Origin of the sequence: Streptomyces malaysiense, assembly GCF_000980885.2 — a bacterium.
GTDB lineage: Bacteria > Actinomycetota > Actinomycetes > Streptomycetales > Streptomycetaceae > Streptomyces > Streptomyces malaysiense.
The window spans coordinates 1-41,662 of sequence record NZ_LBDA02000064.1 but is presented as its reverse complement, the minus strand read 5'-3'; the positions used below and the strand labels follow the sequence as shown (position 1 = coordinate 41,662).

Here is a 41,662-nt window from a genome sequence, read left to right as displayed (position 1 = left end):
GAGCAGCCGGAGCCGGTGCCCTCGGTGGAGCTGGTGTGCCACACCGACTCGCTCCAGCCACGGGAGTTGGAGGCGGTGGTGAGGGCGGTGCCGCCGACGGCGGTCACGTACTGCGAGGTCGCCGGGTACTCGGCGCCGTAGGCGGAGTCACCGGCGGAGACGGTGATCGCGACGCCCGGGTGCTTGAAGTACTGGCTGTCCTCGGTGGTCTGCGAGGACGCCTCGGGGCCGCCCCAGCTGTTGGAGATGAACTTGGCACCGAGCGAGACGGCCTCGTTCTCGGCTATGCCGAGGTCGGTGTCGTTCGCCGAGTTGGCCTCGACCAGCACGATGTTGCAGTTCGGGCAGACCGCGCTGACCATGTCGATGTCGAGCATCTCTTCGCCGGCCCAGCCGCTGTCGTTGGTCGGCAGCGAGGTGGTGGAGCCGGTCTGGCTGACCTGCTTGAAGCAGCCGTTGGCCTTGGTGCAGGCGGAGAGGCCGTACTGGGACCGGTAAGTGGCCAGGTCCGACTCGGCGTTGGGGTCGTTGTAGGCGTCGACGATGCCCACGGTCATGCCCGAACCCGCCGACGTGGGCAGGTTGTAGGCGCTGTGCAGGTTGGCCGGGGAGAGGCCGGAGGGCGTGGCGTTGGGCGTGATCGCCGCGGCCAGCTTCTGCTTGATGTCGGTGCGGCGCTGCGCGAAGCAGGACACGTGGCCCGGCGTGTGGTCCGCGGCGCACAGGTGGGTCGTGGGGACCTTCTGCCCAGCCTTGCCGGTCGAGTGGAAGGCCTGCCGCTGGGGCGCGGTCAGCGCGTGGTTGTTGCTGACGACCTTGCTGGTCTGCGGGTGGGCCGCGGCGACCGGCTGGGCCGCACCGGCCGTCGGCGCGGCGGCGAATCCGGCGACGGTCAGGGAGAGAGCGGGAAAGGCGACGCCCAGAAGTCTTCGCGCACTTCGGGTTCGCCCGCTCGGGCGTGACTCACGCATGTGGGTACTGCCTCCATCGGGAAGTGGGGTTTCTCGCACTGGTTGGCAGGCCCGTGACGCGCGTAGCGGCGACCACGCAGTCATGAGCATGACATCTCAGGCACTCCTCCACGTCGACTGAGCGTGACATGACAGGGTGCGGGAGGAACGTAGCCCCGGCGACCGGCTACTGGGCAGTACCAGAAGGAATTCTTTGCTTCCCCATAGGAACGGCTTAGCCCCCTCGTGAGAGGGGGCTGGTGAGCATTTGAGACGTAACTCGGCCGAAACCTACGCCCAGAGCTGGCCCTGGAGGGTGTCGATGGCGGCTTCCGTGGTGGCGGCCGTGTAGACGCCCGTGGAGAGGTACTTCCAGCCACCGTCGGCCACGATGAAGACGATGTCGGCGGACTCTCCCGCCTTGACCGCCTTCCTGCCGACGCCGATCGCTGCGTGCAGGGCGGCGCCCGTGGAGATACCCGCGAAGATGCCCTCCTGCCGGAGGAGTTCGCGGGTGCGGGTGACCGCGTCGGCGGAGCCCACCGAGAAGCGGGTGGTGAGGACCGAGGCGTCGTACAGCTCGGGGACGAAGCCCTCGTCCAGGTTGCGCAGGCCGTAGACCAGGTCGTCGTAGCGCGGTTCGGCGGCCACGATCCGCACGTCCGGCTTGTGTTCGCGCAGATAGCGGCCGACGCCCATCAGCGTGCCGGTGGTGCCGAGCCCCGCGACGAAGTGGGTGATCGAGGGCAGGTCGGCGAGGATCTCCGGACCCGTCGTGGCGTAGTGCGCACCAGCGTTGTCCGGGTTGCCGTACTGGTAGAGCATCACCCAGTCCGGGTGCTCGGCCGACAGCTCCTTGGCCACCCGCACCGCGGTGTTGGAGCCGCCCGCGGCCGGCGAGGAGATGATCTCCGCGCCCCACATGCCGAGCAGGTCCCGGCGCTCCTGGGAGGTGTTCTCCGGCATCACGCACACCATCCGGTACCCCTTGAGCTTGGCCGCCATGGCCAGCGAGATGCCGGTGTTGCCCGAGGTCGGCTCCAGGATGGTGCAGCCGGGGGTGAGCCGGCCGTCCTTCTCCGCCTGCTCGATCATGTGCAGCGCGGGCCGGTCCTTGACCGATCCGGTGGGGTTGCGGTCCTCCAGCTTCGCCCAGATACGGACCTCGGGGGACGGCGACAGCCGTGGCAGACGCACCAGAGGGGTGTTGCCCACCGCGGCCAGCGGGGAGTCGTAGCGCATGCCGCTCAGCGGCCGATCAGCGCACGGCCGCCCGCGGCGGCCGGAAGCGACTCCGCCGCGGAGGAACCCCCGGCGACGGCCGGCAGGATCGTCACGTTGTCGCCGTCCGACAGCTTGGTGTCGATGCCGTCCAGGAAGCGGACGTCCTCGTCGTTCAGGTAGACGTTGACGAACCGGCGCAGCTGGTCGCCGTCCACGATGCGGGCCCGGATGCCCGCGTGCCGGCTCTCCAGGTCGGTGAACAGCTCGGCGAGGGTGTTCCCGCTGCCCTCCACGGCCTTCTGGCCGTCGGTGTACGTGCGGAGGATGGTCGGGATGCGGACCTCGATGGCCATGGTTGCGGGCTCCTGTCGGAAGGGTCTTCGGGGGCTGCGGGCTCGGTACGTCAGCCGAGGGGCGCGCCACAGTCAGAGGCCGGGGGCACGCACCACAGTCGTAACCATGGGCTCATCGTATCGATTCCCGGTCAGTGGATCGGAATGTGATCCCGCCTGACGGACGAATTCCGTTCGGATGCTGAGATCAGTAGCTCTCGACGACCCTGACCTCCTCCTCGGTGACCTCTCCGTCCACGATCCGGAAGGACCGGAGCTGGAAGTCGCCGAGGCCGTCCGTGTCGGCCGTGGACACCAGGACGTAGTGGGCGCCGGGCTCGTTGGCGTACGAGATGTCCGTGCGCGAGGGGTACGCCTCGGTCGCGGTGTGCGAGTGGTAGATGACCACCGGCTCCTCGTCGCGGTCGTCGAGTTCGCGGTAGAGCTTGAGGAGATCGCCGGAGTCGAACTCGTAGAAGGTCGGCGACATGGCCGCGTTCAGCATGGCGACGAACCGCTCGGGGCGGTCCGAGCCGGCCGGGCCCGCGACGACGCCGCACGCCTCGTCGGGGTGGTCCTTGCGGGCATGGGCGACGATCTGGTCGTACAGGGCCTGGGTGATGGTCAGCATGGTGGCCAGGATAAGCAGAGGGCCGCTCCGTACCGAGGGTTGGTACGGAGCGGCCCGCATGCTGGACGTCCTGAGCGGCGGCCGCCGAGGGCACCACGAGTGCTCCCGACGGCCGGACGTCCCGGTGGGGGTCCGACGCCGGCGTCAGCGCTTGGCGAAGGCCTTGGCCTCCGGGTTGCGGCGCTTGAGCACCGCGTACGAGACGCCGAGGATCAGACCCCACAGCGGCGCGCAGTACAGCGAGACCCGGGCGTCCTTGTCGATGCCCATCAGCACGATCACCATGACGATGAACAGCAGGGCGAGGACGCTGGCGTACGGGGCGCCGGGGGCCCGGAACTCCGAGCGGGGCAGGAGCCCGCGGTCGGACGCCTTCCGGTAGCGGATGTGGCAGATCAGGATGACGATCCACGCCCACATGCCGGAGATGGTCGCGAAGGAGACGACGTAGTCGAACGCCTTGCCCGGCCACTGGTAGTTGATCCAGACACCGACGAGCATCAGCGCGGCGGAGAACGTGGTGCCGACGAGCGGGGTACCGCTGCGTGTCAGCCTGGTGAACAGCTTGGGGCCCTGGCTGTTGAGCGCCAGGTCACGCAGCATGCGGCCGGTGGAGTACATGCCGGAGTTGCAGGAGGACAGCGCGGCCGTCAGGACCACGAAGTTGACGATGCCGGCGCCGACCGACAGGCCCATCTTCTGGAAGGCGGCCACGAAGGGGCTCACCCCCGCGTGGAACTCGGTCCACGGGACCACCGACAGGATCATGATCAGCGCGCCGACGTAGAAGACGGCGATCCGCCAGGGCACGGTGTTGATCGCCTTGGGCAGCACCTTCTTGGGGTCCTTGGACTCGCCGGCGGTCACACCGACCAGCTCGACGGCGAGGAAGGCGAACATGACCATCTGCAGCGTCATCAGGGTGCCGCCGATCCCGTGCGGGAAGAAGCCGCCCTCGTTCCACAGGTGGCCCACCGAGGCGGTGTCGCCGGCGTCGGAGAAACCGATCGTCAGGATGCCCGCGCAGATCAGGATCATGCCGATGATCGCGGTCACCTTGACCATGGAGAACCAGAACTCCAGCTCACCGAAGAGCTTCACAGAGATCAGGTTGGCCGCGTAGAGCACGATCGTGAAGACAAGCGCCGAGGCCCATTGCGGAATGTCGAACCAGTACGTCATGTATGCGGCCGCGGCGGTGACCTCGGTGATACCGGTGACCACCCAGAACAGCCAGTACGTCCAGCCGGTGACAAAGCCCGCGAAGGGGCCGATGAACTCGCGCGCGTACTCCGAGAACGAGCCGGAGACCGGGCGGTACATCAGCAGTTCGCCGAGCGCGCGCATGATGAAGAAGATGACCAGGCCCGCGATGGCGTACGCCAGGATGAGGCTGGGTCCCGCCTTGGAGATGCCCTTGCCCGCGCCGAGGAACAGACCGGTGCCGATGGCACCGCCGATGGCGATCATCTGGATCTGGCGGGAGCCGAGCCCGCGCTGATAACCCTCGCCCTCGCCGCCCTCCGCCCGCGCGGGCTCGGTGCCGTCGGGACGCTGGTCGACCTGCGCTGAGGTCATGGTGGTGCGCCTTTCTCCATTCCGGCCCGTGCCTTCGTCGGCCGCGGACCGGGTTTCGAATCCCCCCGGATTGATGGAGTTGATGCCTGGCCGACGGTCGTCGGCTCGGTGGCGCACCCGGCTGAACAAGGGTGGTGTTCGCCGGGCGGTCGTGAAGATTTATCACGACCGCAATATTGATCGCGGTATGGGAATGTGGCGCGCTTCACAGGGAAAAGCGGACAAAGAGCGAGTGAATGCGGCAAACCAGGCCGCAACGGTGACGGGATCGTTATCCGGATTTGAGCGTCCGCTGAGCGGACGCACAAATCGCCACGATCGCCGAAATCAGGACATGAGAGTCGACACCAGGGTCTCCTGGAGGCCGCCGAGCCACAGATAGGCCATCACCATCGGCTTGCGCGGGTCCTCGTCGGGGAGCCGGTAGAGCAGTTCGGTGTCCTCGTCGTCCGCGATCTCCAGGCGGGAGCCGATCGCGAGGCGCAGATCGTTGAGCGAGCCGAGCCAGCGCCGCGACTCCTCGGGTGACAGCTTCAGCACCGCGCCGCCCTCGCCCACCGGGGCGAGCCCGTCGAGGCTGCGGATCACCGCGAGGGCGTTCTCCCGCTTGCCGGCCCTCAGGTCGTTCTCCGTGAAGCGGCGGAACTCGGCGGAGTGCGCGCGTCGTTCCTCGGCCTGGGCGGGCGAGTCCGGGGCCTTCTCCGGATCGCCGTACGCGTCCGGGAAGAGCCGGCGCAGCACCGGGTCGGCGGGGGGCTCGCTCGGCCCCTCCGCGAACAGCTCGGCGAGCGGGTCGCTGGGGGCGTCCTCGCCGGGGCCCGGCCCGATCAGCTCCAGGAGCTGGACGGCCAGCGAGCGGATGATGGAGATCTCGACGTCGTCGAGGGCGACGGCCGCGCCGCCGCCGGGGAGCGGTTCGAATTGTCCGGGCATGGAATTGGGTCGCTACTTCCGGTCCTGCTGGAGGGTGGCCCACAGACCGTAGCCGTGCATCGCCTGCACGTCGCGCTCCATCTCCTCGCGGGTTCCGCTGGAGACGACCGCCCGGCCCTTGTGGTGGACGTCGAGCATGAGCTTGGTGGCCTTGTCCTTGGAGTAGCCGAAGTACGTCTGGAAGACGTACGTCACGTAGCTCATGAGGTTGACCGGGTCGTTGTGCACGATGGTGACCCAGGGGACGTCGGGCTCGGGTACGGCGAAGACCTCCTCCGCCGACTCGGTGCGTTCGATCTCTACGGGCGCGGGTGACGTCACAGTGACCATGCTGCCACGCGCCCCGGAAATCGTCACACTGACGAATAGGGGGTACGATCCCTGCCATGAACACAGCGGACCTTGGGCTGCCGGAGGAAGAAGGGCGCGAAGCGCTTCCGCGGGAGGGCGGTGGCGGGAGACGGGTGGGCGTGCCCTCGACGGCGCTCTTCACGGACCAGTACGAGCTGACGATGCTGCAGGCCGCGCTGAAGGCCGGTACGGCCGAGCGGCGCAGCGTGTTCGAGGTCTTCACCCGACGGCTGCCGGAGGGACGGCGCTACGGCGTGGTCGCGGGCACCGGGCGTGTCCTGGACGCGGTGGAGAACTTCCGCTTCGACGAGGACCAGCTCGGCTTCCTGCGCGAGCAGCGGATCGTCGACGAGCAGACCCTGGACTGGCTCGCCGGGTACCGGTTCACCGGGGACATCTGGGGCTACCCCGAGGGCGAGGTGTACTTCCCCGGCTCCCCGATCCTGCGCGTGGAGGGCAGCTTCGCCGAGTGCGTGCTGCTGGAGACGGTGATCCTCTCCATCCTCAACCACGACTCCGCCATCGCGGCCGCCGCCTCCCGGATGGCCTCCGCCGCAGGTGAGCGCCCGCTGATCGAGATGGGCGCCCGACGCACCCACGAGCTGGCGGCCGTGGCCGCCGCGCGCGCCGCCTACGTCGGCGGTTTCGCCACCACCTCGGACCTCGCGGCCGGCTTCCGTTACGGCATCCCGACCGTCGGCACCTCCGCACACGCCTTCACCCTGCTGCACGACCACGAGCGGGACGCCTTCAAGGCCCAGGTGGACACCCTCGGCCCCGGCACCACGCTGCTGGTGGACACGTACGACGTCGCCGAGGCGGTCCGGACGGCGGTGGAGGTGGCCGGGCCCGAGCTGGGCGCGGTGCGCATCGACTCCGGCGATCTGCTCCTGGTCGCGCACCGGGTCCGCCAGCAGCTGGACGAGCTGGGCGCGACCGGGACGAAGATCGTGGTCACCTCGGACCTGGACGAGTACGCGATCGCCTCGCTGGCCGCGGCCCCCGTGGACGCGTACGGCGTCGGCACCCAGCTGGTCACCGGTTCCGGGCATCCGACCGCGTCCATGGTCTACAAGCTGGTCGCGCGCGCGGAGACGGCGGACCCGGGGGCGCCGCTGGTGCCGGTCGCGAAGAAGTCCAGCGGCGGCAAGACGTCCGTCGGGGGCCGCAAGTGGGCGGCGCGGCGGCTGGACGCGGACGGGGTCGCCGAGGCGGAGGTCGTGGGCACCGGTCCGGTGCCGGCGGAGCTCGCCGGCCGGCAGCTGCTGGTACGACTGGTCGAGGACGGCCGGATCGTGGGGCGCGAGCCGCTGGGCGTGGCGCGCGAGCGGCACATCGCGGCACGGGCGAACCTCCCGCTGTCCGCGACGCAGCTGTCTCGGGGGGAGCCGGTGCTCGTGACGGAGTACGCCCACGAGCGCTCGGGCGGCTAGAGCGGGGCCGTCGTCCGCCCCTCTCCCCTACGGGCCCGTAATTCTCTAGGCTCGGGTACTTCACCACCAGTAGAAGGACACCATCATGCGTCGCGCGTTGATCGTCGTGGATGTGCAGAACGACTTCTGCGAGGGGGGCAGCCTCGCGGTGGCGGGCGGTGCGGACGTCGCCGCCGCGATCACCGAGCTGATCGGGCAGGCCGCGGGAAGCGGGTACCGCCATGTGGTGGCCACCCGGGACTGCCACATCGCGCCCGGCGGCCACTTCGCGGACGACCCGGACTACCTGCGCTCCTGGCCGGCGCACTGCGTCGCCGGCACGGAGGGGGTGGGCTTCCACCCGAACTTCGCCCCCGCGGTCGCCTCCGGCGCGATCGACGCCGTCTTCGACAAGGGCGCCTACTCCGCCGCCTACAGCGGCTTCGAGGGCACCGACGAGAACGGCAACCCGCTGGCCGGCTGGCTGCGCGCCCGCGGGGTCGCCGAGGTCGACGTGGTGGGCATCGCCACGGACCACTGCGTGCGCGCGACGGCCCTGGACGCCCTCCGGGTGGGCCTGCGCACCCAGGTCCTGCTGGACCTGACGGCGGGCGTCTCCCCGGAGACCACGGAGAGGGCCCTGGGGGAGCTGCGGGAGGCGGGCGTGGAACTCGCCGGCAAGCCGGTCGTGAGCGGCTGATCCGCTACCGGACCACCGCCGACCTGCGCAGCAGCGCTCGGATCGGGTGCCACAGCTCGGTCATGACACCGATGTCGCCGGGGGCGGGTGCCGTGCGCCATATCAGGCCGTCGGGGTGGTGCAGGACCGCCGTGATCTCGTCCGGCGTCGGAGGCGCGGTGTTGCCCCGCAGATAGATCGGCCGCAGGCCCAGGTTGCGCAGCCGGGTCAGGGCGCGGGCGCGGTTGCCGGCGTGCACCAGGACCCGTACGCCGGCGGCGTCGTCGGGCAGGTTCAGCGCGACGACGACCGTGCCGTTCGGCAGTTTGCAGAAGCCTCCAGCGGCCATGCGGTCACATCCCCGTTCCGGTCGGTGTCAATAAGCGAGTCACAGGACGCACCTAAACACGATCGGCGGCGACCCGCCAAGGGGTTGCCGCCGATACGCGTCTGAGCTGCGAAGATGCGAACTACTTCACCGCGGGTCCGACCTTGACCGAGATCGTCGAGCCGTCCCTGGCCTCGCGGACGATCGAGATCTTGGTGTTGGTGTCAGTTACCTTCACGCCGCCGGCCGGGTTCGCCGGGTCGTAGTAGTCGCTGGTGTGGTCGTTGAAGACCGGGACGCCCCGCGAGGACTTGATCCTCGTCGCGACGTCCGCCTTGTGCAGCGTGAGACCGTCCGTGCGGTACAGGCTGAACGGGGAGTCGTACGCCTGCGTCCGGTTGCGCATCAGCGTGCCGTCGTTCCAGCGCAGCGCGGTCGGGTGCGAGTCGATCGGCAGGATCTGGCCGACGCCGGGGTGGTCCTTGGCGTTGGTGTTGTTGTCCGCCTGGGACAGGTCCCACTTCCAGATCAACAGGCCGTTCTGGTACGGGTAGTGCTCCACCCAGTCGGGCCGCGCCGCCGAACCGAAGTTGTAGGGGCCGGTCTTGAGGGTGGTGTCGTACGACACGTACTGCCGGTTCTCGGCGATGTAGTACTGCGGGTAGTCCTTGGTGAAGGACGCGCCGATGCGGGAGAACCCGTTCGAGGTCCACGCGTTGTCCGCCGACTCGGCGTCGTCCGAGAAGAGCGCGGCGCCGTCGGCGGTCACGGCGATCTCGTCCGCGGTGAAGCCGTTCTCCGCGACTCCGCCGTCCGTGAGGTAGCGGAAGCGCAGCTGGATCTTCTGGCCGGCGTAGGCGTCCAGGGGGTACGACAGCTTCTTGTTCGTCTCCGAGAAGCCGGTCAGCGCGGGCTTGTCGCCGCCGTCACGCGGGATGGCCTGGCCGTCCGCGGTGCCGTCCAGGGCGGTCCAGTTGGCGCCGCCGTCGGTGGACACCTCGGTGTACAGGTAGTCGTAGTTGGCCTCGATGGCCCACCAGCCGTCGAGGGTCAGCGTGGCCGAGGACTTGCCCGTGAGGTCGACGGACCGGGTCAGCGTGCTCTTCAGGTCGTTGCCGCTGCCGCTCCACCACTGGGTGGCGCCCTGCGCCGGCTGGCTGATCTCGGTGGTGACCGCCTTGTCGGGCAGGCTGACCACCAGGGCCTGCTTCTTCCTGGTGTTGTACTCGGCGACGCCCAGCTTGTGCGAGGACCTGGTGCCGGCCTTGGCGGTGTCGTAGTTCAGCCAGCCCAGCTGGAGCTTGTCCCAGGCGTTCATGTCGCCCGGCATGTCACCGATGGACTCCTTGCCGGTGCCCAGCCAGGAGCCGGAGGACATCAGGGTCCAGAATCCGGTGGAGTTGTCGCCGCCGTCGGTGTCGTACTCGTCCGGCAGGCCGAGGTCGTGGCCGTACTCATGGGCGAAGACGCCGAGTCCGCCGTTCTCCGGCTGGATGGTGTAGTCGCCGACCCAGACGCCGGTGTCGCCGATCTGCGCGCCGCCGAGCTTGTTGGCGTCGGGGCCGGTGGCGCCGGCGTCGGTGCCGAAGGCGTACCAGCGGTGGGCCCAGATGGCGTCGGTGCCCTGGGCACCGCCGCCCGCGGACTCGTCCTCACCGGCGTGCACCAGCTGGAAGTGGTCTATGTAGCCGTCGGGCTCGTTGAAGTTGCCGTCACCGTCGTAGTCGTAACGGTCCCACTGGTCGTACTTGGCCAGGTCCTTCTTGATGTCGGCCTCGGACTTGCCGGCCGCCTTCTGCTGGGCGACCCAGGCGTTCAGGCCGTCGCTGACGACGTTCCAGACGCTGGTGCAGTTGGTCGAGCCGCACGCGTCGTTGCCGTAACGGGCCTCGTTGTAGGGGACCTTGACCCAGTCGGAGACCTCGCCGTCCACCGAGTAGCGGCCCGAGGACTGCTTCTCGTAGTACTTCTTCAGCGACTCGGTCTTCTTGCCGGTGCCGAAGTAGAGGTCCTGGAAGTGCTTCTGGTCGTAGTCCTTCTGCCAGGCCGTGGAGTTGTCCTTCTCGCGGTCCGGCTCGGCGATCGTGTTGTGCAGCGGCCCGGGGGTGCCGCCGTACTTGGGGTCGGTCTTGTCGCCGAACTCCACCAGGATGGTGAAGATCTTGTCGGTCTTCTCGCGGCTGAGCTCGACGTACTTGCTCTTGCCCTTGCGGCTCTTGAGCTTGACGACCTTGGAGCCGTCGCGCTCCTGCGGGCTGGCCTTGCCCGCGATGATCTGGTTGAGCGCCTCTTCGCGCTGAGACTTCTGGGTCTTGCTCAGCGGGCCGTCGAGGTCGTGCGACTTCTGCCGCACCGGCGCCGGGTCGTGCCGGTGCACGGCGCCGGCCGGTGCCTGCCGGGTGCTCGCCTCCGCGACGGCGAAGGTGGCGAACGTGGCGGAGGCCGCCGCGATCGTGACACCGATCGCGGCCGCTCTGAACGTCCAGGATCTGCTGGTCACTTGAGTTCCTCCCCCGCGCCCCGCGCGCGGACAGGGGGTTCCCGTGTTCGGAAGTCCGTGCGCGCATGACAAGCGCGTGTTCAAGTGACGACATTTGACTAGAGGTTTAGAAGAAAAGACAGATCTTGACTCTGTAAGGTCAGTTGCACTATGCGGAGTTGACGCGGCCTTTAGGCAGAGCGTGCTTCCTGTGCGCCCCCCATGCATCGACGGCGTGGGTTAGGTCACGCTTACCCGGGCGCCCGCTCGGGCATGCAGGCGAGGAGAGAGTCGAACGGCACCCCCGATACCCGAAGACCTCCGAGGACACGATTGCCATGCCTCGTCCGACCGTCGCCCAGCTCGCCTACGGCGCGAGCACCGTGATCTTCTCGACCCTCGCCATGCTGCTGCTGTCCCAGACGGGTTCGGGCGTCGGGATCGCCGTCATCGCCCTCGCGGCGCTCGCGCTCGGACTGCTGGTCGCGATGACGGTGCCCACGCAACGCGGCACACGGCAGGAGGCCGCCGGGACGGCCCCGGAGGGGGAACGCGTCCCGACGGCCCTGTGACGCCCGGGGTCGGTGCGGTCGTTCGGGTCAGCGCCGCGGTTCGGTCTCGGTGCTGACCACGACCGTCTTGGCGGCCTTGTCGTGCAGACCCTGCTTGTAGGGCTTGTCGAAGAAGCTCCACCCGCCGCAGATCGCGGTCCAGACGCAGGCGCAGCAGAAGGCGAACGGCAGCCACAGCACCAGCGCGCGCAGCAGTGAGGTCTGCGCACCGGGGGTGGCGCCGTCGGACAGGTTGGCCACCCGCATGTGCAGCCACTTCTTGCCGAGGGTCTGGCCGGTCCTGTGGATGAAGAAGGTGTCGTAGGCGATGTAGAGCACGGCGGCGATGACGGACTGCCCCAAGGAGCGGGCGGCGTTGAGCTGGTCGCTGTTCACGTCGTACTCGCGGACGTTGAACGCCCAGGTGAGCAGGTAGACGACGATGCCGACCAGGATCATGTCGATGATGCGGGCGAGGGTCCGCTTGGCGCTGTCGGCGAGCGGGGGCATGCCGGCCAGGGGGTCGGCGGGATAGCCCCCGGCGCCGTGCGGGCCTCCCCCGTAGGGGCCGCCGCCGGGCGGGGGCGGGCCGCCGTCGTAGGGACCGCCCCCGTAAGGGCCGCCGGGAGGTGGGGGCTGCTGACCGCCGTAAGGGGGTGGCTGCCGGTCGCCGCCCTGAGGCGGCGGTTCCTGGCCCCCGTGGGCAGGCGGCTGCTGCTCGCCGCCCGGGGGCGGGGAGTCGTACGGTGAGCCCTGCCCCTGGTTCGGCGGGGGCGGCTTCCTGAACGGGTCGTCCTCGGGTGGCTGCTCTCCGGAGCCGGGGGGCGGTGCGCTGCTCATGGCCCGAGTGGATCGCGAACGCCCCGGTTCCGCATCCGGCGGACGGCCGTACGGGGTACCGCCGGTCCGCCGGCGCCCCGGTCAGCCCGCGACGAAGGTGTGCGCCGCCTTGTCGTGCCAGCACTGGTGCCAGGGCCGGTCGAACAGGCACCACAGCACGCCCACGATCCCGATGCCGAGCAGCCCCGGGATGCTGTACACGAGCCAGCGGCGCAGCGCCGGGGCGAAGGCCGGGGGCTCATGGCCCTCGATGTCGCGCACGTCCAGACCGCACAGCCGCTTGCCGAGGGTACGGCCCCATTTGACGGTGGGCAGCACCTCGTAGACGACGCCGAGGACGAGCAGGACGGCGAGGACGATGCCGAGGCTGGTGCCGGTGGTGCCGTCGAGCAGCCAGACGGTGACCTCGTGCCCCGACTGCCGGGCCGCGTCGATCTTCTGCTGCATGTGGTCGAGGGCGCGGGTGCCGAGCGGGACGGCCGCGACGGCGGTCACGGCGCCCATGACCACGGTGTCGATCAGCCGGGCCGCGAGCCGTCTGCCCAGTCCTGCGGGGCGGGCGGCGGCCTGTCTGCGCGCCGCCGCCTGGAAGACGTCCTCCACCGGCGGCTTCCAGGGTGCGACGGGTTGCTCCTCCGCCGCTCCCCCGGCCAGCTGGTGCACCTGTTGCGCCCAGGATCCCTGTCCGGCCCCGCCCTGCTGCGGCACCTGCGGGGCCGCGGGCGCGGGCTGCCGGTTCCGGGACGGCTGCACGGCGCCGAAGCCGGGCCCCGGCGAGGGTGCCGGGGGCGGGGCGGGCACCGGGGGCGTCGCGGGGGACGGCGCGGCGACCGGGCCCTGCGCGTGGAAGCCGGGCCCGTCGGCCTGATTCCGCTGCACCGGGCGCATCGTCATGGTGCCGTCGTCCGTACGACCGGTGACCGGCCGCCGGAAGACGAAGGTGCCGGGGTCGGGGGCCGCGCCCTCGGCCGGCGGGGTCGCGGGGGCGCCGTCGGTGCGCTCCGCCCGCCCGTCGGGCTGTGCGGGCCCCTCGGCGGGAACCCGGGGGTCGGCCCCCCAGGGGACACCGGCCTGCGCGGGCACGGCGCCTTGCCGCGGATCGGCGTGCCCGGCCGGCTGTCCGGCGTGGGCGCCCTGGTCCCACCGGCCGCCCCGCTCCGCACGGCCGCCCCGGTCACCCGCCTGCCCGCCGGGCCCCGACGCCCCTGCCCGGCCCGCCTGCTGGCCGGGTACGCCCGCGCCCGCCGGCCCGGACCGTCCCGGCTGACCCCCTTGGCGGCCGGAGCCGGCGTCCGGGCGGCCCATCTCCCCGCCCGCTCCGGCGGATTGGCCGAAATCACCCGCCCGGCCCTCTTGACCGGGCGCACCCGCCCGGCCCGGGGCGCCGCTCCCGTGCGCCGCGGGCCAGGATCCGGCCGCCCCCGAACTCCCCGCCGCGTGCGCGGAGTTGTCCGTGACCGCCGGACCCGAGGCCGCCGGGCCCCCGGGTTCCTCGTCGAAGAAGTGCGGGCCCGTCTCCTCCACGGCCGGGGTGACGCCCGGGGGCGGGGCGAGCGATTCGCCGTCCTTCGGGGCCGGGCGGCTGGTCCCGGGCACCCAGGCGGCGCCGTTCCAGTACCGGACGTAGCCCGGGATGGACGGGTCCGGGTAGTAGCCCTCGCGGGGCCGGTCGTCACCGGGGGCCGGGGTTGGGGCGCTCATGTCCGTCGTCCCGTATCTGCTCGTGGGTGGGATGGGGCCTCCCACATCTATCAGACGCGGGCACGCGCCACCGCCAGTCCCGCAGGACCCACTCCATCCGGGCAACGCCGCGCGCGTCGTCCGGACCGGGCAGAAAAAAATACTTCTCCGGACCCGCGTAATGACCGGGCCGCTGCCGCCTCTCTCCTGGCACGGGACCGCGCCGAGCGGCCCCGCGCGGTCCCCGGCACGAAAGGAAACCCAGGCCATGCAGCACACCGTGGTGGAGCGGGAGCTCGAACTCAAGCTGATCCTGTCGCCCGGCCGGAGCATCCCGGTCCCGGCCCGGCTCGCCTACCGCTCCGACGACCCCTACGCCGTCCATGTCTTCTTCCACGTCAACTCGGAGTTCCCGGTGCACTGGACGTTCGCCCGCGATCTGCTGGTGGAGGGGGTGTTCCGGCCGTGCGGCCACGGGGACGTGCGGGTGTGGCCGACGAAGTCGGCGGGCCGCAGCGTCGTTCTGATGGCGCTGAGCTCGCCCGACGGGGACGCCCTCCTGGAGGGGCCGGCCCCGCAGGTCTCCGCCTGGCTGGAGCGCACCCTGCGGGCCGTACCGCCGGGCACGGAGGGCGGGCAGCCGGGCATCGACGACGCCCTCGACCAGCTGCTCGCCCGGTGAGCCGGGTCGGACCGGCGGCCGGGCCGACGCGCCGGGCGGCCTCAGAAGAGCTTGCCCGGATTGAGGATGCCGAGCGGGTCGAAGACCTGCTTGACCGACCGCTGCATCTCCACCCCGACCGGCCCGATCTCCCGTGCCAGCCAGTCCTTCTTCAGCACCCCGACGCCGTGTTCGCCGGTGATGGTGCCGCCCAGTTCCAGGCCGAGCGCCATGATCTCGTCGAAGGACTCGCGGGCCCGGCGGGACTCGTCCTCGTCCTGGGCGTCGAAGCAGACGGTGGGGTGGGTGTTGCCGTCGCCCGCGTGGGCGCAGACGCCGATCGTCAGGCCGTACTTCGCGGCGATCCGTTCGACGCCCTCCAGCATGGCGCCGAGTCTGGAGCGGGGTACGCACACGTCGTCGATCATCGTCGTGCCCTTGACCGCCTCCAGCGCGGTCAGCGAGAGCCGCCGGGCCTTGAGGAGCATCTCGGACTCGGCCGCGTCCTCTGCCGGGACGACCTCGGTGGCGCCGGCGGCCTCGCACAGGGCGCCGACGGCGGCGAGGTCGGCGGCCGGGTCCGGGGTGTCGAAGGCGGCGAGCAGCAGCGCCTCGGTGGTCTCCGGCAGGCCCATGTGGGCCAGGTCGTTGACCGCCTTGACCGTCGTACGGTCCATCAGTTCGAGGAGCGAGGGGAGGTGGCCGCCGGCCATGATCCGGCAGACGGCGTCGCAGGCGCTCGCGGCGGAGGGGAACTCGGCGGCCAGCACCAGTTGCGCGAGCGGCTTGGGCTTCAGGCCGAGGACCGCGCGCACGACGATGCCGAGGGAGCCCTCGGAGCCGACGAACAGCCGGGTGAGGTCGTAGCCGGCGACGCCCTTGGCGGTGCGCCGTCCGGTGGACATCAGGCGGCCGTCGGCGAGGACGACGTCCAGGCCGAGGACGTACTCCGCGGTCACGCCGTACTTCACGCAGCACAGGCCGCCGGAGCCGGTGCCGATGTTGCCGCCGATGGTGCACATCTCCCAGCTGGAGGGGTCCGGCGGGTAGTACAGGCCGTGCTCCTCGACGGCGCGGGAGAGGTCCGCGTTGATCACGCCCGGTTCGACCACGGCGATCCGGTCGACCGGGCTGATCTCCAGGATGCGGTCCATCCTGGTGAGGGAGAGCACGATGCAGCCGTCCGAGGCGTTGGCCGCGCCGGACAGTCCGCTGCGCGCGCCCTGGGGGACGACGGGGACGCGCAGCTCGGTGGCGGTGCGCATGACGTGCCGCACCTGCTCCACGGTGCGCGGCAGAACCACGACGGCGGGGGCTCCGGCGGGGCAGAAACTGGCCATGTCGTGGCTGTAGGCGGCCGTGACGTCCGGGTCGGTCAGCACGGCCTCGGGGGGCAGTCCGGCCAGGAGCCGGCCGGTGAGGCTGCCGGTTGCTGCGATGGCTTCGACGGCTTCATCGCGACGTGCTTCGATGCGGCTCATGATCACAGGTTCGCACTCACGGCCATCGGTGTGAACCCCGTCATTCTCTCGCCACGCCCGGCGCGATCTTCTTGTCGTATTGACGCACAGTGAGCGCCATGGACAACCGAGTGAGCGAGCCGGGAACGCCCCTGCCGAGCGGGCCGCCCGCGCCCCGCCGTTCCCGGCGGTTGCTGCGGCGGGTACTGGTCACCGCGCTGAGCGGCGGTGTGGTCGCGGGAGCGGTTCTCGCGGTGTGGCCGGGGATCGGACCCGGGAACGCGAGTCCGCCCGCCCCGGGGCCGCGGGCCCACCGGGCGCAGCTGCGCGCCCCGGCGCAGGCGGCGCAGGCACTGACCGCGGTGACCTCCGGGGTGCCGGCGGCGCTGCCCGCCCTGGCGGCACTGATCGGGCAGCAGGAGCAGCGGGTGCGGGCCCAGCCGCAGGACGCGAGGGCGTGGGCCGTGCTGGGGACGGCGTACGTCGAGCGGGGGCGCGCCACGGCTCGGGCGGCGGACTTCCCGCGGGCCGAGCGGGCCCTGCGGACCTCGCTCCAGGTGGTGGACGAGGAGCAGAACCTCCAGGCACTGGACGGCATGACCGCGCTGTCCCTGGCACGCCGGGACTTCACCGAGGCGAAACGTTACGCCGAGCAGGCCCAGGAGCTGGCGCCGGCGCGTTGGTCGTCGTACTCCCAGCTGATCGACGCCGACACCGGGCTCGGCGACTACGAGGCGGTCGGCGACTGGCTGGAGAAGCTGCTGGCGCTCAAGCCGGGCCCGGCCGAGCGGCCCGCCGTGATGGCGCAGGCCGCCGAGGTCTACCGGAACCGGGGCTGGCGCGAGGACGCGGTGGCCCAGCTGACCGACGCGGCCGCCGCCGCCCGCACCCCCGCCGAACGGGCCGCCTATCTCACCCGGTTGGGCCAGATGGCCTTCGAGCGCGGTGATCTGCAGGACGCGCTACGGCACTACGACGCGGCCCTGCGCCAGGACGCCGACCAGCCGGCCGCGCCGGCGGGGCGGGCCCGGGTGCTGGCGGCGCTCGGCCGTTCGAAGGAGGCGGTGACCGCGTACCGCGACGCGCTGGCCCGCCGCCCGAGCCCGCGCGACGCGCTCGACCTGGGCGAGCTGTACGAGTCGCTGGGCATGGCCGAGCAGGCCCGCGAGAGCTACGACCGGGTACGGGAGCTGGCACAGCGGGAGACGTCGGACGGAGTGGACGACGAACTGGTGCTCGGCCGGTACGAGGCCGACCACGGGGACGCGCAGCAGGCCGTGGAGCGGCTGCGCGGCGAGTACGACCGCCAGCCCGGCACCGAGGTGGCCGACGCCCTCGGCTGGGCGCTGCACCGGGTCGGCGAGGACGACGCGGCCCTGGAGTACGCCACGACGGCGACCGACGGCACCAAGGGCGGCGGCGTGCGCAGCGCGCTGTACGCGTACCACCGGGGCGCGATCGAGGCCGCCCTGGAACTGGACGGCCCCGCCCGGCGCAGTCTCCAGGAGGCGCTCCGGATCAGCCCGGTGTTCTCCCCCCTGTGGACCCGCGAGGCGAAGTCGGCCCTCGCGGCGCTGGGGAATCCGCCGGACGCGCCGGTACCCGGCTGAGCCAGGACGGGGACCGCCGGTGGGCGCGGCACCGGGCGGTCCCCGTCAGGGCGGTCCGCTCCCTAGAGGTTTCCGCGCTTCTCCTGCTCGCGCTCGATCGCCTCGAACAGGGCCTTGAAGTTGCCCTTGCCGAAGCCCATCGAGCCGTGCCGCTCGATGATCTCGAAGAACACCGTCGGACGGTCCTGGACCGGCTTGGTGAAGATCTGGAGCAGGTAGCCGTCCTCGTCGCGGTCGGCGAGGATCTTCAGCTCGCGCAGGGTCTCGACCGGCACCCGGGTGTCGCCTACCCACTCGCCGAGGGTGTCGTAGTACGAGTCCGGGGTGTTGAGGAACTCGACGCCGGCCGCGCGCATGTCACGGACGGTCTGCACGATGTCGTTGGAGTTCAGCGCGATGTGCTGGACACCGGGACCGCCGTAGAACTCCAGGTACTCGTCGATCTGGGACTTCTTCTTGGCGATCGCGGGCTCGTTGAGCGGGAACTTCACCTTCAGGGTGCCGTCCGCGACGACCTTCGACATCAGCGCGCTGTACTCGGTCGCGATGTCGTCGCCCACGAACTCCTTCATGTTCGTGAAGCCCATGACCTTGTTGTAGAACCCGACCCACTCGTTCATCCTGCCGAGTTCGACGTTGCCGACGCAGTGGTCGATCGCCTGGAAGGTGCGGTGCGCGGGCTGCGCCACCATCGGCCGGGCGGCCACGTAGCCGGGGAGGTAGGGGCCCTCGTAGCCGGTGCGCTCGACCAGGGTGTGGCGGGTCTCGCCGTAGGTGGCGATGGCCGCGAGGACGACGGTGCCGTGCTCGTCCTTGACCTCGTACGGCTCGTCGATCGAGCGGGCGCCCTGCGCGATGGCGTACTCGTACGCGGCGCGGGCGTCCGGGACCTCGATGGCCAGGTCGACGACGCCGTCGCCGTGCTCGGCGACGTGCCGCTCGATGAAGCGGCCCCACTCACTGGACTGCTTGATCACCGAGGTGAAGACGAACCGGGCCGAGCCGTTCTCCAGGACGTAACTGGCGGTCTCGCGGCTGCCGTTCTCAGGTCCGGAGTAGGCGACCAGCTTCATGCCGAAGGCGGAGGAGTAGTAGTGCGCCGCCTGCTTGGCGTTGCCCACGGCGAAGACGACCGCGTCCATTCCCTTGACCGGGAAGGGGTCGTCCTGCCGGGCGGTCGTGTCGGGAGTGTGCTGTGTGGTCTGCGTCATAGCGGAAGGGTGACTGGACTCTGCAAGGTGCGCAATAGTTTCCCTGTTCACTGGGCAATCTGTTAAGCGAATCGGCCCCTAGGCCGGACTTTCTGTACATGATGACCACCCCGGGAGGGGCTGTGGCGATCGATCATCTGGACGGGCGGATCATCGTGCTGCTGGCGCGGGAGCCGCGCATCGGCGTGCTGGAGATGTCCCGGCGGCTCGGGGTCGCCCGGGGCACCGTGCAGGCCCGGCTCGACCGGCTCCAGTCGAACGGCGTGATCCGCGGCTTCGGCCCCCAGGTGGACCCGGCCGCCCTCGGCTATCCGGTCACCGCGTTCGCCACGCTCCAGATCCGGCAGGGCCAGGGCGCGGACGTACGGGCCTACTTGGCGACGGTGCCGGAGGTGCTGGAGCTGCTGACCACCACCGGCAGCGGGGACATGCTCTGCCGCCTCGTGGCCCGTTCGAACGCCGACCTGCAGCGGGTGATCGACCGGGTCGTCGGCTTCGAGGGCATCGTGCGGGCCTCCACTGCGATCGTGATGGAGAACCCGGTGCCACTGCGGGTGATTCCGCTGGTGGAGCAGGCCGCGGAGGAGTGACGGCCCGGCGGCCGACCGGCACGGACCGGCTAGTGCAAAAGAAGCATTGCAAAGATAGCTTTGCATAGCTATCTTTGTATGCATGACGGAGCACGAGACACTCGAACCGCGTCGGCTGGACGCCCACTCACTGCGCGGGCTCGCCCATCCCCTGCGGATGCGGCTGCTGGACGCTCTGCGGGTGCACGGCCCCGCCACCGCGTCCCAACTGGCCGGCCGGCTCGGTGAGTCGAGCGGCGCGACCAGCTACCACCTGCGCCAGCTCGCCGAGCACGGCTTCGTCGAGGACGCCCCCGAGCGCGGCAGGGGCCGGGAACGGTGGTGGCAGGCCGTGGCCCAGGGGCTGGCGTACGACAGCGCGGACTTCGAGGACGTGGACCCCGAGGTACGTGGTCTGACGGAGGTCTTCCTCCAGGAGAACGCGGCCCGACACGCCCGCGAGCTGGCCGCCTGGATCGCCACCCGGGGCCAGCTGTCGCCCGCGTGGTCCAGGGCCGCCGACATGAGCAACATGACAATGCGGCTCACGCCCGAACTCGCGCTCGAACTCATCGAGAAGATGCACGCGCTGATCGACGGCTACCGCGACCGGGTGCCCGACGCCGACACCCCCGAGGCGCAGCAGGTACGCATCCATACGCACCTGTTCCCGATGGACCACAGGTAAGCGGCCCGGCGGCAGAGACGGACGCAGCACACCGACCCGCAGCAAACCGACGCGCAGCGCACAGAACCAGATCGAGAGGCCACGTCATGGACTTCAACGCCCAGCTCGCCCGACAGCACCGTGCGGACCTCCACGCGGGCGCCGCCGCCGACCACCTCGCCGCGGCGGTGAAGCCGGCCACGGAACTGCGGACCCGCGTCGGCTGGACCCTCGTCGGCCTGGGGCTGCGGCTCGTCTCCGCACCCCGCCCGGTGGTGGTGCTCGCCCCCTAGGGACTTTCGGTTGGATCAGCCCGGCATGATCCGAACGAGAGGCCCTAGCAGCCGGGAACCGAGCCCTTCCCGGTCTCCAGGGCGCGCAGGGAGTCGACCGCGTTCTTCAGGGTGGTCACCGGGACCAGGCGCAGGCCCTTGGGAAGGCTGCCGCGGGCATCGGCGCACTCGGCCCTCGGGACCAGGAAGACGGTGGCACCGTCCCGGCGGGCGGCCTGCGTCTTCAGGCCCACGCCGCCGACCGGGCCGACCTTGCCCGCCGCGTCGATGGTGCCCGTACCGGCGATGGTGCGGCCGCCGGTGAGGTCGCCGCCGTGGCCGTCGCCGTGCAACTTGTCGATGATCCCCAGGGTGAACAGCAGGCCGGCGCTGGGGCCGCCCACGTCCGCCAGCTTCAGCGTGACCTTGACCTTGTCGGGGCTCAGGTCGAGGTAGGCCAGCGCCGCGCTGGTCGCCGCGTCCTGCGACTGCCGCATCTGCGCCGTGTTGTGCCGCTCGATCTCCTTGAGCGTGTCGCCGCTCGGGTACACCGCGTCCCGGGGCATCACGGCCCGGTCGGTACGGAACCAGTCGCCGGCGAGGTCCGAGAGGGTGAGGCGGGCGTCGGGGCCGGTCGCCTCGATGGTGACCATCCTCAGCTGACCGCTCGTCCGGCGGGTGTCGGCACCCTTGACCGTGATCACCTGCGTGCCCCGGTTCGAGCCCAGCACGTTCGCCGTCATCCCCGGCTGCGCCACGGAGAAGGGCAGCGGCGCGAACACCGCGGTGGCGAGGAGCGCGACGACGGGGAGCGCGCACAGGGCGAGGGCCTGGGGGCGCGTGAGACGTGAGAGCACGGGTTCAATTTACGTGACGGGTGCCGTCCGGCGGTCGTGCGGTGGCCGACGAGGTTACGGGCACCGTTTCCGTCCACCGCCGTGCGGGGGGGGGCGCGCCGCACCGGCGCCGAAGGTCTCCTCAGCGCAGCGCCTCCGCCACCTCCCGGGCCGCCTCCACCACCCTCGGGCCCACGCGTTCCGGGACGGAGTCGGCGAGCATCACGACGCCCACGCTGCCCTCCACCCCGGTCACCCCCACCAGCGGCGCGGCCGCTCCGCACGCGCCCGTCTCCAGTTCGCCTTGGGTCAGGGTGCAGGCCGGTTCCGCCGCGGGGGCCCGGCGGGCGGCCAGGATCGCCCGGCCCGCCGCGCCCCGGTCCAGGGGGTGCCGGAAGCCCGCCCGGTACGCCACGTGGTAGTCGGTCCACGTCGGCTCGACGACCGCCACCGCCAGTGCCTCCGTGCCGTCGACCAGTGTCAGGTGCGCCGTCGCGCCTATCTCCTCCGCCAGCGACCGCAGCGCGGGCAGCGCGGCCTCCCGGACCAGCGGGTGCACCTGGCGCCCGAGCCGCAGCACCCCCAGCCCCACACGGGCCCGGCCGCCCAGGTCACGTCGTACCAGGGCGTGCTGCTCCAGAGTGGCGAGCAGCCGGTAGACCACGGTCCGGTTCACGCCCAGTTTGGCGGACAGCTCGGTGACGGTGAGCCCGTGGTCGGTGTCGGCGAGCAGCTTGAGGACACGCAGTCCCCGGTCGAGCGTCTGAGAGGTCTCCGCGGTCACGACCCCCACTCCTTCGGCGGTGAGGTCGGCGAACCCCCGAGCGGGAAATGCGTCGCCGAGTCCCGTCGGCGACGCGCTCCAGAGGCCGCCGATCGGCAGGACGGCCCGGCGGCTCCGGACCCTGTCGCTTTCACGGCTGCGCTCCGCGGCGGCGCTGCCACGGGGCGTTGCGTAGCGGGACAGTAGCGAAGCAAGTTCGCTGAGCGGAAGTCTTGGTCCAGAATCCGGGCAAGGACGAAGACGAACTGAAGGTATACGTCCGGATACGTACGGCAGCGGAGCCGGCCCGCCCGCCGTGTCACCGCATCCGCGTCGCCCACTCCTGCACCTTGGCGATCCGCTGCTTCAGCTGTCCCGCCGTCGCCTCCGCGCTCGGCGGTCCGCCGCACACCCGGCGCAGCTCGGTGTGGATCACCCCGTGCGGCTTGCCGCTCTGGTGGACGTAGGCGCTCACGAGCGTGTTGAGCCGCTTGCGCAGTTCCATCATCTCCTTGTGGGAGACCACGGGGCGCCGCTCGGCGGGCAGTTCGAGCAGGTCGGCCTCGGTGTCCGGCTTCTTCTTGCTGTGCGCGATCTGCCGGGCCTGCCGCTTCTGGAGCAGCATCTGCACCTGGTCGGGCTCCAGCAGTCCGGGGATGCCGAGGTAGTCCTGCTCCTCCTCGCTGCCCGGGTGCGCCTGCATGCCGAACTCGGCGCCGTCGAAGAGGACCCGGTCGAAGACGGCCTCGGACTCCAGCGCCTCGAAGGAGAACTGCTCCTGCTCGCCGGTGTCCTCGTCCTGCTCCTTGTTCGCCTCCTCCATCTCCTTCTCGGATTCGGCGTACGGGTCCTCCTCGCCCTCCTTCTTCGGCTTGTCGAGGGCGTGGTCCCGTTCCTTCTCCATCTCGTTGGCGAAGGTCAGCAGGTCGGGCACCGTCGGCAGGAAGACGGAGGCGGTCTCGCCGCGCCGCCGGGACCGCACGAAACGGCCGACGGCCTGCGCGAAGAACAGCGGGGTGGAGATGGTGGTGGCGTACACGCCGACCGCGAGGCGGGGCACGTCGACGCCCTCGGACACCATGCGGACCGCGACCATCCAGCGGTCGCCGCCCGCGCTGAAGTCGTCGATGCGCTTCGAGGCACCGGTGTCGTCGGACAGGACGACCGTGGCCTTCGTACCGGTGATCTCGCGGATCAGCTTGGCGTAGGCGCGGGCGGAGTCCTGGTCGGAGGCGATGACGAGGGCGCCGGCGTCCGGGATGGCCTTCCTGACCTCGGTGAGCCGCTGGTCGGCGGCGCGCAGCACGCTGGGCATCCATTCGCCGCGCGGGTCGAGCGCGGTGCGCCAGGCCTGGCTGACCGCGTCCTTGGTCATCGGCTCGCCGAGCCGGGCGGCGATCTCGTCCCCCGCTTTGGTGCGCCAGCGCATCTGCCCGCTGTAGGAGAGGAAGATGACCGGGCGCACGACGCCGTCGGAGAGCGCGGAGCCGTACCCGTAGGTGTAGTCGGCGGCCGAGCGGCGGATGCCGGCGTTGTCCTCCTCGTACGACACGAACGGGATGGGGTTGGTGTCGGAGCGGAACGGCGTACCGGTCAGCGCCAGCCGCCGGGTCGCGGGCTCGAACGCCTCCAGGCACGCCTCGCCCCAGGACTTGGAGTCGCCGGCGTGGTGGATCTCGTCCAGGATCACCAGGGTCTTGCGCTGCTCGACCCGGTTGCGGTGCAGCATGGGGCGCACGCCGACACCCGCGTACGTGACCGCGACACCGTCGTACTCCCGGCCGAGCGGCCCCGCGCTGTACTCGGGGTCGAGCTTGATGCCGATCCGCGCCGCCGCCTCGGCCCACTGCTTCTTCAGGTGCTCGGTGGGCGCGACCACGGTCACCTGCTGCACCACGTGGTGGTGCAGCAGCCACGAGGCCAGCGTCAGCGCGAAGGTGGTCTTGCCGGCGCCGGGCGTGGCGACGGCGAGGAAGTCACGCGGCTGCTCCTGGATGTACTTCTCCATCGCCCCCTGCTGCCAGGCACGCAGCTTGTTGGCGGTACCCCAGGGCGCGCGGCCGGGGAAGGCGGGGGAAAGGTGGTGGGAGGAAGCGGCGGTGGTAGTCACGGTCTCCGTGGTCAGGTTCAGTCGGCTACGTATGACAACCGGGCCACCCTACCGGCGCCGCGCTGCCCTCCGGCCCCGAACGACCCGGGGTCACCGCCGGGTGGGACCCACGTCACAGGGCGGGGCTGCGGGGACCGCCGCGACCACGGCGACGTGAGCGTCCGTTCGGGGTCAGGGCTCCGCCGACCGCAGCCGTGTCGTCACCCACACGCCCGCCAGCGCGACCACCGCCATGGGGAAGAAGACGACGGCGAACGCGGCGGGACGGGCGGCGGTGCCGCCGCCGAGGGCCGCGAAGGCGGCGCCGACGGCGGCGAGGAGGAGGGCGTTGGAGAGGGCGTCGGAGATCTGGAGGGCGGCGGAGTTGGCGCCGGCCTCCTCGGGGGCGGACAGGCGCAGCAGCAGCACGCTGGTGGAGGAGATCACCAGGCCCATGCCGAGGCAGCCGAAGGCCCAGACGACGGCGACGGTCCACACCGGCACCGCGGGCAGCAGCACGCTCGGCACGGTCACCAGCGCGGCGGTGACCAGGACCATCCCGGCGGTCATCAGCCGCTCCCGGTACGGCGCGAGACGCGGCCGGGACTGCAGCCAGGAACCCAGCGCCCAGGTGCCGCCGCCCACGGCCAGGGAGAGTCCGGCGAGCGTCGGCGACAGGCCGCGCTGGGTGACCAGCATCAGCGGCACGAAGGACTCGGCGGCGACGAACGACCCTGCGGACACCCCGCGCAGCAGCACCACGGAGGGCAGGCCGCGGGCGGCGCGACAGGTGCCGCGCGGCAGCAGGCCGAGGACGGCGGGGACCAGCAGGGCGGCACCGGCCGCGCCGGGGATCAGGGAGAGGGGGCGCAGGTCCTGGACGGCGTACTGGACGAGCCCGGCGCCGAGGGCGATACCGAGGGCGAGCCGGATGCGCCGGCGGTCGAGGGGGGCCGCGGCGACCGCCGCGTCGACCGGTCCCGACGCCCGGCTCCGTATCCGGGGCAGGGCGAGGGCCAGCGGGAGCACGACGAGGACCGGGATGCCGAGGAAGACCCAGCGCCAGCCGAGCTGTTCGGTGACGGCGCCGGAGGCGAGCGGGCCCACGATGGACGGCACCACCCAGCCGGCCGCGAACGCCGCCATGATCGCGGGTCGCAGCCGTTCCGGGTAGGCCCGGCCGACGACCACGTACAGCGCGACGATGACGAGCCCGCCGCCGAGTCCCTGCACGGCCCGTCCGAGGATGAACACCCACATGGTCCGGGCGGTGCCGGCTATCACCAGGCCCGCGGCGAACGAGCCGATGCCGGTGGTCAGCGCGGCGAGCGGGCCGCGGCGGTCGGCCCACTGGCCGGCGAGGACCATGCCGAAGAGGCTGGTGGTGAAGAACCCGGAGAACGCGAAGGCGTACTGCGCGACGCCGTGCAGCTCACGCGCCGCGACGGGCATCGCGGTGCCGACGGCGGTCGCCTCGAAGGCGATCAGGAACACGACGGAGACCATGCCGATGCTCAGCGCCCGGTAGGCCCGGCCCAGCACCCCGCCGTCCTGCTCGAAGCCTTCCTCCACCACGACGTCGTCGGCACGGGACCCCAGCACGCTCATGTCCGAAAGAGTAAGGCCCGACGCCGAGTTCGCACCTGTCGGAGGTCCCCCCTCTCCTCTGCGACCCCGGACCTGCGCCCCTCGTCAGAGCACCCCGCCCGCCTCGTCCTGGAAGGACTCCGCCCAGTAGTGCCACGTCGTGCCCGGCTGGGTGGCGGTCGGGTCGAGGGTGGTCAGGGTGTGGAGCATGGCGGCGGCCAGCTGGTCGTAGGAGGCCGTCGTCAGTTCGTGGGAGAGGTGCTGGTCGATGACGCGTTCGTGGTGGAGCAGCCAGAGGGTGAAGGCGAGGGTCGAGACGTCGGTGTTGAGCGGGTGCAGCGCGGCCTCCGGTTCGGAGAACGTCAGCACCGCGCCGGTGCGGCCGTCGACCACCAGGCTGCTTTCCTCGGCCAGGCGGCCGAGGCGGATCAAGTGGTCGCAGTGGGCCGGGAGTTCGGTGCGGGGATGGTCGCCGCACTCCTGGGCGAAGTACTCGCGCAGCGTCGGCAGCGGGGCGTCCGGGTCGGTGAAGAAGAGGACCGCCTCCTCGGGCAGCCCGGTCTCGCGCAGGAAGCGGCGGGTCGGCTCGTGGGTGAGCGTGACCGGGAAGTCGACGTCCTCGAAGCGGGCCACCCGACCGTGCCCGAACTCCTGGTCGAGGACGCGCGCGGGGATGTCCAGGGCGAGCCCGGACGCCGTGCCCGGACCCGCGGCCAGGGCGAGCGGGCGGATCAGGGCCGCCGCCTTCCAGTACGGCGGCACCCGGCCGTCCGTGCCCTCCTCGAAGAGGGCGAGCAGCCGGCGGGACGCCTCTGCGGCCGTCTTCGGGCCGTACCGCCCGGCCAGCGAGGAGAACCGGCCGCGCAGGCCCGCGAGTTCCTCGGTGACCGCGGCGAAGCGCAGCAGCGTGGCCAGGGACGGTGCGAAGGGGCGCCAGGCGGAGGGGTCACGGAGGTACGCCGTCGTGATCTCGCCCGTGTCGCCGTCGAGCAGGATCGACTCCCGCTCCATGCCGGCCGGGTTGAGCAGTTCGCCGATCACCAAGCGGTCCCGCAGCTCCTCCGCCAGGTGGAAGGGGCCGTCCGCCGCGTCCGCGAGGGTGCGCAGGCCGTGCGCGCGCAGCGGTGAGAAGGTCAGCACGTCGGTGACGGCGGGCAGCCCGGGACCCGTGAGCAGGCCGCGCGTCGCGGCATGTGTGACATGGCGGTCCAGCTCGGCCTCGGTCAGCGTGATCGCCGCTGTCCCGGCATCCGTCGTCGTACCCATCGCTCCCCCGCGGTCTCGCCCGTGCGTGCCGAAGTACGGGCGCCCGCACCGGCGGCTCCCCCACCGCTGAGCACACTACGCCGCACCACTGACAACGCCCCGTGGGACGAAGACGTCAGAAGGCGCCGACGCGTTGCCCGGCGCCGGTCACCGGGTGGTGACCACGGCCGCCTGGGGGCGGACCGGGAGCCGGTTGACCGGGCGCCCGGTGGCCGCGCGGACGGCGGAGGCGATGGCCGCCGGGGACGTCACCACCGGCACCGCGCTGACCGACTTGGCGCCGAACGGCGCGACCACGTCCCGCTCCTCCACCAGCTTGACGATCCGGATGTCCGGCGCGTCCAGGGCGGTCGGCAGGGCGTACCCGGTCAGGTCGGGGTGGCGGACCAGCCCGCGCGGGGTGCGCAGGTTCTCGGTGAGCGCGATGCCGACGCCCTGCGTGACGCCCGCCTCGATCCGGGCCGCCAGCTGCGCGGGGTTGAGCACCCGGCCCACGTCCTGGGCGACGGCCAGCTCCACCACCCGCACCGAGCCCAGCTCGATGTCCACGTCCACGACCGCGCGGATCGCGCAGAACGCGAGGCCCACGAACGCGTCGCCCTGCCCGGCCGCGTCCAGCGGCTCGGTGGGGTGCGGGCGGCACTGCGCGGTGGCCCACAGCTCCTTGCCGTCCAGCGCCTCGGTGACGGTGGTCGACAGCACCCCGTCGTACGACGTGATCTTGCCGTCCTCGATCTGGAGCAGTTCGGTCGACATGCCGAACTTGTGGGCCAGCGGCTGGAGAAGCTGGGTGCGGACCATCTTCGCCGCCCGCTCCACCGCACCGCCCGACACCCAGGTGTGCCGGCCACGGCTGCCCGGTCCGGACGGGGGCTGGTCGGTGTCGACCGGGGCGACGCGGACCTCCTCGATGCCCAGGGTGTCCTGGACGATCTGCCGGGCCAGCGTGGTGAATCCCTGCCCGGCCTCCACGGCCGCGCAGAGCACGGTCGCGATGCCGTCGTGGACCCTGACCGTCGCCGTGGACACCTCGTCGGCGCCCTCCGCGCCGAGCATGTGCACCATGCCGAGGCCGTAGCCGACGCCCCGGCGCACCGCGCCCGGCTCCCCCGCGCCCTCGGGTCCGCCGGGCAGCAGCCAGTCCTCCTCGGGGGTGTCCTTGGGAAGTTCCGGGAGCGGGAAGTCCCGTACGGACCGCAGGAGTTCGGCGACCGGAGCCGGGCAGGTCACCGTCTGGCCGATGGGCAGCACGTCACCGGTCGCGAGGGCGTTGCGCAGCCGGAGTTCCGCCGGGTCCATGTCCAGCTTCCGGGCCAGCTTGTCCATCTGCGCCTCGTACGCGGCGCACACCTGCATCGCGCCCTCGCCGCGCACATGACCGGAGGGCGGGTTGTTGGTGCGCACGGCCCAGCCCTCGATGAACGCGTTCGGCACGACGTACGGTCCGCACGCGAAGGAGACGGCGGCCGCCAGCGCCTCCGCGGAGGTGTCGGCGTACGCGCCCGCGTCCAGCAGGATCTGCGCCTCCACCTTCACCAGGTTGCCGTCGGCATCGGCGTGGTGGCGGTAGCGCAGCAGGGTGGGGTGCCGGTGGACGTGGCCGAGGAAGGACTCCTCGCGGCTCGCGGCGAGCTTCACCGGCAGGCCGGTGCGCAGGGCGAGCAGGCCGAGCGGGAGCTGGAAGCTCCCGTCCTCGCGGTCGGCGGTGGCCCCGGGTACCCCGGTGACCACGATCTTCACCCGATCCGGGGACAGCCCGAAGCAGGCGGCGGCGGTGTCGCGGTCGTGGTGCGGGTCGGTGGAGGCCAGGTACAGCTCCACCCCGCCGTCGGGGCGGGGCACCGCGAGACCGGCCTCGGCGCCGATCGGGGCCGGGTCCTGGCGGCCGATCCGGTAGAGCCCCTCGACCACCACCTCGCCGGCCGCGTCCGCGTCGCCGTGGCGCAGCGGGATGTGCCGGATCAGGTTGCCGTCGGGGTGCAGGGGTTCGGCCTCGAACGCCTGCTCGGGGTCGGTCACCGGGTCGAGGACCTCGTACTCGACGATGATCGCGGCCGCGGCCATCCGCGCGGTGTCCGGGTGGTCGGCGGCGACGGCGGCGATGGCCTCACCGTGGTGCCGTACGACCTCGGCGGCGAACACCGGCCGGTCGGGGGTGCCCCGGCCGTGGCGAGGGGTGCCCGGCACGTCCTCGTGGGTGATGACGGCGCGCACGCCGGGCATCTCACGGGCGTGCGAGGTGTCGATGGACACGATCCTGGCGTGCGCGTGCGGGGAGCGCAGGACGGCCGACCAGAGCAGGCCCTCGGCCCACAGGTCGGCGGCGTACGGGAAGGTGCCCTCGGTCTTGGCGCGGGCGTCCGCGTGCGGCAGCGAGACGCCGAGGCCGTGCAGCGCCTGCTCGGTCTCGGGGGCGGGTTCCGCGGCGGCGGCGGCTTCGTTGCTCACGCCTGGCCTCCGTCCTGGCCGTAGTGCTGGTCGTACGGGCCGGGCGTGTCGCCGTAGCCGTCCGGGGTGGGTGGCGGCGTGTCGAAGACGCCCGGCGCCTCGAACAGCGACGGGCCGGAGCCGGAAGCCGCCTGGTGCGGTACGCCCGCGTCCTCGGCTTCGGTCCCCGTCTCCGCCGCCGTGTCCGCCGCCGTCTCGGGAGCGTGCGCGTCCGCGCGTTCGGCGACGACCTCCTGGACGGCCTGGACGACGCCCCGGTAGCCGGAGCAGCGGCACAGGTTGCCGCACAGGGCCTGCCGGGTCTCCAGCTCGGTCGGCGCGGGGTTGCCCTCCAGCAGGTCGTGCACGGTCATCGCCATGCCGGGCACGCAGAAGCCGCACTGCACGGCGCCGCACCTGGCCAGCGCCCGCTGCACGTCCGAGGGGTGACCGTCCTGGGCCAGCCCCTCCACGGTGCGCACCTCGGTGCCGGCCGCGGTGACCGCGGGCACCAGGCAGGAGGCCACGAGCCGCCCGTCGACCTGCACGTTGCAGGCCCCGCACTCGCCCTGCGAGCAGCCGTCCTTCGCCCCGGCGAGCCCGAGCCGCTCACGCAGCACGTAGAGCAGCGACTCCCCGATCCAGGCGTCGGTGACGGGCCGGTCGGCGCCGTTGACACGCAGGACGTAGGAGGCGCTGGGGTGGTCGTCGTGGGGCGGGAGGGGGGCGCGCTCCGGCTCTTCCGGCGCCTCGGCGGCTTCGGGCTCCCCGGCCTGTTCGGGTTCGCTGTCGGCGTGTTCCGGCGCCTCCGGCGCGGGGCTCGGCGTGTCGCCGTCGTGCGCCGGAGCGGCCTCCGCCGGTGCGGCGGGCGCCGGCACGGGCGTGTCGGACCGCTGCCCGGGAACGCCGGGCACGGCCGCGCCGGAGCGCTGCTCGGGTACGACGGGTACGGCCGGGTCCGCGGTGGGCGACGGGGTGCCGTGCGCCGGCGTGGCGGCCGGGTCGGGCGCCGCCTCCGGCCGCGTGGCGGCCTCGGCGGCGGCGTCCTGGTCCGCGTGTTCGGCGGGGCCGTCGGCGGGAGGCGTGGCCGGGCCGTGGGCGTCCGGGCCCACGGGGGTGCCCGCGGGCGGCGTACGGTGCTCCGCCGCGGCGTCCCCCGGCGGGTGCGCCGGTCGCCCGTCCCCCAGGGGGGCGCCCGGGGAGGGGTACGACGGCTCGGTGGCGGGCGAGGGGAGGTGCGCGGGGGCGGGGTGACCGCCGGGCGGGGTGTGGCCCGGCTCCGGGTGCGCCGAATCGGGGTGCCCGGCCTGTTCGTGGCCCGCCTGCTCGTGCGGGTCCCGCGCGGCGTGCTCCTGCGCCGCGGTCCCGTCCGGACCCGGCACGGCCGCGCCGTCCGCCTGTCCGGACTGCTCGTACCCGGACTGCTCGTACCCCGCCTGTTCGTACCCTCCCTGGCCGTACCCGCCGTGCGCGTCCAGCCCGTGCGCGTCCACGCCCTGCGTGTGCCCGGCCGCCTCGTGCTCGCCCGGCACCGCCCCGGTCTGCCCGGAGCCGTCCGGCCCGTACGCCTCGTGCCCCGGCGCGTCCTGGCCGTACGCGTCCGGCGCGGAACCGGTCCGCTCCGGCGCGCGGCCCGTCTGCTGGTGCGCGTCCGGCACGGGACCGGTCTGCCCGTGGGCGCCCTGCCCGGGCCCCGCGTGCTCGTACCCGCCCGGCGCGCCCTGTCCGGCCCCGGACCGCTCGTACGCGGCCTGTGCGCGGGCCTGCCGGCGCGCCCGCGCGCTGCCGACCCCCTGCCCGGTGCTCTGCGCGCGCTCGGCGCGGAATTCGGCGCCCCCCGTGTGTCCGCCGGTCCCGGGGCCGTACGCCTCGGCGCCGCCGGCCTCGGGGGCGTACGTGTCGTGCCCGTACGCCTCGCCGGACCCGTACGTGTCCGGTCCCTGCGCGGCCTCTCCCTGGTCGCCCCAGGGCCGGCCCGTGCCGGTGGCCCAGGGCGCGGGCGCGCCGCCCGGGAGGGTGGCCGGCGGGGTGCCGCCCCACTGCTCCACCAGGGACGAGGTGGTGAACTCGCCGGATTCGTCGGGCAGTTCTCCGCCTGCGACGGGGATGGACCACTGCCCGGTGACGTCATGGCCGGGCGCGGCGGGAGCCTGGGGCTCCTCGAAGTTCCAGTGCTGGGTGGCCGCGGGGTCGTACGTGAAGCGGTCGCCGCCCTGCGTCGCCCCCTGCCCGGCGTCCGGGTCGGGCCACCGGCCGCCGCCCTGGCCGCCGTTCGGGTCGGGCCACTGGGCGGCACCGCTCCGGGGCTCGGGCCAGCCGCCGTGGCCGTCGTCCGCCGGAGCCCCCGGGATGCGCGGCGGCACATAGCCGTGGCCCGGCGCGGCCAGCGGGCTGTCGCCGGCCAGCAGGGCGTCTATGCCGCCCTCGGGGAGCTTGACGAAGGCGGTGGCGCCGTCGTCGTAGTCGCCCTGGGGCAACGGGTTCCAGCGGCCGCCCTCGGGCGTGCCCTCTCCGTGCCGGTCGTCGGTCACGACAGCGCCCTCCCCAGTGCTCGTCGGGCCAGCGCGGCGACGGTACGCCGCAGGTGCAGTACGGCGGGCGGCAGCGACGGCACCGTGCCGTCCGCCTCCGGCGCCGGGTCGGGGATGCAGGCCGCGGCGACGTACTCGCCGAAGGCGCCGAGCGCCTCGGGGACGAGCGCGCGGTCGTTGTCCCAGTCGATGAGCTGCGCGACCCACTGCTCGGCCTCCAGCGGCCGCAGCGGCATCGGCGCTATGGCCCCGACCGCGCAGCGCACCCCGCGCCGGGCCGGGTCGAGCACGAGGGCGACGGAGGCCAGCGCACGGCCGGGTCCGGTGCGCCCGGTGGCCTTCAGGAAGACCTGCGGGGCGTGCAGCAGCGGCACCCGCACGAAGCCGATGAGTTCGCCGGCGCCCAGCATCTCCACGCCCGCCAGCAGGTGCGAGACCGGAACCTCCCGGCGCGCCCCGCCCGGTCCGGCGACGATCAGCGTCGCCTCCAGCGCGGCGAGCACCGGCAGCGCGTCCCCGGTGGGCGCGGCGGAGGCGATGTTGCCGCCCAAGGTGCCGGCGTTGCGGATGTGCGGCGGGCCCGCGGCGCGCGCGGCGGCGGCGAGCGCGGGGATCAGGGCCGCGAAGTCGGGGCGGCCCATGCGCGCGTGGGTGAGCCCGGCGCCGAGCAGCGCGTGGCCGTCCTGGTACTGCCAGCCGCGGATCTCGCTGATCCGGCCGAGGCCGACCAGCGCGGCGGGCCGCAGCTGCCCGGAGTTGACGGCGGCCATCAGATCGGTGCCGCCCGCGACCGGGACCGCGGTGGGCATCGCGGCGAGCGCCGCCACCGCCTCGTCCAGCGTCGTGGGCAGCGTGACGGCCTGCCCCGCCTGCGGTGCGTGCGTGGTCAACCCGGCTGCCCCTTCCCGCTGCCCCACCTGGTCCCGCCTGTTGCGCCGTACGGTACGTGCTGACAGGGCGGACGTGGCAACTCTGGCACATCTTCGCAAGGCTCGAACGCGGGGGTCCGCTAGGAGGCATTCGCCCACCTCGCCGAGGAGATGAGCCGTTTTCACACCACTTCACCGGTGCGCACGAATTGCCACTCTTCGGTGAAGCTGCCGTGGTTTTTCCGCTGGACGTCCCATCCGAGTCGCGCGGCGCGCCCGCTGGGGTACACCCGGCGGGTTCCGGCCGTTCGGGATCACCTGGCGGGCGGCGGTCCGTCGATCGGGCGGCCGGGCACCCCGGGCCGCCGCTGCCACGGCCGGGGCCCGGACGGTGGCCGGTAGGCGACGCCCAGGGCGTCAAGTCGCCGGTAGTGCGCGGTCATCCGGCGCTCGAAGTCCGCGAAGTCCCGGTCCGGGGGCGCGGGAAGCCGGCTCCAGGCGACCTCCGCGAACGCGGCGAGCCGGGGAAACGCCTGGTAGTCCACGCGCCGCGCGTCCTCCAGGGCCTCGGTCCACACATTGGCCTGGGTGCCGAGCACATGGCGCGCCTCGGCCTCGGTGAGCGCGGCGGGAACGGGTTCGAACCGGTAGACGTCCTCCAGGGTGCGCACGAAGCCGATCGGTACGGGTTCCTCGTCGCCGGGAGCCTGCCGGTGGTCCAGGTACACGTACTGCTCGGGGCACATGACGACGTCGTGGCCGGCGCGCGCGGCGGTGACCCCGCCCTCGTAACCACGCCAGGAGGAGACCGCGGCGCCCGGTGCCAGCCCGCCCTGGAGGATCTCGTCCCAGCCGATCAGCCGGCGCCCGCGCGCCCCGAGCCAGGTGTCGAAATGCCGTACGAACCACGACTGGAGCTGGTCCTCGTCGGCCAGGCCGAGGTCGGCGACGCGCCGCTGGGCGGCCGCCGACTTCTGCCACTGGTCCTTCGGGCACTCGTCACCACCGATGTGGATGAACCGTGACGGGAACATCTCCAGGACCTCCTCGAACACCCCTTCGTAAAAGCGCAGGGTGTGGTCGGTGGGGGCCAGCACGTTGGGGTTGACCCCCCAGGTGTCCCAGACGGAGAGCGCGGCGGTGTCGACGACGTCGGTGTTGCCGAGTTCCGGATACGCGGCGACGGCCGCCTGCGAATGCCCCGGCACATCGATCTCCGGCACGACGGTGATGTGCCGTTCGGCCGCGTAGGCGACGATCTCCCGGATGTCGTCCTGGGTGTAGTGACCCCCGTGCGGCTTCTCCTCCCACAGCGGTGAGGCACGGTGGCCGATTTTCGTCCGTGCCCGCCAGGAGCCGGTCTCGGTCAGTTCCGGATACCGCCTGATCTCGACCCGCCAGCCCTGATCGTCCGTCAGGTGCAGGTGCAGCACGTTGAGTTTGTGCGCGGCCATCAGGTCGAGGTAGCGCAGCACCCCGTCCTTGGGCATGAAGTGCCGGGCGACGTCGAGCAGTAGTCCGCGCCAGCCGAATCGGGGGCTGTCGCGCACGGTGAGCGCGGGGAATTCCCAGGCGCCGCGACCGCTGACGGGGGCCCGCCGGAAGGCCTCGGGCCCGAGCAGCTGCCGGAAGGTGCCCGCGGCCCAGAACAGGCCGGCCTCGCTCGCCCCGTCCAGGGTGACCACCCTGTTCTCGGCGGTCAGCCGGTACGACTCCGGGCCGCCGAGTTCGTCCGCCAGAGCGGGCACGATCCGCAGCCGCACCCGGCCGTCCCCGGCGCGGCTCTCGCCCTCGCGGTACGGCGCGAGGGGCAGCCCCGTCGCCGCGCCGACCGTCGACCGCAGCCAGCGGGCCACCCCTTCGGTGCCCGCCGCGGCCTCGATCCCGGTGTCCGCGTCGACCACGCAGCGAGCCCCCGCCGCGCCGGCCGGCGCCGAGAGCCGGCCCGGCGCCGGGATCAGCGCCGCCTCCTCGGCCGCGGCCGCCCCCTCTCCGCCGATGTCACCCATGCGACCTCCACGCCCCGCGTTGCACCCTGTGCAACGGCCGTTCCACCCCGCACAACCAACCGGTCGACAGGGAGGCTAGGACCCCGGAACCGGCCCCACAAGAGGTCTCGACCAATCGGGCAAAGGCAGCGGGCCCCGGCGCGCACCCAGGCGCGGCGGGGCCCTCGCGGGTCACCGTGGCGGGACGGGCCTCACTTGCCCTTGTCGCCGCCCTTGTCCTTGTCGCCGCCGCTGCCCATGGACTCGTAGATCTCCTTGCACATGGGGCACACGGGGTACTTCTTCGGGTCGCGGCCCGGCACCCAGACCTTGCCGCACAGCGCCACGACGGGGGTGCCGTCGAGGGCGCTCGCCATGATCTTGTCCTTCTGGACGTAGTGGGCGTAGCGCTCGTGGTCGCCGTCGCCGTGGGACACCTGTGGCGTCGGCTCTACGAGGGTCCCCGTACCAGTCCCGCGCTCGGGCTCAAGAGTGCTCATATTGCCCAGGGTACTGAAGCGCCCGGGTATCAGTTGAGCGAAGGGTCGTCCGGGTACGTGGCCACCATCGCCAGCTCGCTGCGCTGGCGGCGCAGCACCTCGCGCCACAGCCGTTCGGGCTCCGGCGAGGACACGTCACCGGGCTCGGACTCCACCACGTACCAGGCGCCCTCGGCCAGCTCCTCCTCCAGCTGTCCGGGCCCCCAGCCGGCGTACCCCGCGAAGATCCGCAGCGCGCCGACGGCCGGGGCGAGCAGCTCGGGCGGGGCCTCCAGGTCGACCAGGCCGATCGCGCCGTGCACCCGCCGCCAGCCCAGCGGGGCCCGCTCGCCGTTCGTCCCGCCCGGTATCACCGCCACGCCGAGCGCGGAGTCCAGCGAGACCGGACCGCCCTGGAAGACGACGCCGGGCTCGCCGGTCAGCTCGGCCCAGCCCTCCAGGATGTCGCCGACGCCCACCGGGGTGGGGCGGTTGAGGACGACGCCGAGGGACCCCTCCTCGTCGTGGTCGAGGAGGAGCACCACCGCGCGGTCGAAGTTCGGGTCCGCCAGGGCGGGGGTGGCCACGAGCAGCCGCCCTGTGAGCGAGGACACCTCGGTCATGCCAGACATGATCCCGCATCTTGCCCCGGAGTGGGGAGCCAATCGGAGTGTGCGGGTGAACGCAGTTCAGGGAGCGCGGGAGCAGGCCCGGCGCACGCGCGCAGCGGTGACGGCGTGTGTTCGATCGCAAACGGTTCGTGTTGTGACACACCCATGACCGACAGGGCGGTACGCGGACTTACGGGCGGGGGGTGATCGGCGATTACCCTGTCCCACGGCCCGCCCGTGATCGGCGGTCCCCATGCCCATCTGATCGGAACGCGAGATTCATGACCGTCAACGACGATGTCCTGCTTGTCCACGGCGGAAACCCGCTTGAGGGCGAGATCCGTGTCCGCGGTGCGAAGAACCTCGTGCCGAAGGCCATGGTCGCCGCGCTGCTCGGCAGCGCGCCGAGCCGGCTGCGCAATGTTCCGGACATCCGTGACGTGCGCGTCGTGCGCGGGCTGCTCCAGCTGCACGGGGTGACGGTCCGTCCGGGTGAGGAGCCCGGCGAGCTGGTGCTCGACCCGACGTACGTCGAGAGCGCCAACGTGGCCGACATCGACGCCCACGCCGGCTCCAGCCGTATCCCGATCCTGTTCTGCGGCCCGCTGCTGCACCGGCTCGGGCACGCGTTCATCCCCGGCCTCGGCGGCTGCGACATCGGCGGCCGGCCCATCGACTTCCACTTCGACGTGCTGCGGCAGTTCGGCGCGAGCATCGAGAAGCGCGCGGACGGGCAGTACCTGGAGGCGCCGAAGGGCCTGCGCGGTACGAAGATCACGCTGCCGTACCCGTCGGTGGGCGCGACCGAGCAGGTGCTGCTGACGGCCGTGCTGGCCGAGGGCGTCACGGAGCTGTCCAACGCGGCCGTCGAGCCGGAGATCGAGGACCTCATCTGCGTGCTGCAGAAGATGGGCGCGATCATCGCGATGGACACCGACCGCACCATCCGCATCACCGGTGTGGACAAGCTCGGCGGCTACACCCACCGGGCCCTGCCGGACCGGCTGGAGGCCGCGTCCTGGGCCTCGGCGGCGCTCGCGACCGGCGGCAACATCTACGTCCGCGGCGCCCAGCAGCGCTCGATGATGACGTTCCTGAACACCTACCGCAAGGTCGGCGGCGCCTTCGAGATCGACGACGAGGGCATCCGCTTCTGGCACCCGGGCGGCCAGCTGAAGTCCATCGCCCTGGAGACGGACGTGCACCCCGGTTTCCAGACCGACTGGCAGCAGCCGCTGGTGGTGGCGCTCACCCAGGCCACGGGCCTGTCGATCATCCACGAGACGGTCTACGAGTCCCGGCTGGGCTTCACCTCGGCGCTCAACCAGATGGGCGCCCACATCCAGCTCTACCGCGAGTGCCTGGGCGGCTCCGACTGCCGCTTCGGCCAGCGCAACTTCCTGCACTCCGCGGTCGTCTCGGGACCGACCCGGCTCCAGGGCGCCGACCTGGTCATCCCCGACCTGCGCGGCGGCTTCTCCTACCTGATCGCGGCGCTCGCCGCCGAGGGCACCTCCCGGGTCCACGGCATCGAGCTGATCAACCGCGGCTACGAGAACTTCATGGAGAAGCTCATGGAGCTGGGCGCCAAGGTCGAACTCCCGGGCAAGGCCCTCGGCTGACCCCGAGCAAACAAGCAAACAGGGCGGCCCCCCTCCGATGAGGGGGGCCGCCCTGTTCGGCGTCGTCGATCCTTCTGGCGCGGCCTGCCGGGCCGCGCCCCGAAGGAGCGCGGGGGCCGTGTCGGATCTGCGGCTCCGCGGCGCGGGCGCGACCGGTCACGACGGACCGTCGGCCACCCGCGGTGCTCACCTCGGACGGCGGTCCGGCGGACCGGCGCCCGAAGCGGAGCGGTTACTTGCCCTTGGCCGCTTCCTTGAGCTTGGAGCCCGCGGTGACCTTCACGCTGAACCCGGCGGGGATGTTGATCGGCTCGCCGGTCTGCGGGTTGCGCGCGGTACGAGCGGCACGGTGGGTGCGCTCGAAGGTCAGGAAGCCGGGGATGGTGACCTTCTCGTCGCCCTTGGCGACGATCTCGCCGACGGTCTCGGCGAACGCGGCCAGCACGGCGTCGGCGTCCTTGCGGGTCACCTCGGCACGGTCGGCCAGCGCGGCCACCAGCTCACTGCGGTTCATGTTGTTACTCCCGTGTTTTCTTGCCGTTGGGGTGTGCCACGCGGCGGTCGTGCCCGCGGCACTGCGATGCCGATGCGCTCGCGCCCAGGGACGCATCCTGCCCCTACCTGCGGCGGGAAAGCCAATCCGGCACCCGTAGGAGTCGTGAGAACACCCTGGGGAGTCACACGAAAAGCGCCTGATCGGCGTCACCCTAGAGGGCGCCCGGCACCAGGTGGTTCCACGACGCGCCGGTGCGGGGGGCCACCGTGGTGATCCTCACAGCCCCTGGCACCGTACGACGCGCCGTGGTCGGGTGGTCCGCCCTGGTCAGACCGTTGCGCCGACCGCCTTGGCGGCCTCGCGGACCGCGCCGGCGACGGCGCCCGCGACCTTGTCGTTGAAGACGCTCGGAATGATGTAGTTGGGGTTCAGCTCGTCCTCGCTGACCACATCGGCGAGTGCCTTCGCGGCGGCGAGCATCATCTCGGTGTTGACAGTACGGGACTGCGCGTCCAGCAGGCCACGGAAGACACCCGGGAAGACCAGCACGTTGTTGATCTGATTGGGGAAGTCCGAGCGGCCGGTGGCCACCACCGCGGCCGTCTGGCGGGCGATCGCCGGGTCGACCTCGGGGTCCGGGTTCGCGAGCGCGAACACGATCGCGCCGTCCGCCATGGTGGCCACGTCGTCGCCGTCCAGGACGTTCGGGGCCGAGACGCCGATGAAGACGTCCGCGCCGCGCACGGCCTCCTTCAGGGTGCCGGTGAGGCCCTCGGGGTTGGTGTTGTCGGCGATCCAGCGCAGCGGCGAGTCGGCCGGGGCGTTCACCAGGTCCTCGCGGCCCGCGTGCACCACGCCGTGGATGTCGGCGACGACGGCGTTCTTGGCGCCCGCCGCGAGCAGCAGCTTGAGGATGGCCGTACCGGCCGCGCCGGCGCCGGACATGACGATCCGGATGTTCTCGATCGCCTTGCCGGTGACGCGCAGCGCGTTGGTCAGCGCGGCGAGCACGACGATGGCGGTGCCGTGCTGGTCGTCGTGGAAGACCGGGATGTCCAGAGCCTCGCGCAGCCGGGCCTCGATCTCGAAGCAGCGGGGCGCGGAGATGTCCTCCAGGTTGATGCCCGCGAAGCCGGGGGCGATCGCCTTGACGATCTCCACGATCGCGTCGGTGTCCTGGGTGTCCAGGCAGAGCGGCCAGGCGTCGATGCCGGCGAAGCGCTTGAAGAGGGCCGCCTTGCCCTCCATCACGGGCAGCGCGGCCTTGGGGCCGATGTTGCCGAGGCCGAGCACCGCGGAGCCGTCCGTCACGACCGCAACCGAGTTGCGCTTGATGGTGAGGCGGCGGGCGTCCTCGGGGTTCTCGGCGATCGCCATGCAGACGCGGGCCACACCCGGCGTGTAGACCATGGAGAGGTCGTCACGGTTGCGGATGGGGTGCTTGGACTGCATCTCGATCTTGCCGCCGAGGTGCATCAGGAACGTACGGTCGGAGACCTTGCCGAGAGTGACGCCCTCGATACCGCGCAGCTTCCCGACGATCTCCTCGGCGTGGGCCGTGGAGGTGGCCGCGATGGTGACGTCGATACGGAGCTTCTCGTGCCCGGACGCGGTGACGTCGAGGCCGGTCACCGAGCCTCCGGAGGACTCCACGGCGTTGGTGAGCTGCGAGACGGCGGTTCCGCTCGCGGGCACCTCCAGCCGGATGGTCATCGAGTAGGAGACGCTGGGCGCCGTTGCCATGGCCGACTTCCTCTGCTTTCACCGTGTCGCTATTTGTGCCGTCCGATCGTCGCACCTACCGATCAGTACGTGGTAGTCGCCCTCGATTGCGGACGTTTTGTTCACGGGCGACTACCACCTGGTGCGTGGTTTCGGAAAACGACTTCCACCATACGAGAGTTGATGGGCATAAGAAAGAGGCCCACGTCACTCTGTCGTGACGTGGGCCTCCCACGTTGATGACACCGGCCCGCCATGCTCGCCTCGCGGCAAGTGGTCCCTCGAAGGGACGAAGGTTGGGCCCGGGGGCTTGGATCGAGCCGGTGCCGTACCCAGGCTAACAAACGGATGCCGGATGCCGTTCCCCGCGCGGGGAGTTCGCCGAGAACTCAGTCGCGCAGCAGATCCGGCACCCCGGCCGCGTCCGGCTCGTCCCGCTCCCCCGACACCACCGTGAGCTGCTGGGTCGCCCGGGTGAGCGCCACGTAGAGCACGCGCAGCCCGGCCGGGGACTCGTCGGCGATCTCCGCGGGCGAGACGACGACCGTCGCGTCGTACTCCAGGCCCTTGGCCTCCAGGCTGCCGAGCGCCACCACCCGGTCGCCGAGCCCGGCGAGCCAGCGTCTCGCCTCCTCGCGCCGGTTCATCGCGACGACCACGCCGACCGTGCCGTCCACGAGGCCCAGCAGCCGCTCCGCCTCGGCCCGCACGGCGGCCTGTAGGGATTCCGCCACGACGGTGAAGCGCGGCTCGACGCCGGTGGACCGTACGGCCCTGGGCGACTCGGCGCCGGGCATGGCGAGCGCGAGCACCCGGGCGGCCAGATCGGCGATCTCGGCGGGGTTGCGGTAGTTCACGGAGAGCTGGAAGCGGCGCCGGGGGCGGCTGCCCAGGGCCTCGTCGCGGGCCTCGGCCGCCTCGTCCGGGTCGGACCAGGAGGACTGGGCCGGGTCCCCGACCACCGTCCAGGTGGCGTGCCGGCCGCGGCGGCCGACCATGCGCCACTGCATCGGCGTGAGGTCCTGCGCCTCGTCCACGATGACGTGCGCGTACTCGGTGCGCTCCTGCGCCAGCCGCTCGGCCCGCTCCCGCTGGGTCTCCTCGCGCACCGGCATCAGCTCCTCCAGGCCGGTGAGCTGGTCCAGCGGATCGAGCTCCCGCTTCTTGCGGGGCCGGGCCGGGACGCCCAGGATCGCCTGGAGCTCGTCCAGCAGGGCGATGTCGTGCACCGTGCGGCCGTCGCGCTTGAGCGAACGGGCCACCTTGCGCACCTCGCCCGGGTTGAGGATGCGGCGCGCCCAGCGGCCGAGGCGCTTCTCGTCGGCCATCGCGTCGAGCACCCGCGCCGGGGTCAGCTCCGGCCACCACGCGTCCAGGAAGCCGATGAAGGCGTCCTCGCCGGTGACGTCCTCGTCGAAGGAGGAGCGCAGCTCGGCGGCCAGTTCCGGGTCGGTGTGCCGGGCCCCGGCACCGGACTTCGCCCACAGCGCGTCCAGCAGCAGCTTGCGGGCGCGCGGGCGCAGCAGGTTGACGGGGGCGGTGCCGCCGAGGGCCGTACGGCGGACGCGGTCCAGTTCCTCGGCCTCCAGTTCGAGGCGGCGGCCGAAGGCGACGACGCGGAGGCGGGTCGGGTCGACGGACCGCCGCGGCGTGTCGTCGTCCTCCTCGTGGTCCGCCCGGACGGCGGCGCCCAGCTCCAGGGCCCCCCTGGCGGCCTTCCGCAGCACCTTCAGCATCCGGTACGAGCCCTTGGCGCGGGCCACGGACGGGGAGTCGTACAGCGTCGCCTCCACGCCGTCGACCAGGGAGCCGATCGCCCGGATCGCGACCTGGCCCTCCTCGCCGAGCGAGGGCAGCACGCCCTCGGTGTAGGCGACGAGCAGCGGGGTCGGGGAGACGATGAGGATGCCGCCCGCGTACCGCCTGCGGTCCTGGTAGAGCAGGTAGGCGGCGCGGTG

36 protein-coding genes are annotated in these 41,662 nt (G+C 72.2%); 9 read left to right on the top strand and 27 right to left on the bottom strand.

All coding sequences use genetic code 11. The features are described 5' to 3' along the window. The 7 genes from VT52_RS26500 to clpS form a co-directional block, all read right to left on the bottom strand. Nucleotides 1–971 (bottom strand): S53 family peptidase (locus VT52_RS26500; protein WP_420856311.1); only part of this gene is annotated, 971 nt, incomplete at its 3' end. 270 nt (nt 972–1,241) lie between these two features. Then, on the bottom strand, nt 1,242–2,192 hold the full coding sequence (locus VT52_RS26495; RefSeq protein WP_046423152.1) for a PLP-dependent cysteine synthase family protein: 951 nt from the start codon (nt 2,190–2,192) through the stop codon (nt 1,242–1,244). Between the two features lie 5 nt (nt 2,193–2,197). Next, a complete protein-coding gene (locus VT52_RS26490) occupies nt 2,198–2,527 on the bottom strand; it encodes a MoaD/ThiS family protein (RefSeq protein ID WP_046423153.1) in 330 nt (109 codons plus the stop codon). 187 nt (nt 2,528–2,714) lie between these two features. Further along, complete coding sequence (locus tag VT52_RS26485; protein ID WP_046423154.1) at nt 2,715–3,137, bottom strand: M67 family metallopeptidase; 423 nt, start codon at nt 3,135–3,137, stop codon at nt 2,715–2,717. A gap of 144 nt (nt 3,138–3,281) precedes the next feature. Beyond that, complete coding sequence (locus VT52_RS26480) at nt 3,282–4,715, bottom strand: amino acid permease (protein ID WP_046423155.1); 1,434 nt, start codon at nt 4,713–4,715, stop codon at nt 3,282–3,284. Between the two features lie 327 nt (nt 4,716–5,042). Then, nucleotides 5,043–5,648, bottom strand: a complete 606-nt coding sequence (locus tag VT52_RS26475) for a DUF2017 domain-containing protein (protein WP_046423156.1) — start codon at nt 5,646–5,648, stop codon at nt 5,043–5,045. Between the two features lie 12 nt (nt 5,649–5,660). Further along, complete coding sequence (gene clpS / locus VT52_RS26470) at nt 5,661–5,978, bottom strand: ATP-dependent Clp protease adapter ClpS (protein ID WP_046423157.1); 318 nt, start codon at nt 5,976–5,978, stop codon at nt 5,661–5,663. A 56-nt stretch (nt 5,979–6,034) separates the two neighbouring features. Between clpS and VT52_RS26465 the strand changes: the two genes are divergently transcribed. Next, the gene (locus VT52_RS26465) at nt 6,035–7,432 is read left to right on the top strand and encodes a nicotinate phosphoribosyltransferase (RefSeq protein WP_079175274.1); all 1,398 of its coding nucleotides are present in this window, start codon (nt 6,035–6,037) and stop codon (nt 7,430–7,432) included. Between the two features lie 85 nt (nt 7,433–7,517). After that, a complete protein-coding gene (locus tag VT52_RS26460) occupies nt 7,518–8,111 on the top strand; it encodes an isochorismatase family protein (RefSeq protein WP_046423159.1) in 594 nt (197 codons plus the stop codon). Nucleotides 8,112–8,115: 4 nt separating this feature from the next. On the opposite strand, the gene VT52_RS26455 is transcribed toward VT52_RS26460, so the two are convergent. Together VT52_RS26455 and VT52_RS26450 are read right to left on the bottom strand one after the other, a co-directional pair. Next, nucleotides 8,116–8,439 (bottom strand): hypothetical protein, encoded by a 324-nt coding sequence (locus tag VT52_RS26455; RefSeq protein WP_046423160.1) that lies wholly within the window; start codon nt 8,437–8,439, stop codon nt 8,116–8,118. A 121-nt stretch (nt 8,440–8,560) separates the two neighbouring features. Next, complete coding sequence (locus tag VT52_RS26450; protein ID WP_046423161.1) at nt 8,561–10,918, bottom strand: immune inhibitor A domain-containing protein; 2,358 nt, start codon at nt 10,916–10,918, stop codon at nt 8,561–8,563. A gap of 317 nt (nt 10,919–11,235) precedes the next feature. Here VT52_RS26450 and VT52_RS26445 point away from each other — a divergent pair, with 317 nt between their 5' ends. Further along, complete coding sequence (locus tag VT52_RS26445; RefSeq protein WP_046423163.1) at nt 11,236–11,469, top strand: hypothetical protein; 234 nt, start codon at nt 11,236–11,238, stop codon at nt 11,467–11,469. Nucleotides 11,470–11,496: 27 nt separating this feature from the next. On the opposite strand, the gene VT52_RS36045 is transcribed toward VT52_RS26445, so the two are convergent. Both VT52_RS36045 and VT52_RS26435 read right to left on the bottom strand, forming a co-directional pair. Continuing rightward, complete coding sequence (locus tag VT52_RS36045) at nt 11,497–12,288, bottom strand: RDD family protein (RefSeq protein WP_079175273.1); 792 nt, start codon at nt 12,286–12,288, stop codon at nt 11,497–11,499. Nucleotides 12,289–12,369: 81 nt separating this feature from the next. Continuing rightward, on the bottom strand, nt 12,370–13,989 hold the full coding sequence (locus VT52_RS26435) for an RDD family protein (protein WP_046423166.1): 1,620 nt from the start codon (nt 13,987–13,989) through the stop codon (nt 12,370–12,372). 247 nt (nt 13,990–14,236) lie between these two features. Between VT52_RS26435 and VT52_RS26430 the strand changes: the two genes are divergently transcribed. Then, nucleotides 14,237–14,650, top strand: coding sequence for an SsgA family sporulation/cell division regulator (locus VT52_RS26430; RefSeq protein ID WP_046423167.1), 414 nt, complete (start codon nt 14,237–14,239; stop codon nt 14,648–14,650). Nucleotides 14,651–14,691: 41 nt separating this feature from the next. Here VT52_RS26430 and VT52_RS26425 read toward each other — a convergent pair whose 3' ends face one another. Continuing rightward, complete coding sequence (locus VT52_RS26425; protein ID WP_046423169.1) at nt 14,692–16,116, bottom strand: FAD-binding oxidoreductase; 1,425 nt, start codon at nt 16,114–16,116, stop codon at nt 14,692–14,694. Between the two features lie 92 nt (nt 16,117–16,208). Between VT52_RS26425 and VT52_RS26420 the strand changes: the two genes are divergently transcribed. Beyond that, nucleotides 16,209–17,699, top strand: a complete 1,491-nt coding sequence (locus tag VT52_RS26420) for a tetratricopeptide repeat protein (RefSeq protein WP_046423171.1) — start codon at nt 16,209–16,211, stop codon at nt 17,697–17,699. Nucleotides 17,700–17,761: 62 nt separating this feature from the next. Here VT52_RS26420 and hppD read toward each other — a convergent pair whose 3' ends face one another. Then, entirely contained in the window at nt 17,762–18,910 is a 1,149-nt protein-coding gene (gene hppD / locus VT52_RS26415; RefSeq protein WP_046423173.1) for a 4-hydroxyphenylpyruvate dioxygenase, read from the bottom strand. Between the two features lie 122 nt (nt 18,911–19,032). On the opposite strand from hppD, the gene VT52_RS26410 reads away from it, so the two are divergent. From VT52_RS26410 to VT52_RS26400, 3 genes are all read left to right on the top strand, one after another. Continuing rightward, nucleotides 19,033–19,500: an Lrp/AsnC family transcriptional regulator gene (locus VT52_RS26410; protein ID WP_046423174.1), complete on the top strand. Its 468-nt coding sequence runs from the start codon at nt 19,033–19,035 to the stop codon at nt 19,498–19,500. Between the two features lie 82 nt (nt 19,501–19,582). Beyond that, on the top strand, nt 19,583–20,167 hold the full coding sequence (locus VT52_RS26405) for an ArsR/SmtB family transcription factor (protein ID WP_046423175.1): 585 nt from the start codon (nt 19,583–19,585) through the stop codon (nt 20,165–20,167). 86 nt (nt 20,168–20,253) lie between these two features. Further along, a complete protein-coding gene (locus VT52_RS26400) occupies nt 20,254–20,439 on the top strand; it encodes a hypothetical protein (RefSeq protein ID WP_046423176.1) in 186 nt (61 codons plus the stop codon). A gap of 44 nt (nt 20,440–20,483) precedes the next feature. Here the strand turns inward: VT52_RS26400 and VT52_RS26395 are convergent, their stop codons facing one another. From VT52_RS26395 to VT52_RS26345, 11 genes are all read right to left on the bottom strand, one after another. Continuing rightward, nucleotides 20,484–21,275, bottom strand: a complete 792-nt coding sequence (locus VT52_RS26395; RefSeq protein WP_046423177.1) for a S16 family serine protease — start codon at nt 21,273–21,275, stop codon at nt 20,484–20,486. Nucleotides 21,276–21,396: 121 nt separating this feature from the next. Next, a complete protein-coding gene (locus tag VT52_RS26390; protein ID WP_046423178.1) occupies nt 21,397–22,038 on the bottom strand; it encodes an IclR family transcriptional regulator in 642 nt (213 codons plus the stop codon). A 298-nt stretch (nt 22,039–22,336) separates the two neighbouring features. Then, on the bottom strand, nt 22,337–24,127 hold the full coding sequence (locus tag VT52_RS26385; RefSeq protein ID WP_046423180.1) for a DEAD/DEAH box helicase: 1,791 nt from the start codon (nt 24,125–24,127) through the stop codon (nt 22,337–22,339). 171 nt (nt 24,128–24,298) lie between these two features. Then, nucleotides 24,299–25,714: an MFS transporter gene (locus tag VT52_RS26380; protein ID WP_079175272.1), complete on the bottom strand. Its 1,416-nt coding sequence runs from the start codon at nt 25,712–25,714 to the stop codon at nt 24,299–24,301. A gap of 84 nt (nt 25,715–25,798) precedes the next feature. Further along, nucleotides 25,799–26,959 (bottom strand): SUKH-4 family immunity protein, encoded by a 1,161-nt coding sequence (locus VT52_RS26375; protein ID WP_046423184.1) that lies wholly within the window; start codon nt 26,957–26,959, stop codon nt 25,799–25,801. 147 nt (nt 26,960–27,106) lie between these two features. Then, on the bottom strand, nt 27,107–29,407 hold the full coding sequence (locus VT52_RS26370; protein ID WP_046423186.1) for a xanthine dehydrogenase family protein molybdopterin-binding subunit: 2,301 nt from the start codon (nt 29,405–29,407) through the stop codon (nt 27,107–27,109). Next, nucleotides 29,404–31,917 (bottom strand): 2Fe-2S iron-sulfur cluster-binding protein, encoded by a 2,514-nt coding sequence (locus tag VT52_RS26365; RefSeq protein WP_046423188.1) that lies wholly within the window; start codon nt 31,915–31,917, stop codon nt 29,404–29,406. Before VT52_RS26365 ends, VT52_RS26370 begins: the two co-directional genes overlap by 4 nt. Continuing rightward, a complete protein-coding gene (locus tag VT52_RS26360) occupies nt 31,914–32,807 on the bottom strand; it encodes an FAD binding domain-containing protein (RefSeq protein WP_046423189.1) in 894 nt (297 codons plus the stop codon). Before VT52_RS26360 ends, VT52_RS26365 begins: the two co-directional genes overlap by 4 nt. Before the next feature lie 293 nt (nt 32,808–33,100). Then, nucleotides 33,101–34,795 (bottom strand): beta-N-acetylhexosaminidase, encoded by a 1,695-nt coding sequence (locus VT52_RS26355; RefSeq protein WP_046423191.1) that lies wholly within the window; start codon nt 34,793–34,795, stop codon nt 33,101–33,103. Nucleotides 34,796–34,986: 191 nt separating this feature from the next. Continuing rightward, the gene (locus VT52_RS26350) at nt 34,987–35,274 is read right to left on the bottom strand and encodes a DUF3039 domain-containing protein (protein WP_079175271.1); all 288 of its coding nucleotides are present in this window, start codon (nt 35,272–35,274) and stop codon (nt 34,987–34,989) included. 29 nt (nt 35,275–35,303) lie between these two features. Further along, nucleotides 35,304–35,876 (bottom strand): YqgE/AlgH family protein, encoded by a 573-nt coding sequence (locus tag VT52_RS26345; RefSeq protein WP_046423194.1) that lies wholly within the window; start codon nt 35,874–35,876, stop codon nt 35,304–35,306. Nucleotides 35,877–36,145: 269 nt separating this feature from the next. Between VT52_RS26345 and murA the strand changes: the two genes are divergently transcribed. Beyond that, the gene (murA, locus tag VT52_RS26340; protein WP_046423196.1) at nt 36,146–37,486 is read left to right on the top strand and encodes a UDP-N-acetylglucosamine 1-carboxyvinyltransferase; all 1,341 of its coding nucleotides are present in this window, start codon (nt 36,146–36,148) and stop codon (nt 37,484–37,486) included. A 232-nt stretch (nt 37,487–37,718) separates the two neighbouring features. On the opposite strand, the gene VT52_RS26335 is transcribed toward murA, so the two are convergent. From VT52_RS26335 to VT52_RS26325, 3 genes are all read right to left on the bottom strand, one after another. Continuing rightward, nucleotides 37,719–38,000, bottom strand: a complete 282-nt coding sequence (locus tag VT52_RS26335) for an HU family DNA-binding protein (RefSeq protein WP_014673024.1) — start codon at nt 37,998–38,000, stop codon at nt 37,719–37,721. Between the two features lie 309 nt (nt 38,001–38,309). Then, a complete protein-coding gene (locus VT52_RS26330) occupies nt 38,310–39,725 on the bottom strand; it encodes an NAD-dependent malic enzyme (RefSeq protein WP_046423203.1) in 1,416 nt (471 codons plus the stop codon). A 368-nt stretch (nt 39,726–40,093) separates the two neighbouring features. Further along, nucleotides 40,094–41,662 (bottom strand): HelD family protein (locus VT52_RS26325; protein ID WP_071387666.1); only part of this gene is annotated, 1,569 nt, incomplete at its 5' end.

Bases quoted from the DNA above. Each gene is read 5' to 3' on its own strand.
- VT52_RS26495 (WP_046423152.1), bottom strand. From the start codon at position 2,192: ATGCGCTACGACTCCCCGCTGGCCGCGGTGGGCAACACCCCTCTGGTG.
- VT52_RS26490 (WP_046423153.1), bottom strand. From the start codon at position 2,527: ATGGCCATCGAGGTCCGCATCCCGACCATCCTCCGCACGTACACCGAC.
- VT52_RS26485 (WP_046423154.1), bottom strand. From the start codon at position 3,137: ATGCTGACCATCACCCAGGCCCTGTACGACCAGATCGTCGCCCATGCC.
- VT52_RS26480 (WP_046423155.1), bottom strand. From the start codon at position 4,715: ATGACCTCAGCGCAGGTCGACCAGCGTCCCGACGGCACCGAGCCCGCG.
- VT52_RS26475 (WP_046423156.1), bottom strand. From the start codon at position 5,648: ATGCCCGGACAATTCGAACCGCTCCCCGGCGGCGGCGCGGCCGTCGCC.
- clpS (WP_046423157.1), bottom strand. From the start codon at position 5,978: ATGGTCACTGTGACGTCACCCGCGCCCGTAGAGATCGAACGCACCGAG.
- VT52_RS26465 (WP_079175274.1), top strand. From the start codon at position 6,035: ATGAACACAGCGGACCTTGGGCTGCCGGAGGAAGAAGGGCGCGAAGCG.
- VT52_RS26460 (WP_046423159.1), top strand. From the start codon at position 7,518: ATGCGTCGCGCGTTGATCGTCGTGGATGTGCAGAACGACTTCTGCGAG.
- VT52_RS26455 (WP_046423160.1), bottom strand. From the start codon at position 8,439: ATGGCCGCTGGAGGCTTCTGCAAACTGCCGAACGGCACGGTCGTCGTC.
- VT52_RS26445 (WP_046423163.1), top strand. From the start codon at position 11,236: ATGCCTCGTCCGACCGTCGCCCAGCTCGCCTACGGCGCGAGCACCGTG.
- VT52_RS36045 (WP_079175273.1), bottom strand. From the start codon at position 12,288: ATGAGCAGCGCACCGCCCCCCGGCTCCGGAGAGCAGCCACCCGAGGAC.
- VT52_RS26435 (WP_046423166.1), bottom strand. From the start codon at position 13,989: ATGAGCGCCCCAACCCCGGCCCCCGGTGACGACCGGCCCCGCGAGGGC.
- VT52_RS26430 (WP_046423167.1), top strand. From the start codon at position 14,237: ATGCAGCACACCGTGGTGGAGCGGGAGCTCGAACTCAAGCTGATCCTG.
- VT52_RS26420 (WP_046423171.1), top strand. From the start codon at position 16,209: ATGGACAACCGAGTGAGCGAGCCGGGAACGCCCCTGCCGAGCGGGCCG.
- hppD (WP_046423173.1), bottom strand. From the start codon at position 18,910: ATGACGCAGACCACACAGCACACTCCCGACACGACCGCCCGGCAGGAC.
- VT52_RS26405 (WP_046423175.1), top strand. From the start codon at position 19,583: ATGACGGAGCACGAGACACTCGAACCGCGTCGGCTGGACGCCCACTCA.
- VT52_RS26400 (WP_046423176.1), top strand. From the start codon at position 20,254: ATGGACTTCAACGCCCAGCTCGCCCGACAGCACCGTGCGGACCTCCAC.
- VT52_RS26380 (WP_079175272.1), bottom strand. From the start codon at position 25,714: ATGAGCGTGCTGGGGTCCCGTGCCGACGACGTCGTGGTGGAGGAAGGC.
- VT52_RS26375 (WP_046423184.1), bottom strand. From the start codon at position 26,959: ATGGGTACGACGACGGATGCCGGGACAGCGGCGATCACGCTGACCGAG.
- VT52_RS26355 (WP_046423191.1), bottom strand. From the start codon at position 34,795: ATGGGTGACATCGGCGGAGAGGGGGCGGCCGCGGCCGAGGAGGCGGCG.
- VT52_RS26350 (WP_079175271.1), bottom strand. From the start codon at position 35,274: ATGAGCACTCTTGAGCCCGAGCGCGGGACTGGTACGGGGACCCTCGTA.
- VT52_RS26345 (WP_046423194.1), bottom strand. From the start codon at position 35,876: ATGACCGAGGTGTCCTCGCTCACAGGGCGGCTGCTCGTGGCCACCCCC.
- murA (WP_046423196.1), top strand. From the start codon at position 36,146: ATGACCGTCAACGACGATGTCCTGCTTGTCCACGGCGGAAACCCGCTT.
- VT52_RS26335 (WP_014673024.1), bottom strand. From the start codon at position 38,000: ATGAACCGCAGTGAGCTGGTGGCCGCGCTGGCCGACCGTGCCGAGGTG.
- VT52_RS26330 (WP_046423203.1), bottom strand. From the start codon at position 39,725: ATGGCAACGGCGCCCAGCGTCTCCTACTCGATGACCATCCGGCTGGAG.